The organism is Mesorhizobium sp. WSM4887, assembly GCF_029625865.1.
Taxonomy (GTDB): domain Bacteria; phylum Pseudomonadota; class Alphaproteobacteria; order Rhizobiales; family Rhizobiaceae; genus Mesorhizobium.
Genome location: NZ_JARTVP010000002.1, coordinates 440,266 through 497,936, shown reverse-complemented (window position 1 = coordinate 497,936; position 57,671 = coordinate 440,266). Strand labels below are relative to the sequence as shown.

45 protein-coding genes, 1 tRNA gene and 3 pseudogenes (1 of these 49 running past the window's edge) are annotated in these 57,671 nt (G+C 62.8%); 22 read left to right on the top strand and 27 right to left on the bottom strand.

Annotation, left to right across the window (positions count from 1 at the left end; genetic code table 11):
• The 3 genes in view from P9230_RS10805 to P9230_RS10795 are tightly spaced (at most 8 nt apart) and all read left to right on the top strand, a layout consistent with a single transcriptional unit that may run on beyond the window.
• On the top strand, window positions 1–98 hold the 3' end of the coding sequence (locus P9230_RS10805) for an adenylate/guanylate cyclase domain-containing protein (protein ID WP_278118807.1). Its footprint begins 1,435 nt before the window's first position; the window shows 98 of its 1,533 coding nt (coding positions 1,436–1,533); the start codon falls outside the window, past its left edge; the stop codon is at window positions 96–98.
• Window positions 99–103: 5 nt separating this feature from the next.
• Complete coding sequence (locus P9230_RS10800) at window positions 104–910, top strand: E2 domain-containing protein (protein WP_278118805.1); 807 nt, start codon at window positions 104–106, stop codon at window positions 908–910.
• A gap of 8 nt (window positions 911–918) precedes the next feature.
• Window positions 919–1,503: a Pycsar system effector family protein gene (locus P9230_RS10795; RefSeq protein ID WP_278118803.1), complete on the top strand. Its 585-nt coding sequence runs from the start codon at window positions 919–921 to the stop codon at window positions 1,501–1,503.
• An 11-nt stretch (window positions 1,504–1,514) separates the two neighbouring features.
• Here the strand turns inward: P9230_RS10795 and P9230_RS10790 are convergent, their stop codons facing one another.
• The 10 genes from P9230_RS10790 to P9230_RS10745 form a co-directional block, all read right to left on the bottom strand.
• The gene (locus tag P9230_RS10790) at window positions 1,515–2,426 is read right to left on the bottom strand and encodes a TIR domain-containing protein (RefSeq protein WP_278118801.1); all 912 of its coding nucleotides are present in this window, start codon (window positions 2,424–2,426) and stop codon (window positions 1,515–1,517) included.
• A gap of 9 nt (window positions 2,427–2,435) precedes the next feature.
• Window positions 2,436–3,131 (bottom strand): adenylate/guanylate cyclase domain-containing protein, encoded by a 696-nt coding sequence (locus tag P9230_RS10785; protein ID WP_278118799.1) that lies wholly within the window; start codon window positions 3,129–3,131, stop codon window positions 2,436–2,438.
• A gap of 318 nt (window positions 3,132–3,449) precedes the next feature.
• On the bottom strand, window positions 3,450–3,614 hold the full coding sequence (locus P9230_RS10780; protein ID WP_278118797.1) for a hypothetical protein: 165 nt from the start codon (window positions 3,612–3,614) through the stop codon (window positions 3,450–3,452).
• Between the two features lie 356 nt (window positions 3,615–3,970).
• The gene (locus tag P9230_RS10775; RefSeq protein ID WP_278118795.1) at window positions 3,971–4,900 is read right to left on the bottom strand and encodes a DUF2493 domain-containing protein; all 930 of its coding nucleotides are present in this window, start codon (window positions 4,898–4,900) and stop codon (window positions 3,971–3,973) included.
• 318 nt (window positions 4,901–5,218) lie between these two features.
• Window positions 5,219–6,268 (bottom strand): toprim domain-containing protein, encoded by a 1,050-nt coding sequence (locus P9230_RS10770; protein ID WP_278118793.1) that lies wholly within the window; start codon window positions 6,266–6,268, stop codon window positions 5,219–5,221.
• Window positions 6,269–6,330: 62 nt separating this feature from the next.
• Complete coding sequence (locus P9230_RS10765; RefSeq protein ID WP_278119453.1) at window positions 6,331–8,424, bottom strand: ParB/RepB/Spo0J family partition protein; 2,094 nt, start codon at window positions 8,422–8,424, stop codon at window positions 6,331–6,333.
• Window positions 8,425–8,591: 167 nt separating this feature from the next.
• Window positions 8,592–9,782 carry a DUF932 domain-containing protein gene (locus P9230_RS10760; RefSeq protein WP_278118792.1) on the bottom strand — a complete coding sequence of 397 codons (1,191 nt, stop codon included), beginning with the start codon at window positions 9,780–9,782 and terminating at the stop codon, window positions 8,592–8,594.
• A gap of 441 nt (window positions 9,783–10,223) precedes the next feature.
• Window positions 10,224–11,585, bottom strand: coding sequence for a DUF6538 domain-containing protein (locus P9230_RS10755; RefSeq protein WP_278118789.1), 1,362 nt, complete (start codon window positions 11,583–11,585; stop codon window positions 10,224–10,226).
• A 129-nt stretch (window positions 11,586–11,714) separates the two neighbouring features.
• Window positions 11,715–11,791: transfer RNA gene (locus tag P9230_RS10750), tRNA-His, on the bottom strand.
• A 343-nt stretch (window positions 11,792–12,134) separates the two neighbouring features.
• Window positions 12,135–12,593 (bottom strand): phasin, encoded by a 459-nt coding sequence (locus P9230_RS10745; protein WP_066989279.1) that lies wholly within the window; start codon window positions 12,591–12,593, stop codon window positions 12,135–12,137.
• A 48-nt stretch (window positions 12,594–12,641) separates the two neighbouring features.
• Here P9230_RS10745 and P9230_RS10740 point away from each other — a divergent pair, with 48 nt between their 5' ends.
• Together P9230_RS10740 and P9230_RS10735 are read left to right on the top strand one after the other, a co-directional pair.
• The gene (locus P9230_RS10740; RefSeq protein WP_278118787.1) at window positions 12,642–12,851 is read left to right on the top strand and encodes a hypothetical protein; all 210 of its coding nucleotides are present in this window, start codon (window positions 12,642–12,644) and stop codon (window positions 12,849–12,851) included.
• Window positions 12,841–16,740 carry a PAS domain S-box protein gene (locus tag P9230_RS10735; protein ID WP_278118785.1) on the top strand — a complete coding sequence of 1,300 codons (3,900 nt, stop codon included), beginning with the start codon at window positions 12,841–12,843 and terminating at the stop codon, window positions 16,738–16,740. The genes P9230_RS10740 and P9230_RS10735 overlap by 11 nt, the downstream gene beginning before the upstream one ends.
• 255 nt (window positions 16,741–16,995) lie before the next feature.
• Here P9230_RS10735 and P9230_RS10730 read toward each other — a convergent pair whose 3' ends face one another.
• A complete protein-coding gene (locus P9230_RS10730; protein ID WP_278118782.1) occupies window positions 16,996–18,957 on the bottom strand; it encodes an acetoacetate--CoA ligase in 1,962 nt (653 codons plus the stop codon).
• Window positions 18,958–19,217: 260 nt separating this feature from the next.
• Here P9230_RS10730 and P9230_RS10725 point away from each other — a divergent pair, with 260 nt between their 5' ends.
• Window positions 19,218–21,110, top strand: a complete 1,893-nt coding sequence (locus P9230_RS10725; protein ID WP_278118780.1) for an AsmA family protein — start codon at window positions 19,218–19,220, stop codon at window positions 21,108–21,110.
• A gap of 32 nt (window positions 21,111–21,142) precedes the next feature.
• Here P9230_RS10725 and P9230_RS10720 read toward each other — a convergent pair whose 3' ends face one another.
• From P9230_RS10720 to P9230_RS10695, 6 genes are all read right to left on the bottom strand, one after another.
• Window positions 21,143–21,961, bottom strand: coding sequence for an ABC transporter permease subunit (locus P9230_RS10720; protein ID WP_127248315.1), 819 nt, complete (start codon window positions 21,959–21,961; stop codon window positions 21,143–21,145).
• The gene (locus tag P9230_RS10715) at window positions 21,958–22,920 is read right to left on the bottom strand and encodes an ABC transporter permease subunit (protein WP_095781919.1); all 963 of its coding nucleotides are present in this window, start codon (window positions 22,918–22,920) and stop codon (window positions 21,958–21,960) included. The genes P9230_RS10720 and P9230_RS10715 overlap by 4 nt, the downstream gene beginning before the upstream one ends.
• A 10-nt stretch (window positions 22,921–22,930) precedes the next feature.
• A complete protein-coding gene (locus P9230_RS10710; RefSeq protein ID WP_095801098.1) occupies window positions 22,931–24,070 on the bottom strand; it encodes an ABC transporter ATP-binding protein in 1,140 nt (379 codons plus the stop codon).
• A 179-nt stretch (window positions 24,071–24,249) separates the two neighbouring features.
• Complete coding sequence (locus tag P9230_RS10705; protein WP_095801099.1) at window positions 24,250–25,347, bottom strand: polyamine ABC transporter substrate-binding protein; 1,098 nt, start codon at window positions 25,345–25,347, stop codon at window positions 24,250–24,252.
• Between the two features lie 340 nt (window positions 25,348–25,687).
• Window positions 25,688–26,638 (bottom strand): DMT family transporter, encoded by a 951-nt coding sequence (locus P9230_RS10700; RefSeq protein ID WP_067327997.1) that lies wholly within the window; start codon window positions 26,636–26,638, stop codon window positions 25,688–25,690.
• 166 nt (window positions 26,639–26,804) lie between these two features.
• Complete coding sequence (locus P9230_RS10695) at window positions 26,805–28,253, bottom strand: XRE family transcriptional regulator (protein ID WP_095801100.1); 1,449 nt, start codon at window positions 28,251–28,253, stop codon at window positions 26,805–26,807.
• A 248-nt stretch (window positions 28,254–28,501) separates the two neighbouring features.
• On the opposite strand from P9230_RS10695, the gene aceA reads away from it, so the two are divergent.
• The 3 genes from aceA (at window position 28,502) to P9230_RS10680 (ending at window position 30,765) form a co-directional block, all read left to right on the top strand.
• The gene (gene aceA / locus P9230_RS10690; protein WP_066989300.1) at window positions 28,502–29,791 is read left to right on the top strand and encodes an isocitrate lyase; all 1,290 of its coding nucleotides are present in this window, start codon (window positions 28,502–28,504) and stop codon (window positions 29,789–29,791) included.
• A 52-nt stretch (window positions 29,792–29,843) separates the two neighbouring features.
• Window positions 29,844–30,086 carry a hypothetical protein gene (locus P9230_RS10685; protein ID WP_066989302.1) on the top strand — a complete coding sequence of 81 codons (243 nt, stop codon included), beginning with the start codon at window positions 29,844–29,846 and terminating at the stop codon, window positions 30,084–30,086.
• A gap of 262 nt (window positions 30,087–30,348) precedes the next feature.
• Window positions 30,349–30,765, top strand: coding sequence for a response regulator (locus P9230_RS10680; protein WP_164747267.1), 417 nt, complete (start codon window positions 30,349–30,351; stop codon window positions 30,763–30,765).
• 13 nt (window positions 30,766–30,778) lie between these two features.
• Here P9230_RS10680 and P9230_RS10675 read toward each other — a convergent pair whose 3' ends face one another.
• Window positions 30,779–31,492 carry an HAD family hydrolase gene (locus tag P9230_RS10675; protein ID WP_095781924.1) on the bottom strand — a complete coding sequence of 238 codons (714 nt, stop codon included), beginning with the start codon at window positions 31,490–31,492 and terminating at the stop codon, window positions 30,779–30,781.
• A 182-nt stretch (window positions 31,493–31,674) separates the two neighbouring features.
• Here P9230_RS10675 and P9230_RS10670 point away from each other — a divergent pair, with 182 nt between their 5' ends.
• From P9230_RS10670 to P9230_RS10660, 3 genes and pseudogenes are all read left to right on the top strand, one after another.
• Window positions 31,675–33,108 carry a glutamine synthetase family protein gene (locus P9230_RS10670; protein ID WP_095776675.1) on the top strand — a complete coding sequence of 478 codons (1,434 nt, stop codon included), beginning with the start codon at window positions 31,675–31,677 and terminating at the stop codon, window positions 33,106–33,108.
• A gap of 125 nt (window positions 33,109–33,233) precedes the next feature.
• A pseudogene (locus tag P9230_RS10665) lies at window positions 33,234–33,433 on the top strand (FAD-dependent oxidoreductase); the annotation flags it as partial.
• A 261-nt stretch (window positions 33,434–33,694) separates the two neighbouring features.
• Window positions 33,695–34,597: an SH3 domain-containing protein gene (locus tag P9230_RS10660; RefSeq protein WP_278118777.1), complete on the top strand. Its 903-nt coding sequence runs from the start codon at window positions 33,695–33,697 to the stop codon at window positions 34,595–34,597.
• Window positions 34,598–34,638: 41 nt separating this feature from the next.
• Here P9230_RS10660 and P9230_RS10655 read toward each other — a convergent pair whose 3' ends face one another.
• Window positions 34,639–35,385, bottom strand: coding sequence for an SDR family oxidoreductase (locus P9230_RS10655; protein ID WP_278052792.1), 747 nt, complete (start codon window positions 35,383–35,385; stop codon window positions 34,639–34,641).
• A gap of 265 nt (window positions 35,386–35,650) precedes the next feature.
• On the opposite strand from P9230_RS10655, the gene zwf reads away from it, so the two are divergent.
• The 3 genes from zwf (at window position 35,651) to edd (ending at window position 39,707) form a co-directional block, all read left to right on the top strand.
• A complete protein-coding gene (gene zwf / locus P9230_RS10650) occupies window positions 35,651–37,120 on the top strand; it encodes a glucose-6-phosphate dehydrogenase (RefSeq protein WP_095801102.1) in 1,470 nt (489 codons plus the stop codon).
• The gene (gene pgl / locus P9230_RS10645; RefSeq protein ID WP_095801103.1) at window positions 37,102–37,818 is read left to right on the top strand and encodes a 6-phosphogluconolactonase; all 717 of its coding nucleotides are present in this window, start codon (window positions 37,102–37,104) and stop codon (window positions 37,816–37,818) included. The genes zwf and pgl overlap by 19 nt, the downstream gene beginning before the upstream one ends.
• Before the next feature lie 65 nt (window positions 37,819–37,883).
• The gene (gene edd / locus P9230_RS10640) at window positions 37,884–39,707 is read left to right on the top strand and encodes a phosphogluconate dehydratase (protein ID WP_278118775.1); all 1,824 of its coding nucleotides are present in this window, start codon (window positions 37,884–37,886) and stop codon (window positions 39,705–39,707) included.
• Between the two features lie 92 nt (window positions 39,708–39,799).
• Here the strand turns inward: edd and P9230_RS10635 are convergent, their stop codons facing one another.
• A complete protein-coding gene (locus P9230_RS10635; RefSeq protein ID WP_278118773.1) occupies window positions 39,800–40,696 on the bottom strand; it encodes a LysR family transcriptional regulator in 897 nt (298 codons plus the stop codon).
• Between the two features lie 107 nt (window positions 40,697–40,803).
• Here P9230_RS10635 and P9230_RS10630 point away from each other — a divergent pair, with 107 nt between their 5' ends.
• The gene (locus P9230_RS10630) at window positions 40,804–41,808 is read left to right on the top strand and encodes an NADP-dependent oxidoreductase (RefSeq protein ID WP_278118771.1); all 1,005 of its coding nucleotides are present in this window, start codon (window positions 40,804–40,806) and stop codon (window positions 41,806–41,808) included.
• A 51-nt stretch (window positions 41,809–41,859) separates the two neighbouring features.
• On the opposite strand, the pseudogene P9230_RS10625 reads toward P9230_RS10630, so the two are convergent.
• From P9230_RS10625 to folD, 5 genes and pseudogenes are all read right to left on the bottom strand, one after another.
• Window positions 41,860–41,985, bottom strand: a pseudogene (locus tag P9230_RS10625) (transposase domain-containing protein); the annotation flags it as partial.
• 3 nt (window positions 41,986–41,988) lie between these two features.
• Window positions 41,989–42,201, bottom strand: a pseudogene (locus P9230_RS10620) (transposase); the annotation flags it as partial.
• A 115-nt stretch (window positions 42,202–42,316) separates the two neighbouring features.
• Window positions 42,317–43,978 (bottom strand): VWA domain-containing protein, encoded by a 1,662-nt coding sequence (locus P9230_RS10615; RefSeq protein WP_278118769.1) that lies wholly within the window; start codon window positions 43,976–43,978, stop codon window positions 42,317–42,319.
• An 86-nt stretch (window positions 43,979–44,064) separates the two neighbouring features.
• Entirely contained in the window at window positions 44,065–45,027 is a 963-nt protein-coding gene (locus tag P9230_RS10610) for a GlxA family transcriptional regulator (RefSeq protein ID WP_082953990.1), read from the bottom strand.
• 52 nt (window positions 45,028–45,079) lie between these two features.
• The gene (gene folD, locus P9230_RS10605; RefSeq protein ID WP_095801135.1) at window positions 45,080–45,979 is read right to left on the bottom strand and encodes a bifunctional methylenetetrahydrofolate dehydrogenase/methenyltetrahydrofolate cyclohydrolase FolD; all 900 of its coding nucleotides are present in this window, start codon (window positions 45,977–45,979) and stop codon (window positions 45,080–45,082) included.
• A gap of 431 nt (window positions 45,980–46,410) precedes the next feature.
• Here folD and proC point away from each other — a divergent pair, with 431 nt between their 5' ends.
• Complete coding sequence (proC, locus tag P9230_RS10600; protein WP_278118767.1) at window positions 46,411–47,226, top strand: pyrroline-5-carboxylate reductase; 816 nt, start codon at window positions 46,411–46,413, stop codon at window positions 47,224–47,226.
• Here the strand turns inward: proC and P9230_RS10595 are convergent.
• The gene (locus tag P9230_RS10595) at window positions 47,201–48,541 is read right to left on the bottom strand and encodes an NAD(P)H-dependent oxidoreductase (protein ID WP_278118765.1); all 1,341 of its coding nucleotides are present in this window, start codon (window positions 48,539–48,541) and stop codon (window positions 47,201–47,203) included. The two genes, proC and P9230_RS10595, sit on opposite strands and share 26 nt — an antisense overlap.
• A gap of 582 nt (window positions 48,542–49,123) precedes the next feature.
• Here P9230_RS10595 and P9230_RS10590 point away from each other — a divergent pair.
• From P9230_RS10590 to P9230_RS10575, 4 genes are read left to right on the top strand one after another with little or no spacing between them, the layout of a single operon-like run.
• Window positions 49,124–50,521: a TolC family protein gene (locus tag P9230_RS10590; RefSeq protein WP_278119451.1), complete on the top strand. Its 1,398-nt coding sequence runs from the start codon at window positions 49,124–49,126 to the stop codon at window positions 50,519–50,521.
• Window positions 50,522–50,550: 29 nt separating this feature from the next.
• Window positions 50,551–52,683, top strand: coding sequence for a type I secretion system permease/ATPase (locus P9230_RS10585; RefSeq protein ID WP_278118763.1), 2,133 nt, complete (start codon window positions 50,551–50,553; stop codon window positions 52,681–52,683).
• Between the two features lie 15 nt (window positions 52,684–52,698).
• The gene (locus P9230_RS10580; RefSeq protein ID WP_066989331.1) at window positions 52,699–53,988 is read left to right on the top strand and encodes an HlyD family type I secretion periplasmic adaptor subunit; all 1,290 of its coding nucleotides are present in this window, start codon (window positions 52,699–52,701) and stop codon (window positions 53,986–53,988) included.
• Window positions 53,978–54,619 (top strand): ribbon-helix-helix domain-containing protein, encoded by a 642-nt coding sequence (locus P9230_RS10575; RefSeq protein ID WP_067327220.1) that lies wholly within the window; start codon window positions 53,978–53,980, stop codon window positions 54,617–54,619. The genes P9230_RS10580 and P9230_RS10575 overlap by 11 nt, the downstream gene beginning before the upstream one ends.
• A 14-nt stretch (window positions 54,620–54,633) precedes the next feature.
• On the opposite strand, the gene P9230_RS10570 is transcribed toward P9230_RS10575, so the two are convergent.
• Window positions 54,634–55,635 carry a transglutaminase-like cysteine peptidase gene (locus P9230_RS10570; protein ID WP_127239864.1) on the bottom strand — a complete coding sequence of 334 codons (1,002 nt, stop codon included), beginning with the start codon at window positions 55,633–55,635 and terminating at the stop codon, window positions 54,634–54,636.
• A 324-nt stretch (window positions 55,636–55,959) separates the two neighbouring features.
• Here P9230_RS10570 and P9230_RS10565 point away from each other — a divergent pair.
• Window positions 55,960–57,671, top strand: a 1,712-nt coding sequence (locus tag P9230_RS10565; RefSeq protein WP_278118760.1) for an Ig-like domain-containing protein, incomplete at its 3' end; no start/stop codon positions are given.

Genomic DNA, 57,671 nt, shown 5'->3' with positions numbered 1-57,671 from the left:
TGGCCAAAGCTGCGCATGCCGCGGCTTACTCCGCGACGAGCCCGGCCATCGCCAGGGCAGCCGAGGAACCGTTCCGCCCACACTCGGAGGGGCGCTGACGGCAATGTCGGCCCTCGCCCTCCTGGCCGAGACTGCACGCGACAACCACTCGGATCTGGTGACGCTGAACGACAATGTTGCGGTCTTTGCCGTTCAGCCAGTCAACGCGTCAGGTGCACCCGCAACGCGGTTTCTCATCAAGGTCATTGATACCGAAGACAAGATAGTCGCGAAGGAGGCAAAGACCGAACACCTCCCCTCCTTCTGCCCGGAACGCCACATCAACTTCGACGGCACGTTCTGTCTCTATTGGGCGGAGGTGGAACCACACGAAATCACAGACGCGGAGGCCGCCGGGAGATGGTGGGGAAAGTTGCTCATTTTCCTTATCAGGCAGCGCACTGCGGCAGCGCTCCGACGTTGGCCCGCGAAAGGCGAGGCACGTGCTCACGGATCCGAAGCGGCAAGGTACCAAGCGGCGGCTGAAGCGAGCGCCACAAGGTTGGGCGGGGCTTTCGAGAGGGCTTTGAAGGAAAGGCGTCTCACGACGTTTCGAAGGAGGCTTGGCGGCCACGATCGATTGCGGCTTCTGCTCGACGGCAGGAGGCTGCTCACTGTCGACATGGAGAGCGGTCACGTGATGACCCTGCGCCAAAGGTGCAAGTGCGGCCGAGGAAGCGGATTGCCGATGGCGGCATGCTCCGACCATGCGCGGGTATTTGCCGACCTCGCGGCGGCGCTTGAAGGCTGGCGGTTGGCGGAGGCGAAATTCTTCGACGACTTCAAGGATACGCCCTTCAAGTGCTGCGGAACGATGGACGAGTGCCCCCTTAGGGACCTCGTCGGCACTCAACTGGCAAAAGCCGCATAGGAAATGCGATGGCTAAGAACGATCAGCAGGAAAGTTATGAAAAGGCCTTGGCTGCCAATCACGGTCGAATGATGGACCTTGTGAAATTCGCGGAAGCCAAGAACGCCGCACTGCTCACGTTTTGCTCCGTTTGGATGGGAACTATTATCGGAATCCTTCGCTCTGCGGATGAGCCTCCAATGGGCTATCGAACTGCCTTCCTGGTGGCGCTACCGCTGCTAGCCGTGGCAGCGGTGGTGACGCTCACGTCCTTCCTTCCAAGATTGCTGCACCATCTCCGCTCTGGACGGAAGGAAACTAGCAACCTTCTTTACTTCGGGCACATTGCATCCCTGGAAATCGACGATTTCGGTCCGACTGCCAAACAGCGATACTACCCTGTAGAAGGCGAATCCTTGACCGACGAGTATCTGGATGATCTAGCTGTCCAGGTGGCCGTGCAGGCACGCATCGCTAATCGGAAATTCAAGACCTTCAACGCAGCCGGCCGCTTAGTCCTGGCTTCGTTTATCTGTATGGCCGCTCCTCCGGTCGTCTGGACCGTCCAAGTAGTCTGGAATGCCGGTCAGAACTGGGTATCCCTTCTCCACTAGACCAGGAGCGATTATCCGTTGAACGGACCTAACCTGTTGATGTGGTCTCGCAGTTCGTTGCAGGCTGGGCCCATCAAAGCGGCAGCATCTTCCCCGGGTACATAACGATAGGGGATCGTCGTCACGCCGGCTAAGTCGCTTGGAAGCTTCACTTTCTCTTCTCGGGGCTCCATCAAGATCGCGCGCTGACGGTTCAGGCGACCCATAAACAGGCCTAGTTCGAAAACGACGTTATCTCGGGGGCTGGGCCAGTCCCTGCCTCTGCTTTCCGTCATGTCATCGGCATGCGCGACTGCAATTGCGAAGTCGCACTTTTCCAACTCGTCCTCTAAACTTTGGAGAGGATAGCTGGCGACTTTGAACACACCATCGGTCCACGGGACGACCAGGAAGTCTCGGCTTAATGCGTTCTGAATTATCCGTGCGACAGCTACAGCCTCGCCTGACGAAATCAGGAAAACGCGAATTTTGTCACGATATGTACCGATCGTCGCGTTCCGCTGCAACAACCGCTTGGAGAGTTCCTTGGCTATGAAGCGGTACATTTCCGGATAACGGGAGGCGATTTCGGTGAATCGCCCTTCGCTCAGTCGCGCTACGATGGAAGCTTCGCTCGCTGCGACCGTCGCCGATCTTCTCTGGGTCGGCTCAATGGCGGCCATCTCACCAACAACGTCACCGGGGCCCCGAGCAGCTACCCGCCGGCCGTTGACAACGACTTCGAACGAGCCTGCGATGATGAAGTAAACGCCATTGTCATCGCCGTCTTGCCGTATGAGTGCCTGCCCCTTTCCCAAGGCGATCAATTCAACGGCATCAGCCAACTCTTCGGCCAACGCACCATTGCCCGAAACCAATTTCTGGCCGCGCAGAGCTTCCACTCGAAGCCGCCGCCCGCCCTCGCCGATGAATCTGTCAATCACCCCAAGCCCTCAGAACTTCCAGTAGTAGGTAGATGAGTAGACCTTGTCGTTATCGTGCCTAGACCATTTCCATGATTTCCACATGTTCGTTCCGTTCGAAAGCTTCTGATCGTCATCCAAATAATCATACACGCGATCGGTAATCCATGTCGGGTAATCTGCGCTTTCAGCAGTCAACTTGGCCGCTAGGTTTGCTGAATTTCCGACCCACACAAGATCGTTGTCACCTCGAACTCCCGTTCGCGCGACGTGTATCTCGGATGTGTCTATGCCCACCACATGCTTGATTGCATAGGTGCTGTCCTTGTACTGACTCTTTAGCTCAGCTTGTACAATGTGCTTGACAGCATAATTGATTTTCAGAGCACATCTCACCGCGTCGTTACATTGACGTTTGCCGCTGAAGATCCCCATAACGCGATCTCCGTCATAGGAAACAATGGTTCCGCCCGCGTCATTTATCAATCGCGACGCAGCATACAAATAGGTCTTGTAAACCTCGGCGGCAAAATGCCACTTCTTTGTCTTAACTAGGGACGTAGACTGGTCCAAGTCGGCATACAGTACCGTGGCTCGAGAAAAATGGACCGCGTCGTTGCCCAGCTTCAGGTCGCTTGGCTCTGGGACTTTCTCTCCATCGCGCGTATTCCAGTTGGTCTTAAAAGTGATGGATGCGTTATTCTTGATTTCATCAGCAATGCCCATATCGCCCCTCCGATGCCGTCAGCTCTAACGATTCTCGATACAAAAGCAACTTTCGCTCTAAGGCAGTGTCTGAACGCGCCAAGAGCGCTCGAAGATTTTTAGCTACAAGCGGATTTTGTCTTAGCGTCAGTGGGATACTTTGTATGGAGGTCATCGCTAGCGAGCGGTTGACACTTGTTTTGGTCTTGCGGCCCCAAGCCGCGAGATCGGGCGAGCTTGGGCGATTGGTGCCACACAGAACGGCGAATAGTTAATTGACCTGACAAATTAATGGCTGCGGCACAGTTAGGTGCGTCTCGCTGCCCTGCCCGGCTTTGATCAGGTATAAGGGTCGATTTCACGGACGATCTGCGAGGCGTCTCCGTCATATTCGTCCGCGGGCACAACGGTGAGCGTTCCGTCGCCGGCGCGGAAGATGACGATGCTGACCATAAGGCTGGTGGCGAGGCTGAAGGCGAAGGCGTTTGCTTCTGAAAGCGACATTGATCCGGCTCCTGCTTGGAAGCGGGGATCCATCCCCGCGTGACAGGCGCCCGATGTGTCCGGCCGAGGGCCGCAATCACCGTGGAGGCGAAGCTGAAACGGCGGCACGCTTTGCGTAGTCCGACCCTTTATGGGTTGATGGCATCAGGCCTTCGGATGGACCAAGGAATCGCGCCAATGAACGCGGGGATCGGTTCACAGTTTCGGTTTCCAAGAGCCGGAGAGTCGTGAAGCTAGATGCAGGCCCGCTCGCACTCATCGTAGCCGCACCAGCAACTGCTGCCGCCGGACATGCTCCGGCAACAGCATTGGCATAGGGAGCATGTCGTTTGTCTCGCGTCGACAGAGGGAACTGCTCAGGGCGCCCCGAATTTCATGACCGGGATGCCAAGCTTGCGGGCTTTGTCGGCAAGGTTGTCCTGTATGCCTGTGCCGGGGAACTGGATGACGCCTATTGGCAGCGCGTCGAGCACGGCGTCATTGCGTTTGAAGGGAGCGGCTTTGCCGTGCCTGATCCAGTCAGGTTTGAAGGCGATCTGAGGGACCTTGCGGCTGCCAGCCCATTTGGCCGCTATCAGTTCAGCGCCCCTGGGAGATCCGCCATGAAGCAGGACCATGTCCGGATGCTTGGCATGGACCTGATCGAGCTTCGCCCAGATCAACCGATGGTCATTGAAATCGAGCCCGCCGGTGAACGCGACCTTCGGCCCCGGCGGCAAATGCAACTGGCGGTCGGCATGGCTCTTAGCGGCGAGGAAATCGCGGCTGTCGATCATCGCCGCGGTGAGATTGCGGTGATTGACCTTGGAGCCAGCGCGCGGGCGCCAAATCGAATGAGTGTAGCGCTCGAAGTGCTCAGCAGCTTGGTCACGCATCAACTCAAAGGCATCACGGCGTTCGAGCAGTGTCTGACCTTGGGCGGTGAGCCGTTCAAGTTCGACTGACTTGACTTCAGTTCCGTCCTGTTCCCGCTGAAGGCGCTTTTGCGAGACCTCGTTGTCGTCGAGTTCGCGTTCGATCCGATTGGCCGCGCGATGGAAAAGGTTGACAGTGCCCCAGAGCAATTCCTCGAGGTCAGATTCGAGGCGAGTGTCGCAAAGTGCCACCGCGAGGGCATCGAAGATGTCGGCAATGCTGGCTGTGACCACGCCGGCCTCGGGGAGTGGGCGCGGATCGGGCTCGTCCTCGAAGGGCCGGTAGCCGTAGAGTTGGAGTTCCTGCAGGACATGATCGGTTGAGGATGACGCGTGCGGTGGCTCGAAGTCGAGGTGATCGTGGTCGCTCATGGCGGCTTCCCTTGTGAGGATCGGCCGCGACCATCGCGGCCTTCAAGGCGACGAGAGCGCCGTGCGGTTCGGGCTTGCACCCGCGGCGGCAGCCAAGGGCCGGAACGCCAGTGGAGGATGGCGAGGCACGGCTATTTTGTATCGCGATGGAAAGGCCCGCAGGGCCGCCGGAAAATAACCGGGCGCAGCCATTGCCAGACCAGACTGCCCGGCGCACCGATCGCCCTCTGGAAGGCCGTGGCGCGGTCCTCTTCCTGCAGAGGAGCTCAACCTTCGGCGAACACGGCAACGGCAGGCCAACGCTCGCTCTCTTCCCGGTCAGGCCGCCTGTGCCATGAAGCGGTCGACATCCTGGGGCGAGATTTGCACCCGCAAGGTTGCTTTGAGAGCATTGAGGCCGAGCAAACGCAGGTCTTCGTTGAAGTCGCCGAGTTGCGGCGTCAAGATGATCGCTTCGATGCCGACGCAATTGGCGCGCTCGACCAGAGTCGCCACGGCTCCATCCCCGGCTGGGTCGTTATCGCGCGCGATGTAGAGACGCCGCAGGGTGTCTGGGAAGAGGATGGCCGACAGATGCGCCGCCGACAGTGCTGCGATCACGGGCATGGAAGGCAGCATCAAGCGTTGCGAAAGCATGGTCTCGATCCCCTCTCCGGCTGCCATCACGTCGCCGCAGACACCAAATCGGACCGCGTGCCCCAGAAGGTCGCCCATGGCTCGTCGGGGAGTATCGATCGGCGCCCGGCCGAGGTGATCCTCGCTAAAACCGGCCGGATCGAGCCAGGTGCGATGCGCGCCGGTGAGCCTGCCATTGAGGTCGGTCACTGACGCGATCATTGCGGGCCAAGTCCGGGTGGGTGCTCCCTCGTCGCCACGATAGTAGCAGCGCGGATGAAATCGAAGACAATCCGTGTCATGCAAGGCCGCTATTCCACGTGCGCGCAGGTACGTTTCCACGAGCGTTCGGGAGATCGGCCGCGAAATGGAGAACAGCTTTCTTGCGGCTTCGACAGAGCCCGTCGCAGCAGCCGACCGCTTCTCGCGTTCACTGGAATCCGGAGTCAGGTCAGGCATCGACAAAAATCTGCGCGCTTCGTCGGCCACGTCCTTGAAATCAACCAATCCGTTCGATTCCCGAATGATGTCGAGCAGATCGCCATGCTCGCCAGTGGCAGCGTCGGTCCATTTGCCGGCCGAGCCCTTGGGAGAGTCGTTCAGCCGCACGTACATCGATCTCCCTGGCATGTTTCGGGCGTCGCCAACCTGCCAATAGTTGCCCTGGCGTCGGCCATTTGAGAGATAGTTGCGACAGACCGCCTCCGCCTGGCGGCCGAGACGGCGTGCAAGGTCATGGGAGTTTCCCGTCACAGCAAGCCTCCAAAGGAAAAGGCCCGCCGTTGCCGGCGGGCCAAGTAAAGACTCGGCAGAGCTCATTCAGCCGCGATCGAGCGATCGGCCGTCTGGGCTTCGTCAGTTTCAGCGAACGCGTCGGGTTTGGCCATGGCCGTTTCGCCGTCGTTCTCCGCCGTCACTTCGACGACCGCTTCCGACGCTGGCGTCTCGTCGACCTGTGCCTCGCGCACCGGTGTGCGCAGCGGCTCGGGCAGCCAGCCGCTGTCGGCGATCAGCATCTCGGCCTCGCTCGCCATGTCACCTTTCTTGAGGTGCGCTATCCGGTCAGCAGCCGGTTGACCCTTCGCTTCGGTGACCGCCTGGAGGATCCGCGCCTTGGTCACGCGGCCGAGGAAGTTGTCGACGGTCGGCCGCCAGCCGGCCACGGTCATATCAAGGTCGACAGCCTGGGCAAGCTGGTCGGCATGGGCAAGCGCACGTGGCCGCCGGTTCCACGCTTCATGCACAGCGTTGACCGAAAGGCTGACAACATGGGCGAACAGCGCGGCTCGGCGAGCGCGATCCCATTCGCCCAGGGTGTTCCACAGTTCAGTGGCTTGCTTTGGCAACACCTTGGCCCAGTCATCGTGTCGGGCGTTGATCGCCCGTGCACACAGGCTATCGTTGAGCCCTGGAGCTTGGGCACCGAAGCTAATGCTCTTCAGGTCCAACTCCAGGCAACTGTCCGATCCATATTGGTAAAAAGTCTTCAGCGTGAGCACGTGCAGCGCCGCGAGAAAAGCGATTTCAGGCTGTTCGCCGAGCGCATGGCGCAGGCCAAGAGTTCGATGTGCGGTCAGTTCTGTCATGAGCCGGTCTGAAATAGGCGACAGGCCTTCTTCCTCCTCCGGCTCGGCCATCGGTTGGGTATCCGACGAGATGCTGTCGCCATCACGGATTGCCGCCGTCGCGGGAAGCTCATTCCCCTCTTCAGCCGGTCCGTCATCGACCGGGAGTTCGTCCTCGGGGCGCACATATCCGCGCTCGACGCGCAGAGAGCCGTCAGGTGCGATGCTGACGAAGGCCCCGGCGCGGGCGATTTCTGCAGGTTCGAAGGCAAGCGGCCGGGCTTCGAAGGATTCGAGCGCAGTCTCCAATTCAGCGAGACGCTGATCGATTTCATCCGGAAGGTCCTCGACGCTGTCATGTTCCTCGAAAAGACGATCCTGTTCGGCCTTGAGGGCTTCGTGTGTCGCCTGCTCGTCGGCAGTAAGCGGCAACGGCTCGCCGCGAAGCTGGCGGAGCCCGAAAGCGTGGCCGTAAGCGAAGTCGGGGGCGACCTCGGTCCACTTCCAGCCTTCGACGCGAATCTTTTCCGCCTCGCGTTCCAGCTTGTCCGCGACCAGCCGATCTACCAGCACGACGTCCTGCAGCCAGCCGCCGTCATCGCCCTGGAAAAGGTCGCGCATGATTGTCCCTCCGGCATCAATGTAGGCGTCGATGCCGATGAACTGCGCTCGCTTGTCCGACGCGCGGACCGCGCCCTCGGTCAGCATCCGCCGGATGGCATACGGCTGCTTGTCGTAGGAAGTCTTCAAGCGCTCGAATACCTGCTCCTGGCGTTCATGGTCGCCTGAAACAGTAAACGCCATGAGTTGATCGAGCGTCAGGCCGTCTTCCGCGTAGACGTCGAGTAGCGCCGGCGAGACGGAGGCCAACTTCAGGCGTTGCTTCACGACACTGACGGAAACAAAGAAGGCGGCAGCAATTTCCTCCTCCGACTGGCCTTTCTCGCGCAGGGTGAGAAAGGCCCGGAACTGGTCGAGAGGATGGAGGGGCGCGCGTTGGACATTTTCCGCCAGCGAGTCCTCTTCCGCAATGCCATCCTCGCGCACGACGCACGGGACCGGCGCGGTCTTGGCGAGGCGCTTCTGCTTCACCAGAAGGTCCAGCGCCCGATAGCGACGGCCGCCTGCCGGAATCTCGAACATGCCGGTTTCCACACCGGCCTCGTTCTTGACCGGCCGCACGCTGAGGCCTTGCAGAAGTCCACGGCGGGCAATGTCCTCGGCGAGTTCCTCGATCGAGACGCCAGCTTTCACGCGCCGTACATTCGCCTGGCTGAGGACAAGTTTGTTAAATGGAATGTCGCGCGAGGGCGACAGGATGATCTTTTTGGCACTGGTAGTCATCATGGATACTCCGCGACGGGCGGCCGAAAGCCTCTCTCTCGACCTCCAACCCGTCACGAAGCGCAGCGCCGCCCTCTGACTCTGAGGGTGGCGCCGCGGGACCATGAGAAAGACGGGCAAAAGCGATGACACCGAAGAAAAGGTTCGCACTTCCCGGCGCCCGGAAGTTAGGCCGCCCTGTCGAGCAGCTTCTTCGCTCGCGCCTCGAGATCGAGCCGTGCATCCTGATGAACCTTGTCGCGCGCTACAGCCGTGATGCCCTGCACGAAATCAAAAACGCTTTCGGGCTTGCGGCCTTCCTCGGTCAGCACCGTCTCGATGATCTTGCCGGTCTCCGCTTTAGAGAAGCCGCGCTTGCGCAGGAACTCCATGCGATCATCGTCGGTCCGGGCCACGATCCGCTCCCGCGCCGCCTTGATGCCGTTTACGAAGGGCATAGGTGAAGAGTTTGCGAACCGGGTCAGCGCCGGCGCGGCTTCGTGCGCAAAACGGGACGCAGCGTATTTCGAATGGCGAATGGCGATCTCTTCGAAATCCTCAACGCCCCACAGATTGCGGTTCTGGCATACGGCACGCAGATAGAAGCTCGCGATCCCGAGCGTCTTGGCGCCAACCTCAGAGTTCCAGCAGTAGAAGCCGCGGAAGTAGAGATCGGGCGAGCCATCTGGTAGCCGACCAGCCTCGATCGGATTGAGATCGTCGACGAGGAACAGGAAGACGTCGCGGTCAGAGGCATAGAGCGTCGTGGTGTCCTTCGTGATGCTGGCGCGCGGGTTGTAGACTCCGCTCGACCAATCAAGCACGCCGGGCACTTTCCATCTGGTGTCGCCTGTACCGTTGCCGGCGATGCGCTGCACGGCAGAAACGAGTTCGTGGTCGAAGATGCGGCCGTAGTCCGGGCCGGTCACCGCACGCAGTTCGACACGCCCATCCTCGATCTCAAGCGTCTTGACCTGCTCGGCGCGGTGGGATTTCAGGCCATACTGCAGATTGATGCCGGCGAGCGGTGCTGGGAGCTGACGCAGATAGGCCGCAGGAGCGCCAACCAAGCTCGCGAGCTGGCCGAAGCTCCAATGGGTCGGGGCGGTCGGAAGATCGGAGCCCGGCAACACCAGCGTCAGGCGCTCGGCATCGTTGCGGCCCGCCTCGACCCGAATGGCTGCACTTTCCACCGTCCGCGTCCGGCTGCGCTCGGTCCGGATCTGAACCGTCTCGAACAGCTCCGACAACGACAGATAGCGCTCATCGGCCGGCCGCGAGAACCATTCCGAGGAGACACGGCCAATCCGCTCGCCTCGGCTCAGATCCACCTTATAGCCGCCGGAACGATCGCGGGTGGTGTCCAGAACTTGTGTCATGGGTCATCTCCATGACGGGCGCCGGGAGCCTCTCTCCCAGCCCTCAACCCGTCACGGAAAACCCGACCCGCGCTCTCCCTCTTGTTCCCAAACGTGGGTAGCCGCAGCCGTCATCATCGAGCAACCCTCCTATTTGCACGCCGCAGCCGCCATTTGCCGCGTGAAAAAGGGCTGCCCCTTCCTTCCCTTTCGAATGTTCGCCTAGCTTAAGACATGCCGCGTCAGTGGATTTGGAAAGAGGTACGGCGGTGAAGCGCTATGCGCCTTCGCCCCGGCCGATCACCGCCGAGCGTATCGAGCGCGCGCTCGACCGCGTAGCGGAAATCATCATGGCGCGAGGCGAAAAGGGCGAGGCATGGCTTCCACTATACGACCATCTGGAACGGGCCTTGCGGGATCACCAGGCCAAGGAAGAACGTCTCGAAGAAGTGCGCCAGCGCGTTATACGATCGCGGGATCGAATGGCAGCGCGATCTTCATAAGTTCTTCCTGCCACATCTTCATGTCGCCACCCTCGCCATATTTCGGACGATCGATGGTATGACCCATCAGCATGCGGCGAAGCTCTTCATCCAGCCTGGCGTTTTTCATCCGGTCTTCAAAAGAGTGGCGCAGCGAATACACCGTGTGCTCGCTTGTCGGAAACAGTTCGTGTTTCTTGAAGTGCTTATTCACTGCGGCCGACAGTTGAGCTTCGCGATCCTTATATCGGGGAAACCCTTGGGGATGTCTCTTGAACACTTCAAGCGCTACGCCGACCAATGGTACCCTGCGTACAGATGATTCCGTCTTGATCTCGCGCGGATCCTCAGGGTCTTCCCTGGGCTCAACAGAGATGTGAGGCACTTCGTGATCGAGATGGATGACACCGGCATGCAGGTTTGCGAGTTCGCTCGGCCTGCATCCTGTCTCGACGAATGCCAGGACGATGCCTCGAGCCTGATCGTTGAGCTGCGTCAAAGCGCCTGGCGCCAGGATCTTGTCCTTGATCCAGTCGGTTGGGAACGGCGGCCGGCTGCGTTTCGACTTGTCCTTGAACGAGAGGTCGGCAAACGGGTTTTTCTGTTCCGGGAAGCCTAGATGGCGGTAGTAATCGCCATAGAGCGTTCGGAGGTTGCCCATGTTGCGGTTGCCGGTCGACGCCGAACGGTCGCCCGGGCCCTCCTCTGGCGCCACCCGATCCAACCAGTATTTGTGGACCTTGCGCGCGTCTTCACGCGTGATCTGGCTCATTGGCTTGTCGTCGACCAGTTCGATGAACACGTCTACGCTCATCTTACGCTTGGCTTTCCAGCGCTTGCGCTGATCAGGGCTTTTCGTGCGCAACTCATCACGGACTATTTCGGTGAAGTACAGTTGGAGCGCCTCGGATATCTTGTCGTCAGCCGGTGCCACCATGCCCGTAACGGCATCAATGGCGGGGGATTTCGTCGGTTCCGCGACCGTGCTCTCGACTCGCCGCATGATGGTCTCGAGGGGCTCGGAGGCAAGAATTTCGCCAAGCGGCCGGTAAACGAACCCTAGCGATTCTGCTCGCTTCACAGCGAGCTTGTAGCGCGCCTGCGCAGCTTGAGGATTTTCTCCAAGCAGCAATGCCGCCCAGATCCCGTTGTCCGCGGCCTCGTGGAGGTCGCGCGCGGTTCTAGCCTTTGATCTATCCCGCGTGTCGAGCGAGCGACGAACGAACTGGCCGCGATCATCAAGGCCCCTGACCTCTGTGGGGACTCGGCGTCGGTAATGGAAATGATCGCCCCTCAGGTGGAGGTAGCGGTCAGGATCTTCCTCTTCGCGCCTTCGTCCCATGCCTCGCAGCTGCCATTTGTATCACAATAGGTAGCACAATTGGTGACACAAAATCGCGCACGGAGCAAGCCATGAAGACCATATTCAGGTTTTTATGAAGTAAAACCAGCGGCTTGCGGGAGAAGCCGATGGTACCGTTGGCTGGGCTCGAACCAGCGACCCCCAGATCCACAATCTGGTGCTCTAACCAACTGAGCTACAACGGCACATCCGCCTGAGCGCAATCCGAGGAGAAAATCATTCCCCGTGTCCGCTCCGTCGTCGGCGATGCGTCCAATACGGATTATCGGAGTCTAATTCAAGGCCTTTGATGAGGCAAAGATCCGATGAACGAACCCGCGCAGTCCTGATTGGGCAAAAGAAAAGGCCGGCGGGAGGAGGTGCCGGCCTTTTCCTGTTACGAGCCAGCGGGAGGAGGAGCTGGCTGGTCACCCCGGAGAGCAAAGGGAGGAGGTTTCACACTCCGGGTATTCATCTCATCAATTCATCGCACATCTATTTGTCTGACGAAATGCGACGTTTTGATGCATCGTTGAGTTGCGCCTGAAATCAGGCCGCCTTGATGTCCTTGAACGCCTTCTCGAAAGCGGTCTTCACCGGCTTCGAGACGTCCTCGACAGCCTTGGAGGCGACGGCCTGAAAGTCCTTGGCCTGCTCGACGGCCATCTCGGCGCGCTTGCGCAGGAAGGCAGTCTGCAGCTCGACGACTTCCGACAGCGTCTTGGCGCCGACCAGGGCTTCAAGGTGCGAGAAGCTGGCCTCGGCATTGGCGCGAAGGATGGCGATGGTCTTCAGCGAGACATCGCCGGAAACGGTCTTGGCGGTCTCGTAGGTCGACTCCAGAACCTTCTGGGTCTCCTCGGCGCCGTTCTTCAGTTTGGTGTAGGCTTCTTTCGACTGCTCGACGCCCTTCTCGGCGAAGGCGCGGATCTGGTCGGTGGCCTTGGAAGCGTCAAAGCTCGGGAATTCAACGTTCTCGATGGTCTCGGTCTTGGCAGTCTTGGACATTTTCCAACCTTTCAAGGGCAGCGGCTTTGACGGAAAGCCGTCTCGTTCATGTATGATGGCAATATAAAGGCAAGTTTTGTGCATTGCAATATCTTTGTTGCACTGCACCATAAAAAAATCGCCGCGCCATTAACCAAGAGCCCAGAGATTTCGGCCGATACACGGCATGGCTTGTGGACCTTGGTCCCGTACGCTTTTATTAACAAAGCGTTAACTCAAAAAGCCCGCCTGGAAGGTCTGCCAGCGCATGCCGCCTGAAAACTACTCCTTCCTCGACGTCGCCGTGCTCGACGCGGTGCGCCAGCGCTTCGCCGCCGGCGACGCGCTTGCCATACTGTCGGCCGATCTCGAGCAGGTGATCTGGGCCAACGGGCCAGGTGCCGCGGTATTCGGCTATCCGGAAATCGAAGCAATCATCGGCGCTTCCGCGCGGCTGCCGCTAATTGCCAGGCGGCAGATCATGGCGACCAGCGGCTTTCCGGATATCGGGAGCGACCGCGCCGTCACCGTGCGGCTGGCGACCGGCATGGTCAGCCGCGCCGTCGGCTTGCTCGCCAGCGCGGTAACGATGCCGGACGGCGAAAAGGCGATCATGCTGGCGATGCCCGCGGCGCAGACTGGCTCGCGCGGCGCCGCCGAAATAGCCAGCCGCGCCATTGGCGGCTTCACCGAGGCCGGACATTTCATCGCCTTCGTCGACGCCCAAGGCCATGTCGAGGCGGCTTCGGAGGGATTTGCCGCGCTCGGCATCAGGCCGGAGACGCTCGCTGCCCTGGTCGCGGACGTGGCAAGTGCTGGAGACCGCATCGTCAAGCGGCTTGTTCCCGGCGCAAGCACCTCGTACCCGGCCGGGCTTGCGCGCTTGACCGACGCGCGCCATCTCCTGGTGGTGATCGACGAAGACCAGCTCGACGGCGAGCGGAACGACCAGCCCGACGCCGGTAAGTCGGCAGCGCCGGAAGGCGCGCCCACCGTCTCCGAAGACAAAAACACCACAGTCATCGCCGAGCCGAGCCGAGAGAACAATACCCAGTCTCCGGCCGCGGCAGAGGGCGAAAAGGCAGACGCGGTCCCGGCAGCGGCCACGGATGACGCCCAGCCAACGCAAGGGACCGCGGCCACGGCCGACCACGCGCCGGATGCTGCGCTGGCAGGCGGTGCCGGCCCGGCGCAGCATGACCATTGGTATTTCAATGCCGGCGGCGACGACGTGAAGGGGCCGGAGAGGCCGCCACAGATCGGACCGGCGGAGGTCGCGGCCGCAAGCCGGCAGCACACCGCCGGAACGGCGGCGGCCGAGCCGAGCGCGGCGCGCAACATCGACCGTTCGGCGCCGCCGCTGCGTTTCGTCTGGCGGACCGACGCCGAAGGCAAGTTCAGCGCACTGTCGCCGGAATTCGCCGACATCGTCGGCAAACCCGCCGCCGATGTGATCGGTCGCCGCTTCAGGGATGTCGCCACGACGTTCGGCCTCGACGCATCGGGCGAGATCGCCACTCTGCTCGAGCGGCGCGATACCTGGTCGGGACGCTCGGTGCTGTGGCCGCTGGCGGGCACGGACCTGAAGATCCCCGTCGATCTTGCGGCGCTGCCGGTCTATGGCCGCAGCCGCGCCTTCGAAGGCTTCCGCGGCTTCGGCGTCGCGCGCAGCGCCGACGCCGTTGTCGACCCGGAAGCGCTCGGCATGGCGCTGGTGCCCAATGGCGCCGCTCCGACAGAACCCGAACCTGCCGCCGGGCAACCCGCGGCCGAGCCGGCGAAACCTGCCGACCCGTTCCTGGGCGAAGTGCCGGCGCTGACCATCGTGCCCAAGCCGGAGCGCCGCTATGCCGACAAGGTGATCCGGCTGGCCGAGCACAGGCAGCCGGCCAACGACAAGCAGCCGGGAAATGACAGGCCGGCGAGTGAGAAAGGGCTGTCGATCCTCGAGCGCAGCGCCTTTCGCGAGATCGGCGAGCGGCTGCGGAAGGACAGTTCGGGACCGGCCGAGCCGCCAAGCGGCGCAACCGCGGGTGCTCAAAAGCAATCAGATGCGGCTGCAACCGCCGACAAGGCTGCTCCCACGGCCGAACAACCGTTGGCCGGTGAGAGGAAGACCGACCACTCCGATCTGAACGCGACTGACGCGACCTCGCCTGAGCCGGCCATACCGGAAGGTAACGAGGCCATTGGTACGGCCGAAGCGGAGACCGAGGCGGAAGATCAGAAGGATCTGGCTCGGCTCGACGGCCTCGATGTTCCCGAGACAGCCGCTGGGAAAGACGAAACGCCCGCCGCCTCCGGGTCGCTGCTCAACTATGCCGGGCGCGAGAAACCCGCCGATGAAGCGGAGGAAGCGGCGGGTTCCGACACCCGCCAAACCGCAGCGGCGGACAGGGCAGCCGAATCGACGGCCGAGCGGCCGGCAGCCGAAGCCCCTGCCCCAGAGGCAGGCGCTGGCGACGACGACGGTATGACCGCCGACGATTTTCGCGACGCGGAAGACAGCGAGGACTGGGCCGGTTCCGACCGGGACGGCGCCCTGCCTGCGCCTGAACAGCCTGGCGAAGCAAAAGCGCGGCCACCGAAAAGGCCGCGCCTCACGGTGCCGCCGCTCAAGCTCGAGGGCTTCGTGCCCTCGGCTTTCTCCACCGGGGAAGGCGACAGGGCTCCCGACACGTCCATCCTCGCCAGGCTGCCTGTGCCGCTGCTCATCCATTCCGGCGACGTGCTGCATTATGCCAATGAGGCGTTCCTCGAACTCACCGGATACGACGCGCTGGAAGACCTTGCCGATGCCGGCGGGCTCGGCGTGCTGTTCGCCGACCATTACGCCGATGATGGCGAGACTGACGAAAGCGACCGTTCGCTGAAGCTCACAACCCGCCAGGGCCAGGAATTCCCGATCGATGCGCTCCTGCGCTCGGTGCCGTGGCGCGGCGGCAAGGCGCTGATGCTGGTGGTGCGCCGCTCGGGCGAGGACGAGGCGCCCTCCTCGCATCTCAGCGCGGCCAATGACGAGCCGAACCAGCAGCCGGACGTGTCCGAACTGAAGTCGCGCATCGCCGAAATGCGCACCATCATCGACACCGCCACCGACGGCGTGGTGCTCATCGGCCGCGACGGCAACATCCGCTCGATCAGTCGCCCGGCTGAAGCCCTGTTCGGCTTCGACAGCGACGAGATCGCCGGCAAGCCCTTTGCCTCGCTGTTCGCCATCGAGAGCCAGCGCGCGGCGCGCGACTATCTTGTCGGCCTTTCCGAACCTGGCGTGGCGAGCTTGCTGAACGACGGGCGCGAGGTGATCGGCCGCGAGGCGCAGGGGCGCTTCATCCCGCTGTTCATGACCATCGGCAGGCTGCCCAACGACAGCGGCTTCTGCGCCGTCGTGCGCGACATCACGCAGTGGAAGCGGGCCGAGGAGGACCTCACCCAGGCGCGCGCCGTGGCCGAGCGTGCCTCCTCGCAGAAGACGGATTTCCTGGCCCGCATCAGCCATGAGATCCGCACGCCGCTCAACGCGATCATCGGCTTTTCCGAACTGATGGTGGACGAGAAGTTCGGCCCGGTCGCCAACGACCGCTACCGCGACTATCTGCGTGACATCAACCGTTCGGGCAACCATGTGCTCGACCTCGTCAACGACCTGCTCGACATCTCCAAGATCGAGGCCGGCCAGCAGGAGATGTCCTATGAGGCGGTGTCGCTCAACGACACGCTGGCCGAAACGGTGGCGATGATGCAGCCGCAGGCCAACCGCGAGCGCGTCATCATCCGCTCGAGCTTCGCCTCGCGGCTGCCGGAAGTGGTGGCGGATTTGAGGAGTGTGCGCCAGATTGCGTTAAACATACTGTCGAACGCCATCCGCTATACCCAGGCCGGCGGCCAGGTAATCGTGTCCACCGCCTACGAGACCTCCGGCGACGTTGTCATGCGCGTGCGCGATACCGGCATCGGCATGACGCCGGCCGAGATCGAGCAGGCACTGAAGCCGTTCAAGCAGATCAATGCGCTCAAACGCGGCCGCGGCGACGGCACCGGCCTTGGGCTGCCTCTGACCAAGGCGATGGTGGAGGCCAACCGTGCCCGCTTCACTATCACCTCGACACCTGGCGAAGGCACGCTGGTCGAAGTCGTCTTCCCATCGACGCGCGTGCTGGCCGAATAACGATCCGCAAGACAAGCTTTCGGCCAAAGAAAAAGGCGTCCTGGAGGACGCCTTGGAAATGAGATGCTGTCACAACGGGGCTTGAGCTGAACCTCAGGGGACGAGGAACGGGATTTCTCCCTCAAGTTACACGCGACTATCGGCGCCGTCCCTTAACAAGTCCTTACCGGGAGCCAAAAAAATTTACGAATGTGTACCACTCGTGAAATCTAGGTAAATTGGACCGACACTATTTCTTAACCATGCCGGAGAGGCCTAATCAGCAAGCTGCGGCAGGTTCTTGAACAGCTCCAGCGCCTCGGGATTGGCGAGCGCTTCCTTGTTCTTGATGGGGCGACCATGCACCACGTCGCGCACGGCAAGCTCGGTGATCTTGCCCGACTTGGTGCGCGGGATGTCGGTGACGGCAACGATCTTCGCCGGCACATGGCGGGGGCTGGCGCCCGAGCGGATTCTGGCGCGGATGCGCTTTTGCAAATCCTCGTCGAGGCTCACGCCGGCGGCCAGCCGCACGAACAGCACGACGCGCACGTCGTTGTCGAAATCCTGGCCGATGCAGAGCGCCTCCAGGATTTCCGGCATCTGTTCGACCTGGTTGTAGATCTCGGCCGTGCCTATCCTCACCCCGCCTGGATTGAGCGTGGCGTCGGAGCGGCCATGGATGATCATGCCGCCATGCGCCGTCCATTCGGCGAAGTCGCCATGGCACCAGATGTTGTCGAAGCGCTCGAAATAGGCCGCGCGGTACTTCTTGCCTTCCGGATCGTTCCAGAAGCCGATCGGCATCGACGGGAATGCCTTGGTGCAGACGAGTTCGCCTTTCTCCTGCCGGACCGGCTTGCCGTCGTCGTCCCACACGTCCACTGCCAGGCCGAGGCCCGGCCCCTGGATCTCGCCGGTCCAGACCGGCTCGGTCGGGACACCCAGCACGAAGCAGGAAACGATGTCGGTGCCGCCGGATATCGAGGCGAGATGCACGTCCTTCTTGATGCCGTCATAGACGAAGCGGAAATCCTCCGGCGACAGCGGCGAGCCTGTGGAAGAGATGGTCCGCACGCTTGCAAGGTCGTGGCTGTCGATCGGCTTCAGCCCTGCCTTGCGTACGGAATCGATGAATTTCGCCGAAGTGCCGAAATAGGTCATCTTCTCGGCATCGGCGAAATCGAACAGCGCATTGCCGTCGGGGTAGAAGGGCGAACCGTCATAGAGCAGCAACGTCGTCCCCGAGGCGAGGCCCGAGACCAGCCAGTTCCACATCATCCAGCCGCAGGTGGTGAAGTAGAAAAAGCGGTCGCCGTCCAGCAGGCCGGCATGCAGCCGCTGCTCCTTGACGTGCTGGATCAGCGTGCCGCCGGCCGAGTGCACGATGCATTTCGGGATTCCGGTCGTGCCGGAGGAGAACAGAATGTAGAGCGGGTGCGAAAAAGGCAGCCGCTCGAAGGCGAGCGGCCTGGCGGCAAAGGGCGAGAGCGCTCCTTCCAGCGCCTCGGCCTTGTCGATGGTGGCGGCGGCGACATCGGCCGACGTGCCGAGATAGTCGACGATCAGCACCTTGCGCACGGTCGCGAGTTTCTCGGCCACCGCGCGGATCTTGTCGGCGACCTCGATGGCTTTGCCGTTGTACCAATAGCCGTCAGGCGCGATGAAGACGACCGGCTCGATCTGGCCGAAACGGTCGAGCACGCCCTGTTCGCCGAAATCAGGTGAGCAGGAAGACCAGACCGCGCCGATCGAGGCGGCAGCCAGCATGGCAGCGACCGTCTCCGGCATGTTCGGCATCATGGCGGCGATGCGATCGCCCTCTCTGACGCCGATCGACAGGAAGAGCTGCTGCAGGCGCGAAGTGAGCGCATGGAGCTCGTTCCAGGACAGCCGGCGCTCGACCTTGTCCTCGCCGCGGAAGACGATAGCCACGCTGCCGCCGGTTTTTTTCAGAAGGTTCTCGGCGAAATTGAGTTTCGCGTCGGGAAAGAAGGCGGCGCCAGGCATCTTCTCGCCATCGACCAGAGCCCGCTCGCCCTTGTCGCCGACAAGTCCGCAAAAGTCCCAGACAAGGTCCCAGAATGCCTCGCGGTCGTCGATCGACCAGCGGTGGAGCTCGGCATAGCTGGAGAAAGCCTGGCCAGACTTCGCAACCGCAGCTTTCATGAAGGCGGTCATGGGCGCGGAGGCGATCCGGTCCTGCGTCGGCGTCCACAAGGGGGTGTCGGCAGCCATATCGTTCCTCCCAAAGCGCGTCGCGATTGCGGCAATTAAGCCTGACGTCGCTGCGTCGTTGTCCCAAAACCGGCGTGGCGTTGGCGGACCGGACGGGTTTATCGCTTATGCATACCGCAGCGCAGCAGAGCAAGATTTTGTTGAAATGGCCGGCAAGGACACGGCGCAAACGCCATCGGAGGGCCATAAAGACTTGAAAAGCGTTGGCGCTCGGCTACACCCGTCGGGCGATTTGTCGGCAATGGAACTCACGGGGCGAGATGAGATCATCTTTGATCCGGCGCGGGGTATGGGTAATCGGCGTTGCGGTGCTGGTCATCGCGCTCGCCGTCGCCGCCTTGCCGCTGATTGCCTCGACGCGCATCGTACGCGACCGCATCGCTTGGGAATTGAGCGCCTGGAGCGGCTTTCGCGTGACGATCGACGGTTCGCCGCGCATCGAGGTGTGGCCTAAGTTCCGGGCCATCCTCAGCGATGTGACGCTGTCGCAATGGACGGAAACCGACGCGCCGCCGGTGATCGAAGCCGAGCGCGTCGAAGTCGATCTCTCGGCCATGGCCGCCGTGCAGGGCGACGTCCAATTCTCGACGGCAAGGCTGGTGCGGCCGACGATCAGGGTGGAGCGCAAGGCGAGCGGCCTCTATCTGCCGCCGCTGCCGACCGGCGGCCGCATCACGCGCTCGATCGACACTGCGCGCGGCGTGGTCACCGCGAACCCGCAGAAGCCCGACCTCGGCAGACTCCCTTCCGATCCGTTCGGCATCGTCGAGTTCCGCGACGGCCGCGTCGTGACCTCGGTTGGCGGCAAGGATACCGAGATCCTGAGCAGCCTCAGCGGCCAGGTGAACTGGGCGGCGATGAACAGCGACGCCGCGCTCACGGCGACCGGCATATGGCGCGGCGAAAGCGTCCAGATCGATTTTTCCTCGGCGAAGCCGCTGGTGCTGTTTGCCGGAGGGGTCGCCCCCGTCACGCTCGCCTTCAAGGCGGCGCCCGCCACGCTTTCTTTCGACGGCGTCGCCTCGATGTCGGAGAACGGCTATCTGAACGGCCAGGCGAAATTCACCGCCCCTTCGCTGCGACGCCTGCTTGAATGGTCGCAGGCCGGCATGGCGCCTGGTGCTGCGATCGGCTCCGTCTCGGTCGCGAGCAAGGTGGCGGCCTCGGCGGGGCGCGCGAAGTTCGAGAACACGACGGTGGCGCTGGACAACAACCCCGGCATGGGAGCGCTGGACTTTTCGTTCAGCGAGCCCCTTCCCGTTGTTTCCGGCACGCTTGCGTTCGATGCGCTCGATCTTCGATCGGTCCTTTCCGCTTTCACGCCGATCGCTCCGGCCGGCCAGGCAGGCCCCGGCGAGTTCGACACCGGCTTCGCCGACAAGATCAACCTCGATCTCAGGCTGTCGGCGGCGCACGCCACCGCCGGCCCGATCCAGCTTGCCGATGTCGCCGCGACCGCGCAGGTCAAGAACGGGCTTGCCGTGTTCGACATCTCCGACGCGTCGGCCTTCAACGGCAACATCCAGAGCAGCCTGCGCTTCGACCGCAAGCCGGACGGCACGCAGGTCGAGTTGCGGCTTTTGGCATCGGACGTCGACACCGGCGCCTTCGCCACCGCGGCGGGGATGACGCGGCTGGTGCCGGCCGGAACCGGAACCGTCTCGGTCATTCTGAAGGGGCCGGGCAAGGCCTGGGACTCGATCTTCGAGAACGCCGACGGGTCTTTCTCGGCGACGTTCGGGCCGGGCTCGCTCAACGGCCTCAACCTGCCTGCCTTTCTCAAGCGCAACGAACAGGGCGGATTCTTCGCCCTCGACGACGTCGCCGACGGCTCGCTGCCCATCGACGGCGCCGAGATCAAGGCGAGCATCTCGAAAGGTGTGGCGCGGCTGGACAAGGCCGAGGTCAATGCACAGAAGTACAAGATCTGGCTTTCGGGCATCGCCTCCTATACCGGGCGCGGGCTGGCGCTCTCGGGCGGCATCATCCCGAACGGACAACCTGCGCAGCAACAGCCGGCCCAACAACCGGCTGCCGCCGGTCAGACAGCGGTGCAGGCGCCGCAGCCCTCAAAGCAGTCGTTGTTCTTCGTCGGCGGCAACTGGAGCACTCCGTTCATCTCGCCGATCAGCCGCGGCGTTTCAGGCCAATAGACCAAGGCGCAGGTCGCGCCCGTCTTTGTTCCCTATCCGCGCTGCGCCGCCTGCTCATCGCGCTGGCGCTGGACCGCGCGGCGCTTGTTGGCGATCGAGGCAATGATGACGCCGATCGCGACGACGGCGATCAGGATGGTGCAGGCGGCATTGATCTCAGGCGTCACGCCGAGGCGCACCTGGCTGTAGATCTTCATCGGCAGCGTCGTGGCGCCGGGGCCCGAGGTGAAGGAGGCGATGACCAGATCGTCGAGCGAGAGCGTGAAGGCCAGCATCCAGCCGGAGATGATCGCCGGCAAGATGACCGGCAAGGTGATCTGGAAAAAGGTCTTCACCGGCGGCGCGCCGAGGTCCATCGCGGCTTCCTCCAGCGAGCGGTCGAAGGAGACGAGGCGCGACTGCACAACGACGGCCACGAAGCACATGGTGAAGGTGATGTGGGCGAGCGTGACGGTGAAGAAGCCTCGGTCAAGTCCGACGGCCACGAAGAGCAAGAGCAACGACAGGCCGGTGATGACTTCCGGCATCACCAGCGGCGCAAAGACCATGCCGGAAAACAGCACCCGCCCCTTGAAGCGTGTGTAGCGGGTCAAGGTGATCGCCGCCAGCGTGCCGAGCACGGTGGCAACGGTCGCCGAGATGACGCCGACGCGGGCCGTCACCCAGGTGGCGTCCATCAGGCCCTGGTTGTGGAACAGCGACACGTACCATTTCGTCGAGAAGCCGCCCCAGACGGTGACGAGCTTCGATTCGTTGAAGGAAAAGACGATGAGAAGCACGATCGGCAGATAGAGAAAGGCAAAACCGAGCACGATCGAGGTGATGTTGAAGCGGCTCCAGGTGGCGTTCATTTGCCTTGCTCCTGGGCTTTCGCTTGAGCTTGCTGGAAGAACATGATCGGGACGGTCAGCACCAGGAGCAGGATGACCGCCACCGCCGAGGAGACCGGCCAATCGCGGTTGGCGAAGAATTCGTTCCACAGCGTCTTGCCGATCATCAGCGTCTGCGAGCCGCCGAGAAGGTCCGGTATGACGAACTCGCCGACCGCCGGGATGAAGACCAGCAGGCAGCCGGCAATCACGCCCGGCAGCGACAGCGGGAAGGTGATCTTCCAAAAGGCACCGATCGGCGGGCAGCCGAGATCCTGCGCCGCCTCGATCAGCGAATAGTCCATCTTCTCCAGCGACGAGTAGAGCGGCAGCACCATGAAGGGCAGATAGGAATAGACGATGCCGATGAAGATCGCGGTGTAGGTGTTGAGGATGACCAGCGGCTGGCTGATCAGGCCAGTGGCGAGCAGCACCTGGTTGAGCAGCCCTTCGGGTTTCAGGATGCCGATCCAGGCATAGACGCGGATCAGGAACGAGGTCCAGAACGGCAGGATCACGAGCATCAGCAAGGTCGGCCGGATCGTCGCCGGCGCGCGCGCCATGCCATAGGCGATCGGATAGCCGACGATCAGCGTCAGCACCGTCGAGATGCCCGCGATGATCAGGCTGGTCACATAGGCGTTGAAGTAAAGCGCGTCCTGGGTCAGCCAGGTGTAGTTGTCGAAGTTGAGCTCGCGAAAGCCGGCGAAGAATCCGGAAATGCCGTCGCCGAAATCGAGCACAGGAGTGTAAGGCGGCATCGAGATCGCCGTCTGCGACAGCGAGATCTTGAAGACGATGATGAACGGGACAAGGAAGAAGAACAGCAGCCAGAGATAGGGAACGATGATAACGAGACGGTCAACGAAGCCCTTCGCCAGCTTGGTCGGCAACTGAGCGGCGGTTTCGGCCGAGGAAGGGGCGGCGGCGATGTTAGTCATGGCCGCCCTGTTACCTTGTCAGCACGACGCCGGCGTCCGGCCGGAAGGAGACCCAGGCGCGATCGTTCCAGGTCAGAGGGTCGTCGCTGACGCGGGCAGCGTTCAACGCGCTTGCCCGCACCATCTGTCCGTCGTCGAGCTTGATGTGGTAGACGGTCATGTCGCCAAGATACGCAACGTCATAGACTTCGCCTTCCAGCGCATTGACGGCATCGGCCGGCTTCCTCGACGAGACCTTGATCTTCTCGGGCCGGATCGCGAAGACGATGTCGGCGCCCTTGGTGGTGTCGGCGGCATTCTCGACAACGATCTGCGCACCGGTCGCGCCGGTGATGCGCGTCGTATTCGCTGCCCGCTCGGCAACCTTGCCCTCGAACATGTTCACATTGCCGACGAAATGCGCCACGAAGCGCGACGTCGGGGCCTCGTAGATTTCCGCCGGCGTCGCCACCTGCATCACCTCGCCCCTGTCCATGATGGCGATGCGGTCGGCCATGGTCATGGCTTCCTCCTGGTCGTGGGTGACGACGACGAAGGTAAGCCCAAGTTCCTGCTGCAGGTCCATCAGTTCGAACTGCGTCTCCTCACGCAGCTTCTTGTCGAGCGCGCCGAGCGGCTCGTCCAGCAAAAGCACCTTCGGCCGCTTGGCGACCGAGCGGGCAAGCGCCACGCGCTGGCGCTGACCGCCGGAAAGCTGGTGCGGCTTGCGCTTGGCGAACTGCTCGAGCTTGACCAGCCTCAGCATCTCGGCGACGCGCTTTTCGATATCGGGAGCGGGCATGCCTTCCTGCTTGAGGCCGAAGGCGATGTTCCTTTCCACCGTCATATGCGGAAACAGCGCATAGGACTGGAACATCATGTTCACCGGCCGCTTATAGGGCGGAATGCCGCGCAGGTCCTGGCCGTCGAGCAGAATGCGCCCCGCGGTCGGCTCCTCGAAGCCGGCGAGCATCCTGAGCAGGGTCGACTTGCCGCAGCCCGAGGCGCCGAGAAGGGCGAAGAACTCACGTTCGAAGATGGTCAGCGACAGATTGTTGACAGCGGTGAAGTCGCCAAACTTCTTGGTCACCTTGTCGAACTGGATATACGGCTTGGCGCTCGGATCATTCCATGGCGCGAAATCCCTGCGGATGCTGCCAAGCGATTTCATGTCCCACTCCGGGTCTGTTTCGTTCCGCTGGAACGGTTCATGGTTTCGAGAAAACGCCGAACCGCTCCAGCTTTTTGTTTTTGACGCAATTCCGGGCGGAAAACCGTCCCACACTGTTGCTGGAATTGCTTCTAAAGAAAGCGACCCCGGCAGTTTCTGCCGGGGTCGCGTCTCGATGCTTATTGGCCGGTGACGATCTTGGTCCAGGTGCGCGTGATGATGCGCTGTGTCTTGGGATCGTAGGGCTGCACGGTGTAAAGCTTCTTGGTCGTCTCCTCGTCCGGATAGACCGAGGTGTCCTCCAGCAGGGCCTTGTCGACGAACTGCTGCGAGGCCTTGTTGCCGTTGGCGTAGAGCACATAATTCGAGGATTTGGCGATGACTTCCGGGGTCATCATGTAGTTGATGAACTCATGCGCTTCCGCGACATGCGGCGCGTCGGCGGGGATCGCCATCTGATCGAACCACATCTGGGCGCCTTCCTTGGGCACCGAATAGCCGATCTCGACGCCCTGCTTGGCCTCCTCGGCGCGGTTTCGCGCCTGGAACACATCGCCCGACCAGCCGATCGCCAGGCAGATGTCGCCGTTTGCCAGCGCGTTGATGTATTCCGAGGAATGGAACTTGCGAATATACGGGCGGACCTTGAGCAGGGCCTCCTCGGCCTTGGCGATATCGTCGGGCGAGGTGCTGTTTGGATCGAGGCCGAGATGTTTCAACGTGGCCGGAATGATGTCGGAGGGGGAATCCAGCACATAGACGCCGCAATCCTTGAGCTTGGCGAGGCTCTCCGGATTGAAGAACACGTCCCAGCTGTCGATCTTGTCGGTGCCGAGTGCCGCCTGCACCTTCTTGACGTTGTAGCCGAGGCCGACCGTGCCCCACATATAGTTGACCGAGTACTCATTGTTCGGATCATACTTTGCGGTGCGCTCCGAAATGACATCCCACATGTTGGAGATGTTCGGCAGCTTGGACTTGTCGAGCTTCTGGAAGACGCCGGCCTGGATCTGGCGCGCCAGGAAATTGGCGCTGGGCACCACGACATCATAGCCGCTGCCCCCGGCCAGCAGCTTCGTCTCCAGGATCTCGTTGGAATCGAAAGTGTCGTAGACGACCTTGATGCCGGTCTTCTTGGTGAAGTCCTCGATGATCGAGCTGTCGATATAGTCCGACCAGTTATAGACGTTGACGACGCGGTCGTCGGCATGGCCGCTCGCGGCGAAGAGCGCCAGAAAGGCCGAAGTCGCCGAAAGCAAAAGCGCTTTGCGGATCATGATATTCTCCTTTGGTGAGTGTTCCCGTGCCGGCTCGTCGCGACATGGGCGCGGGACGGCGTTTGTTTCAGACTATGGAGATTTCCGGAGAGCCACAAGCGCGCGCGCCTGGCAGTGCGCCGGATCGTTGAGTGAAGGGCGCCGCCCTTGCCTCCTTTCCAGGAAGCTGTTCGGACGGCCTCAGCGGCGTTGGCCGCGGCGTAAGCAGAGATGTAACGATGCGGTCCGGCCTCGATGAGGCCGGCGGAGTCACTTGGCAAGATACGCCTGTCTTGTTGTTGCCGTAATTGCAGCCTGCCCGGCCCGCAGCGGAGTTGTCAATGGGGAAGACACGCGAGCATCAATTGGGAGACGGCAGCCCGGTGATGCCCGGCCGCTCGGGCCGGGTCTGCCGCTTGAACTCAAACGCAATATGAACAAGCAGCGCGGCGATGACGACCGCGCCGCCGATGATGGTGCGCCCCGACGGCACCTCGGAATGGACGAGCCACACCCAGATCGGACCGAGGATCGGCTCGAAAGTGCCGAGCAGCGCCGCGACGGCCGCGGGCACCAGGCGGGCGCCCATGGCGAAAAAAGCAAGACCGACGCCGAGATTGATGACGCCGAAGGCGAAGAGAAAGCCCATGTCGCGCCCGGAGACGGTGAATTCCGTGGCTTGCGAGGCAGCAAAAGCACCGGCGAGCAATGCGCCGAGGCAAGTGGCCGGCACCATGCGCACATGGGCAAAGCGCCGGGTGATCACGGTCGCGAACGACAACATCACCGCGATCAGCAGCGCCAGGCCATCGCCGATCGGCGAGACGGCGCCGTCAAGCGATTCCGAGACCATGATGGCCACGCCGGTGATGACGGCGGCAATGGCGACCCAGGTTCCTGGGGTCACGCGTTCGCGAAACAGCACCCAGGCGAGCATGGCCGCCAGAAGCGGGACACCGGCCTGCATCAACAAGATGTTGGCGACCGTCGTGTAGGCGAGCGCGACGATGAAGCTCGTGGAGGCGGTGGCGAAGCAGAGAGCGACGCCCAGCCCAGGCAGGCCCATGTCGCGGAACAATCTCCAGGTGCCGCGCCAGCCGTCGCGCCAGAGCATGAAGGCGACGAGGAAGCCCACCGCCCAGATCGAGCGCCAGAACACCACGGTCCAGCTGTCGCCGACATGGATGAAGCGAGCGATGGTGCCGCCAAAACTCCACATCAGCGCCGACAGGAAGACCAGCAGCATGCCGATCCGCTCCTCGCGCGGCGAGACGGCGGCCAAGGCAACGCGAGACGAGGCGGTATCGGTCATAGGCGAGACTGTCAGCGATTTGCCGGCGGCACGATCCACCACGGACGACCACACCATATCCCATTCGCGTAGCGCAAATGCTCGAGCCAGGCGTGATCCAGCATCCGCTGAAATGTAGGACAAAGCCGGCTTGCGGGCCGCCGAACCGCTGCGGCTGGCGGGGGTGCTACCCCTGGAAATCGAAGGCGCTGAGACCCGTCACCATCTCGTCGAGGCCAAGCGGCCGGGTCACCGGCGGCTCGGCGCGCGCCAGGCAGCCGACGCGCTCGCAGAGCCTGCAGGCCGGGCCGACCGGCGTTGCATATGCCGTGCTCTGCGCGGCCTTGGCGGCGGACGGTCCGGGCAGCGCCGCGCTGTAGACGATCTCGTCGCGAAAGCCGATGTCGCAGCCCAGCAGAAGCGCCGTGCGCCGCGGCCGCTCGGAGAAGGCGCCTTGCGGCCCTTCGAGCGTGCGGGCGATGCAGAGGAACTCGGCCCCGTCCGGCATTTCCACCGCCTCGACCAGGATCCGGCCCGGCTGCGAAAAGGCCGCATGGACAGGAAGCTTCGGACAGGCGCCGCCGAAACGGCTTTGCGGATAGCCCAGGCTGCCCGCCTTGCGGAAGCGGTTGCCGGCACTGTCGACCTCCAGCATGAAGAACGGTACGCCTGAGGCGCTCGGCCGCTGCAGCATGGTCAGGCGGTTTGCCGCCTGCTCGAAGGAGACGCCGAAGCGCGAACGCAAGACGTCGATGTCGTAGCGGGCGCGGACGGCCGCTGCATGAAAGGCGTGATAGGGCATCATCAGCGCGTGCGCCGCATAGCGGCCGAGCTCGAAACGGGCTAAGCGGCGCGCTTCGTCCGTGCCGAGCTTCAACGTCTGGATCTCGCCCGCCACAGCCACCGTCATGCGCATCAGGCTCGCCTCCATGGCGACCTCGCGCAGCTGATCGAAGGGGGAGAGCCGCTCTGACAGGAACAGGCGTTGCGAATGGCGATCGTAGCGCCTGCGCCAGTTCGGCATGGTGGCCACCGGCAGCACCTTGACCACGATGCCGTGCTCGCGCCTTAGCCACGCCTTCAGCGTGCCGAACAGGTCGTCGCCTGGATCGAGCAGCGAAATGAAGGCCTCGGCTTCCTCCTCCAGCGCGGCGAAATGGTTCGGCCTGCGCTCGAAAGTCTCGTGCACTTCGTCGACAGGCAGGCGCGTGCCGGACAATGCGGTCGCCCTGCCCTCCCGCGCCAGGAGTTCATTGAGATCCGACAGCCGATCGGCCTGCTCGCGATAGGCGCGAAACAATTTCACCATCGCGGCGGAAGCGTTCGGCGCGATCTCGGCGAGGTCGATCAGTTCCTGGTCGCCCGGCAGTTCGCCGGCCAGCAGCGGATCGCCGAACACTTCCTTCAGCGCCGCGATCGATCCTTTGGTCTCGCCCTGCAATTCGTGCGGGTCGATCTTGTAGGCCGACGCCAGCTTGAGGATCAGCTGCACCGTCAGCGGCCGCTGGTTGCGCTCGATGAGATTGAGGTAGGATGGCGAGATGCCCAGGCCTTCGGCCATCGCCGTCTGGGTCAGGCCCTTGGCGTTGCGAAGCCGGCGGATGCGCGGCCCGGCGAAGATCTTCTGCTCGGCCAATCGGTTACCTTGACAAGAGTTTTACATAACGGCGCGCCGCCGCGGGCTCATCCAGCTTTTACAATCATGACAGATTTACAGCCCCGACCTGTCAAACGCAACACCAGTTTTCCCGTATTTTAGCGGGCAAGCTCCGGTTTTTCTGGCGACTTTTTCGGCGCAATGTAAACAATGTAACACGTGAACGGCGCACAGATACGTCCGTCAAACGGGCCATCTAAACAAGCAAGACTGACCTGGAGCAATCGATGACTGATTTTTACAACCTCGTCCCGTCCGCACCGGAAGGCCGTTTCGACGGCATCGAACGGCCCTACTCGCCGGAGGACGTGAAGCGGCTGCGCGGCTCGGTCCAGATTCGCCACACGCTTGCCGAGATGGGCGCGAGCAGGCTGTGGAAGCTGATCCACGAGGAAGATTTCGTCAATGCGCTCGGCGCCATGTCGGGCAACCAGGCAATGCAGCAGGTCAGGGCGGGCTTGAAGGCGATCTATCTGTCGGGCTGGCAGGTCGCGGCCGACGCCAACACCGCGTCGGCCATGTATCCGGACCAGTCGCTTTATCCGGCGAATGCGGCGCCGGAGCTGGTCAAGCGCATCAACCGCACGCTGCAGCGCGCCGACCAGATCGAGACATCCGAAGGCAAGGGTCTTTCGGTCGAGACCTGGTTCGCGCCGATCGTCGCCGACGCCGAAGCCGGCTTTGGCGGGCCGCTCAACGCGTTCGAGATCATGAAGGCCTTCATCGAGGCCGGTGCCGCTGGCGTCCACTATGAGGACCAGTTGGCGTCGGAGAAGAAGTGCGGCCATCTCGGCGGCAAGGTGCTGATCCCGACCGCAGCGCATATCCGCAACCTTAATGCGGCCCGGCTTGCAGCGGACGTGATGGGCACGCCGACGCTGGTGGTGGCGCGCACCGACGCGGAAGCCGCCAAGCTGCTCACCTCCGACATCGACGAGCGCGACCGGCCTTTCGTCGACTATGACGCCGGCCGCACGGTCGAGGGCTTCTATCACGTCAGGAACGGCATCGAGCCCTGCATCGCGCGCGCCGTCGCCTACGCGCCGCATGCGGACCTGATCTGGTGCGAAACCTCGAAGCCGGATCTTCAGCAGGCAAGGAAGTTCGCTGAAGGGGTGCACAAGCACCACCCGGGCAAGCTGCTCGCCTATAATTGCTCGCCGTCGTTCAATTGGAAGAAGAACCTGGACGACGCGACCATCGCGAAGTTCCAGAAGGAACTCGGCGCCATGGGCTACAAATTCCAGTTCATCACACTGGCCGGGTTCCACCAGCTGAACTTCGGCATGTTCGAACTGGCCCGCGGCTACAAGGAGCGCCAGATGGCGGCCTATTCGGAACTGCAGGAGGCGGAATTCGCGGCGGAGGTCCATGGCTATACCGCGACCAAGCATCAGCGCGAAGTCGGCACCGGCTATTTCGATGCCGTTTCGATGGCGATCTCCGGCGGCCAGTCTTCGACCACCGCCATGCATGAATCGACCGAGCACGCCCAGTTCAGGCCGGCGGCCGAGTAATGACAACACCAGAGGAAACGCCCGAAGGGCACTTACGTCGAGGAGAACAGCAATGGCATCGATAAGCCGGGTCAAGGAACGGGCCGAAGAACAATCAAGCGCGATGAGCGTCGATCAGCAGGCGACGATCCGCATGCTTGCCAACGACCTGCACAGGCTCAACCAGTCTGTGATGAAGGCGGTCGAAGCAGGTGTGTCCGTCGAGCTGGTGCGCTCTGCCAGGCACCATGGCGGAGACGGCAACTGGGGTGATCTTTTGATCCCAGTGATCGTCACCCATCAGAACCAAGGCTGACGTAACGTCAACAATCACTCGCGAGTGTCTCCCGTGTGCTATACGTTCCGGGGGACGTTCGTTTTTTCGAATTGTGGCCGTGGCGCTGGGGAGAACTTGCGCCGGATTTTAGCAATTCTTCCTATATTATCATTTTCCACTATTTTTGCTTGACACCGCTGGCGATCTCGCGCCAATTGCGCGCTTAAGGTTTCAACCCTGCATTGAACCAGAGCCTCCGCCATACATGTGTCCCGCCAATCGTGACGACTCTGAAAAACCAATGAAACCGGCGGACCGTGGCGCGGCGGCCCGGCTGCCGGCGGATATCTCCAAGGTGCTGGTGGTCGGCAAATCGTCGATCAACCGGGTCGTCGTATCGAAAATCGTGGAAAAGTCCGGGCTGAAGCCGATTTCGGAGCCACCGGAGGCGGCCGAGAAAGCTTTGGCCGGCCTGGTTCCCGGCGCAATCATACTCGATGGCGGACCCGACGACAGGGATTGCGACAGGTTGCTGTCCGGCATCGACGCGCTGCGGCGCGCTTCCGGCAAGGCGCGGCCCGCCGTGATCCTGCTTTCAACCAGGAATGGCACGCCGGACAGCCTCGGCCTGTCGAGCGTGGTCGACGCCGTGGTCGCCAAGCCGATCACGCCCGAAAGGCTGCAACCAGTAATCGATCGCCTGGTCGGCCGCGGCTAGGCAGAGGCGACGCTCAGCCGGGCTTCGCTATTGCCTCGACCAGTGCCGGCAACTCGCCGAGATCTGCGATCTCGCGAAAACGCGGCGCCGCGACAGGCGCCTCGGCGTGTTCGATCGCCCAGGTCAATTCGTGCGGCACATGGATGCCCCAGCCACCGGCCTCGATGGCGGGAACCACATCGGACTTGAGCGAGTTGCCAACCATCATGCTGTTCTGCGGACCGTCGCCATGGCGGCTGAAGATGCGGGCATAGGTGGCTGCGCTCTTGTCGCTGACGATCTCGACGGCATCGAAGAGATCACCCATTCCCGACTGCGCGAGCTTGCGCTCTTGATCGAAGAGGTCGCCCTTGGTGATCAGCACCAGATGGTAGGAGCCCGCCAGCTTTTCGACCGTCTCGCGGGCATGCGGCAGCGGCTCGATCGGATGGCTCAGCATCTCGCGGCCGGCAGCCAGGATTTCGCCGATGACCGAACCGGGCACCTCGCCGTTTGTGATCGCGACGGCCGTCTCGATCATCGACAGCGTAAAGCCCTTAATGCCGAAGCCATAGAGGGCGAGGTTGCGCCTTTCCGCTTCGAGCAGCCGTGCCGCGATGTGCTCATGATCGCCGTGCTCGGCCAGCAAGGCGGCAAAACGCTTCTCGGTCAGGCGGAAGAACTGCTCGTTCTGCCACAGCGTGTCGTCGGCATCGAAGCCGATGGTGGTCAAACGTGGAGCGGACATGTGCGACCCTTTGCTTACAGGCTCATCTAGACCCTGTGGCGCTGCGCCGCCAGCAAGAAGACAGGCACGCCGGTTCCTTTGGGCTGCGGCTCGGCTTGCCTGTGGCGACGCGGGCGCCTCCCCTTTCCTTCCGCCACGGCGCCCGGCTATACTTTGAAATCCGCAACACAATCTGGTGAATGATGCCGCCTGAAAAAAAGGAAGTCCGTCCGTCGAGCCGGGGGGGACGCGCCCGCACGCCTGCCTTCTTGAAAAACGAACGCGGTGTGAAGAACTGGAAGGAAGCCAGCGCCTGGCTGGAATGGCGCGGCATCGAGGACATCGAGTGCATCACGCCGGACCAGGCCGGCGTCGCCCGCGGCAAGATGATGCCGTCGAAGAAATTCACCTCCAACACATCGCTGGCGTTGCCTTCGGCCGTCTTCATGACGACGATATCCGGCGGCTATCCGGAAGACGGCAATGGCTTCCACTATCCGGAGGACGATGGCGACCTGAAGCTCTTGCCCGATCTCTCGACACTGACCGTCGTGCCTTGGGAGGAAGATCCGACCGCCGCGGTGATCTGCGACCTCGTCCACCAGGATGGCCGCTCCGTCGAATTCACGCCGCGCAACGTTCTGAAGCGCGTGCTGGCCGCCTATGACGACCGTGGGCTGAAGCCGGTGGTGGCGCCCGAGATCGAATTCTATCTGGTGCGCAAGAACCCTGATCCGGACTACCCGCTGACGCCGCCCGTCGGGCGCTCAGGGCGGCCGATCGGCGGCGGCGCCGGCTATTCGATCGCGGGCGTTAACGAGTTCGACGAACTGATAGACGACATCTACCATTTCTCGGAGCGGCAAGGCCTGGAGATCGATACGCTGATCCACGAGGAGGGCGCCGGCCAGCTTGAGATCAACCTGCGTCACGGCAATCCGATCGAGCTTGCCGACCAGGTCTTCATGTTCAAGCGCACGATCCGCGAGGCGGCGCTGAAGCACGAAATCTACGCTACCTTCATGGCCAAGCCGATCCAGGGGCAACCTGGCTCGGCCATGCATATCCACCAGTCGGTGGTCGACAAGAAGACCGGAAAAAACATCTTCTCGGCCGAGGACGGCGCCGAGACGGATGCGTTCTTCCATTTCATCGGCGGCATGCAGAAACACGTGCCGAACGCGCTGGTGATGCTTGCGCCTTACGTCAATTCCTATCGGCGGCTCACGCAGGCTGCGTCGGCGCCGGTCAACAACAAGTGGGGCTACGACAACCGCACGACGGCTTTCCGCGTGCCGCGTTCCGATCCAGCGGCGCGGCGCGTCGAAAATCGGATTCCGTCCTCGGACGCCAATCCCTATCTGGCGCTTGCCGCCTCGCTTGCCTGCGGGTTGATCGGCATGAACAACAAGGTCCAGGCCGAGCCGCCGGTGCTGACGACCGCCAACGAGGACGAGATCGACCTGCCGCGCAGCTTGCTCGAGGCCGTGGACCTTTTCGAGGCCGACAAGGAGCTTGGCGCCATTGTCGGCAAATCCTTCGCAGCCACGTATGCGGCCATCAAGCGAGCCGAGTTCGAGACATTCATGGAAGTGATCAGCCCTTGGGAGCGGGAGTATCTGTTGCTGAATGTGTGAGCGGCCACTTCGAGTGAATGGGTGAATAGTGAATGGTGAGTAATTTCATATTGGATGGGTGAACGCAGCCAGAGCGCTCTAGCAAAGCATTCACTATTCACCATTCACCTGCGTTTCCGCATGCCTCGATGGGCGGGTATTCCGGCCACGGCATCATGCTGTCCAACTTCTTCGGCAAGCTCTACGCCGAGACGGTCGCGGGCAATCGCGACCGCTGAAGCTGATCGAGTATCTGAAGATTCCCGCCTTCCCGGACAGCTGTTGTTTACGCGCACCGCTGCTGTTTCTGGCGCTCAACTGGTTCGCACTGCGCCGCAGGATCTGAAGCCGGAACATGTGCAGAAGCTATTAATTCGACAAGTCCGCTTCCCTAACGGCACGTTGCGGAATCCTTAACAAACGCGCAGAATTTCGCAAAAAGGCGCACTGATGCCATAATCGGCGGTAAAAGATGCCGGTTCTGGGCGATAAGACGGGGATTTGCGCGGGCCTGCCCGCTGGAAATTTCGGGACCGATGCCGATCAGCCGCGAACGGTTTGCGGCAAGATCGAAAGAACGTCGGCCCGGTTGTTGGAGGTGGTTTAGGTGAACGAGCCCTTCAGTTTCGGTGCGCCGGAACGACGGCACTTTGCTGTGCGGTTCGGCTATGACATGCGGCCCTCGTTCTGGCAGGGCCTGCAGTCGAACGCGCATCTGGTGATCGCGGCCGTCGGCACCGCGGCGCTGCTTGGCGTGGCGGCGGTGGCGCTTTGGCTGGCCTTGCCGGCCAATGAGCGGCAGGCGATCGCGAAAACGGAGCAGACCGTCCCCGCGATCCCGGTCAAGACGAAGAAAATCGCTCCGACGGTATCGAGCGCTGTCAGTGTCGCCGCCGCGCCGCAAGCCGCGCGCAAGGCCGATGCGGTTTCGCCCATGACTGCATCCCGAGAAGCCGCCATCCCGGCACTGGCTTCCAACAATCCCCGCTGGAACGGCACGGTTGGTGAGCTTGCGCCCGCGGCGGATGCCCCGCCGGCCTCATCCGCTCAGGCCGCGGAGAAGCCGGCGACGCAGAACGACAAACCAGCCGTTGCCGCCTTCGCCGAATCCGCGTCCGGAAACGATGCTTCGGCCGCCCTGGCTGAGGTCGCATCGCCTGCGCCGGCTGCTGCCCAATCGGCAGGCGCAAAAAAGCCTGACGACAAAATGGATGCGGCCCAGACCGCCGCCATCCCGGATGCGAAGCCCCGGGTTGCCGAGGCTCAGCCCGCGGCGCCCGACGAAGTAGCCCAGGACAGTCCGAAGCCCGAAAACGCCGGCACTGGTACCAATGGACGCGTCCTGAGGGCTGTTACCATGCGTTCCGGCCCGAAGAACGGCGCCGCCGCGATCGTCACTGTGCCTGCCAAGTCAGCCGTGCAGGTGATGGGCTGCAAAAAATGGTGCGAGATCGTCTATAACGGCAAACGCGGCTGGATCTACAAGAGCTTCGTCAAGACCGGCGCCTGATCTGGACGCTCTTGGCGGCCTGACGCCGCCGCGACGTCGGTTCAGATGCAGCGCCCGCCGTCGACCTCCAGCGCCACGCCGGTGATCAAGGCCGCCTCGTCCGAAGCCAGCCAGAGCGCCGCGTTGGCGATGTCGAGCGGCGTCGACAGCCGGCCGAGCGGGATAGACGCGCGGAATTTTTCACGGATGTCCGGCGTGTCGGCGCCCATGAACTTCTCCAGCATGCCGGTCTCGCCGGCGACCGGGCAGAGGCAATTGACGCGAATGTTCTTCGGGGCGAGTTCGACCGCCATCGACTTGGTGGCGGTGATCGCCCATCCCTTGGAGGCGTTGTACCAGGTGAGGCCCGGCCGCGGCCTGATGCCGGCTGTCGAAGCCGTGGTCAGTATGACGCCGCCGCCCTGCCGGTCCATGATCGGCACCACGGCAAGCGCGGCATGATAGATCGCCTTCATGTTGACAGCGGTGATCAGGTCGAAGGTTTGCTCGTCGACGCCGAGCATGTCGCCGTTGCGATGGGTGTAGCCGGCATTGTTGACCATGATGTCGACACGGCCGAAGGCGCTCTTGGCGGCATACACCATCTCGTCGAATTCGGAGCGTTGCGAGACGTCGGTCTGGGTCCAGATCGCGTTGTCGCCGATTTCCTTCGCCACGCGCGCTGCGCCCTTGGCATTGAGGTCGGCAACCACGACGCGCGCGCCTTCCTCGGCGAAGCGCTTCGCCATGCCCTCGCCGAAGCCCGACGCCGCGCCGGTGATGATGGCAACCTTGTTTTGCAGACGCATGGTTTTCCCCATCATTGAAGGGCCGGCGGTCGCCATTCTCCCTTAGCTTTCGTCACATTCAGGTTCTATGTTGCAGGCGCGAACGCTTCCGGAAAGCTGTTGCTTGCCGACAAGCCTCCCGGTGGCGCCAGTGTCAAGGCCGCATTTGGGCCCAATCGATTGTCCAGCGATTGGTCTCGGATGTGACACCATGACACTGGACGATTTAAATCGATTAGAATATATCAGCCCCGCTACCGGCTAGCGGCATCAAACCGGACTGACCATGACCAGCCAGATCATCCCTGTCGAGCCTTTCGACTTCATCATCTTCGGCGGTACCGGCGACCTGTCGGAGCGCAAGCTTCTGCCCTCGCTCTACCACCGCCAGCGCGACCACCAATTTTCGGAGCCGACGCGCATCATCGGCACGTCGCGCGCGAAGATGAGCGATGCCGAGTTCCAGACCTTCGCCAAGAAAGCGATATCGGACCATGTGAATCCGGCCGACATCGAGCCGAAGGAACTGGACACATTTCTTGCTCGGCTTTCCTATGTCTCGGCGGACGCCACCTCCGGCGTCGGCTTCGACAAGCTCAAGAAGGCCATCGGCGACAGCGACCGCATCCGCGCTTTCTACCTCGCGGTGGCGCCGGCGCTGTTCGGCGACATCTCGCATCAGCTCAAGGAACACAAGCTGATCACCCCGAACTCGCGCATCGTGCTGGAGAAGCCGATCGGCCGTGACCTCGCCTCGGCACGGGCGCTCAACGACGCTGTGGGTGACGATTTCCACGAAAGCCAGATCTTCCGCATCGATCACTATCTCGGCAAGGAAACGGTGCAGAACCTGATGGCGCTGCGCTTTGCCAACGCGCTTTATGAGCCGCTGTGGAACTCCGCCCATATCGATCATGTGCAGATCACCGTGGCCGAGACCGTGGGTCTCGAGGACCGCGTCACCTACTACGACAAAGCCGGCGCGCTGCGCGATATGGTGCAGAACCACATCCTGCAGCTGCTTTGCCTGGTTGCCATGGAAACACCGTCCTCGATGGACGCGGACGCCGTGCGCGACGAGAAGCTGAAGGTGCTGCGGGCGCTGAAGCGCATCAACGGCAACGAGGCGCCGAAGCACACGGTGCGCGGCCAGTATCGCGCCGGCGCCTCCGCCGGCGGGCCGGTCAAGGGCTATGTCGAGGAGCTCGGCAAGGACAGCAACACCGAGACCTTCGTCGCCCTCAAAGCCGAGATCGGCAACTGGCGCTGGGCCGGCGTGCCTTTCTATCTCAGGACCGGCAAGCGGCTGGCAACCCGCGTTTCGGAAATCGTCATCGAATTCAAACCGATCCCATATTCCATCTTCGGCGACAGCGCCGGGCCGATCTTCGCCAACCAGCTGGTGATCAGGCTGCAGCCGGACGAAGGCGTCAAGCAGTACATCATGATCAAGGATCCGGGGCCGGGCGGCATGCGGCTGCGCCAGATCTCGCTCGACATGAGCTTCGCGCAATCCTTCCACAGCCGCGCGCCGGACGCCTACGAGCGGCTGATCATGGATGTGGTGCGCGGCAACCAGACGCTGTTCATGCGTCGCGACGAGGTCGAGGCGGCCTGGAAGTGGATCGATCCGATCCAGAACGCCTGGGAAAGCGCCAGGCAGGAAGCGCAGGGCTATACGGCCGGCACCTGGGGTCCGTCGGCCTCCATCGCGCTCATCGAACGTGACGGACGGACATGGCACGAGAGCAATTGAGCGGGGCCGCTTACGCCTGGAACGGCTTTGCCGACCGCCAGCAGCTGGCGGCGGCCCTTGCCGGCCACGTCGCCGCCCGCCTGACCAAGGCGATCACCGACCGCGGCACCGCATTCCTCGCCGTATCCGGCGGCACGACGCCGGCAAAGTTTTTCGCCGCGCTCTCTTTAATCCCGATCGCCTGGGACAAGGTCACCGTGACGCTGGTCGACGAACGTTTCGTGCCGCCCTCCTCGCCGCGCTCGAATGCCGGGCTGGTGGCGGCCAACCTGCTCCAGAACAAGGCAGCGGCAGCGCGCTTCGTGCCGCTCTACCATGAGGCGGCGACCATCGAGGACGCAGCGGCGTCGGACAGCGAGCCCCTGCAATCATTGCCCTGGCCTCTGGATGTGGTGGTGCTTGGCATGGGTGCCGACGGCCACACGGCCTCCTTCTTTCCCGATGCCGGCAATCTCGCCGAGCTCATCGACCCGTCCTCACCGCGGATCGTGCTGCCCGTGCATGCGCAAAGCGCCGGCGAGCCGCGGCTGACGCTGTCGATGGCGCGGATCGTTGCCGCCGGTTTCATCGCGCTCCACATCGAGGGAGAGGACAAGCGTATTGCCTTCGACGGCGCGATGGGAGCGGGCATGAAAAAGCCCATCCGCAACGTGCTCGAAGCGGCGCCGATACCGGTAGAGGTGTTCTGGGCACCCTAATTTCACCAAAGGAACAGCCCCGGAGGCTGTGGGAGGACGTTTTCCGGGGCCAGAAAGGACCAGCCATGACAGCCAGACGCGACGTCGAAGCCATCACCGAACGCATCCGCCAACGCTCGAAGGCCGGCCGCGAAGCCTATCTCGGACGCATCGCGGAGGCGTCGGGGCGCGCCGCCAACCGCGCGGTGCTCTCCTGCGGCAACCTCGCCCACGGCTTTGCCGTCTGCAGCCCATCGGAGAAGGTGGCACTCGGCGGCGATTGCGTGCCCAACCTCGGCATCATCACCTCCTACAACGACATGTTGTCGGCGCATCAGCCGTTCGAGACCTTTCCGGCGCTGATCAAGGACGCGACACGCGAAGCAGGCGGCATCGCCCAGGTCGCCGGCGGCGTGCCGGCGATGTGCGACGGCGTGACGCAAGGCCAGCCAGGCATGGAGCTGTCGCTGTTCTCGCGCGACGTGATCGCCATGGCAGCGGCGATCGGCCTTTCGCACAACATGTTCGACGCCGCCGTCTTCCTCGGCGTCTGCGACAAGATCGTGCCCGGGCTGGTGATCGCGGCGCTCACCTTCGGGCACCTGCCGGCCGTCTTCATTCCGGCCGGACCGATGACGTCGGGCCTGCCGAACGACGAGAAGGCCAAGGTCCGGCAGCTCTATGCCGAGGGCAAGGCGGGCCGCGCCGAGCTGCTCGAGGCGGAGTCCAAATCCTATCACGGGCCGGGCACCTGCACCTTCTACGGCACCGCCAATTCCAACCAGATGCTGATGGAGATCATGGGCCTGCACACGCCCGGCGCCTCCTTCGTCAACCCGGGTACGCCGCTGCGCGACGCGCTGACCAGGGAGGCGGCGAAGCGCGCGCTGGCGATCACCGCGCTCGGCAATGCCTATACGCCGGTCGGGCGCATGATCGACGAGCGCTCGATCGTCAACGGCGTGGTCGGCCTGCACGCGACCGGCGGCTCGACCAACCACACCATCCACCTCATCGCCATGGCCGCGGCAGCCGGAATTTCGCTTACCTGGCAGGACATCTCCGACCTGTCGGAGGCCGTGCCGCTGCTCGCCCGCGTCTACCCGAACGGACTCGCCGACGTGAACCATTTCCACGCCGCCGGCGGGCTCGGCTTCCTGATCCGCGAGTTGCTCGACGAAGGCTTGCTGCACGAGGACGTGCAGACGGTCTGGGGCGAAGGCCTGCGGCCCTATGCTGTCGAGGCAAAGCTCGGCGCCGACGGCAGCGTCGTGCGTGAAGCGGCGCCGCTCGAGAGCGGCGACGAGAAGGTGCTGGCGCCGTTCAAGAAGGCGTTCCAGCCGACCGGCGGACTGAAGGTGCTTGCCGGCAACCTCGGCCATGCCGTGATCAAGACCTCTGCGGTCAAGCCCGAACGGCGCGTCATCGAGGCGCCGGCCAAGGTGTTCGACAGCCAGCAGGGGCTGAACGAAGCTTTCAAGTCGGGCACGCTGACCGGCGACTTCGTCGCCGTGATCCGCTTCCAGGGGCCGAAGGCCAACGGCATGCCGGAACTGCACAAGCTGACCACCGTGCTCGGCGTGCTGCAGGATCGCGGCCAGCGCGTCGCGCTGGTGACCGACGGGCGCATGTCGGGTGCTTCCGGCAAGGTGCCGGCGGCGATCCATGTGACGCCGGAAGCGGTCGAGGACGGGCCGATCGCCAGGATCCATGACGGCGACATCATTCGCCTCGACGCCGATGCAGGCACGCTGGAGGTGCTGGTGCCGGGAACGGAGTTCGCGCTGCGCCGCACGGCGGATGCCGACCTGATCGGCAACGAGTTCGGCTTCGGCCGCGAGCTGTTCGCCGGCTTTCGCCAACTGGTCGGCCGCGCCGACCACGGCGCCGCCGCCTTCGCAAATGCCTAACGTCAATCTGCTAAAAAAGAGCGGCTCGGAGCCGCCGCTCGGAGCCGCCCTTTGTCGTAAGCGGTGTGCCATCGGCACCTAGACAAGAGGTCTCACGAGGTATTCTTGCCACTGAAGACCTCCGCCAAATAGTCAATAAAAACCCTGACTTTACGTGGGGTGTGACGTCGCTGAGCGTAGAAGGCGAAGATCGGTTGCTCCATGGGTTCATGATCCGGCAGCAGCCGCACGAGGCGGTTCTCCGCTATATCCTGGGCGACCATGAAATCGCCCAAGAGGGAGTACCCCCCTCCCGCTAGGCAGGCGTTTCTCACCGCTCGCGCTGAGTTCATTGTCAATTGCTGCGGCACTTCGAAGTCAATGACCTTTCCTTGATGCGAAAACTTATGAACGCGCCCCCATTCCCCGCTGACCTGAGTAACGGATGGGCACGCTCTGATCTCGTCCAAGGTCCTGGGTGTCCCATATTGCTGGCAAAACTGGGGTGTCGCGACGAACACGATCCTCTGCGTGAAAATCCTCTGCGCAATCAGGGATGAATCGTTCAACGGTCCTACCCGGATGGCGACATCGAAGTGCTCGCCAATGAGATCAACCAAACGATTGCCAAGGTCGATTGAGACATCGAGCTGCGGGAACCGTCGCACGAACTCAGGAACCACTGGTGCCAGGCACTCATTACCAAAGGCCGTTACGCAGGAGACGTGGAGTTGGCCGCGAGGGGTTTCGTGGCGTTCGCGTACTGCGCTCCGCATCTGATCAAGCTCCTCGAGGAGGCCGGTGCTCTTTTGCACGAACTCCATCCCGGCATCCGTCAGATTGATCTGCCTGGTGGTGCGGTTAAAGAGACGCACGCCGAGATCGGTCTCCAAGTCTGCCACAATGCGGCTTACCGAGGCAGCGGAAAGGCGCAAATCCCGGCTCGCAGAAGAGAAGCTGCTATGCCTGGCGACTGCCACGGCTACCTTCATGGCCTCGATCATATCCATCCGCCATTCTTCCGAAATTCAAAATAATGTCTCTCACCGTGCGCTCTTTAACACGGAAGCCGAAATCATGCATCAATGGGGCGAACGCTCAAATTGAGGAGACGGACATGTCCAAAAATCCTAGCTGGATACTTCGCAGCTACCCTTCCGCAATGCCCTCCGTCGAGAACTGGAGCCTGGAGGAGCGTTCAATTCCCGAGGCTGCGGATGGTGAGCTGCTGGTGAAAACTCTGTGGCTCTCCGTCGATCCCTATATGCGCGGTCGGATCAGCCCCGCGAAGAATTATGCTGCTGGTTTTAGAATTGGCGATCTAATGTGTGGCGGCGGAATTGGCGAGGTAATTACGTCTGAGTCTCCAGACTTCAAGCCAGGCGACTTCGTGATGAGCGACCATTTTGGTTGGCAGCCGTTCAGCGTGATCCCGGCCGCGTCAGCCAAGCCCGTGACGACAACCGACGCTCCGATTCAGTCCGCGCTGACCTATCTCGGCATGCCCGGTCTCACCGCCTACCTTGCCCTCCTCAAAACCGCAACTCCGAAGGTGGGGGAAACGGTGTTGATCTCTGCCGCTTCAGGAGCTGTGGGGCAGATTGCAGGACAGATCGCGCGGATCAAAGGGTTCGACCCAGTCGCTGTTGCGGGCTCGGATGAGAAGCTGGAATGGTGCAGGGAGCTTGGATATCGGACTGGCGTCAATCATCGACGCTCCGCTGATCTCGTGGCAGATGTCGCCACCGCATGCCCTAGCGGCGTCGATGTCTTTATCGACAACACCGCCGGGCCGATTCACGATGCAGCCATGTTAAACCTCAACATCTTTGGCAGAGTGGTGGTTGTCGGCACTATTGCCTTGGCCAACCGGTTTGACCAACCAGATATCGGTGTCAGGCATCTCAGAAGGATACTAATCACCCGTGCGCGGATAGAAGGGTTCTTGCTCGACGACCACGAAGGAGAATACGAGACCGCGATTGCCGATCTGCTGTCATGGTACAAACAGGGACTGCTTCAGACACGGGAAGATGTTGCGGAAGGGATCGAGACGGTGCCCCACGCTTTCGTTCGGATGTTGAAGGGAGAGAACTTCGGCAAGCAACTGGTCAAGCTATGACGCTCTAACGAGGGTTGTCCGCTTCGGCCCGGCCCGATTTTTGTGCACGCGTTACTCAAGCGGATAGTTCCAAGGCAGCAGCTCATCGATCCGCCTCCGCTTGTGGCCGTTGACGACGGCGGCAAGCGTGGTGGTCAAGTAGGCCTGCGGATCAACAGCATTGAGTTCGCAGATCTCCTCTGGCGCAGGCAAAACTAGGTTGCCCTGCCGGGCCAGCGTTCGCCAGGACGACAGATGGTTGGCCTCCAGCCCGTGGCGCTCCGCTACTTCGTTCACCGTCACGCCCGGACGCAAGCCCTCCGAAACGATCTGTGCCTTGACCTCATCCGGCCATTGGCGATGCGCCTCACGTCGGCCCCGCCGTGTCGTGAGAACCTCCAATGTCGTGTCCATGGAGAAACTGCTTCTCGCTCATCCATGGAACCTTGATCACAGATCAGGCGTCAGCGGGCAACGTGGGGGGCAAAACAGCGGTTACCCTTTTTCGTTCATTTGCGGACAGCGATGCCTACTGAACGGTGATCTCGCTTCGCTCGCCAGCCTTGATGGTCACCGGCATTTCCTTGTCCTGGCCCTGATCGGACATGTGCCGCACGACGACATAGTCGCCGGCGGGGATCGTCTGTTGCCAGTTGTCGCCATAGGTCAGGCCGAGCGACTTGCGCTTACCCTCAATATCCTTCTTTGACGAGAACACCTCGATCGAATAGGCGCCGGGCGCCGACATTGCCAGCACGCCGGCGCCGAGAGCCACCTTCACATCCTGGTTGTCGCCGGCCTTGATGCTGAAGGGCTGTTCGACAACGGCGAGATCGAGCGTGGTTAGCGCGACATAGTCGTCCGGCGGCAGCCAGAACTTGCTGTCCGGACCGTAGGAGTGCTCCACGCTTTCACGCGAACCGTCGATCTTCTTCTTCGCCTTGACGATCTCGAAGCCGATGCCGGAATTGTCGGCTTTGTCGCCGCCGGCGGTGTAGTAGGCGTTGAGCACGGCATGGCCGACGCCGACCACGATATCCTTCTCGACCGTCTGTCCGGCGGCAAGCTGGATGGTTTCGGTCACCGTGCCGGCGCCGACCTGCACCGTCACCTTCTGCTCGCCGGCCGGCACGGTGGCCTTGGCGTCGCCATAGTGGGTCGTGCTGCCGCCCGGATAGGCGAAGTCGACACGCGCCTCGCCGCTGATCTCCGAGCCCTGGCTCGCATGCGGGTGGATAACCAAGGTTCCGGCGTTCAGCGTGAACAACGGGCTGTAGGTCTGGCCGGCTTCGATCTTGATCTTCTGCTCGCTCCTTGCCTCGTCGGCGCGACCGACGACAATGTAATCGCCCGGCTCGAGATTGATCTTGAGCTCGCCATACTCGGTCATGACCTGATCGCCGCGCGAGCCGTCGGACTTGGCCTTGTAGATCTCCCAGGCATTGCCGTCGGTGATGGCATCGCCGCCTTCAGCCATGACGACGCTCGGCGTGAAGTTGAATTCAGGCTTGGCGGGTTCGGGTGCAGGCGCCGGCGCCGGGGCCGGAGCAGGCTCTGGCGCGGGCGCCGGCGCCGCGACGGTCTCGACCAGCGCTTGCTGCAATGCCTTCTCGTCGGAGGCCTGGATGTATTTTCCGCCGGTGTTCTCGGCGAGGCAGGCGATCTGCCTGCCTTCGTCGGCGGTCAGGCCGAAGCCGACTACGTCGGCGGTGAAGTCGACGCCGGTCTCCTTCAGCTCCTTGCCGAGCGCGCACGGATCGCCACCGCAGGTCTCAAGACCGTCGGTGATGAGAACGACCGTGGCCTTGTCCTCGGTGTATTTCAGCGCTTCGGCGGCCTGCTTGACGGCCGCCGTCAGCGGCGTCTTGCCGAGGAATTTCATGCTGTCGGCGGCCGCCGAGATCGCGCTCGCCGAACCCGCCTGCGGCGGCACGATCAGCTCGATGTCCGCGCAGCTGCCTTTCTGGCGATGCCCGTAGGCCATGAAGCCGATCTCGTCGTCGCCCGGCACCGACTGCAGCACCGTGCGCAGCGATTCGCGCGCGATCTCGAGCTTCGGCTTGCCGTCTATCTGGGCCCACATGGAGCCGGATGCATCGAGAATGATGATGACCTTGTTGGCGGCAAAGCCAAAGGTGGTCATCGACAAAAGGAGGATCGCCGCAGCAACGCTCCGTGCCAGTCCCGCCATGAAAATCTCCTGAGTGAACCCCCGTCCGCGCCGGGAAAGCTATTTGAGCCGGGCTTTGCAGACAAGTCCGATGGCCGGCAAGTCGCTCAATAGGTGGTTCGGCGCTCTTCCGACGGCGGACGGCCGAACTGCAGCCGGTAGCTTTGCGCGAAATAGGAGTGGGAGGTGAAGCCGGTGGCGATCGCGACGTCGAGGATCGGCATGTTGGTCTGGCGCAGCAATTCGCGCGCTCGCTCGAGCCTGAGTCGCATGTAGTAGCGGCCCGGCGTCACGTTGAGATGGCGCAGGAACAGGCGCTCGACCTGGCGCACCGACAGGCCCGCCGACTTGGCAAGCTGCACCGCCGACAAAGGCTCATCGAGATGGTCGGCCATCAGCTCAACGATACGTCTCAGCTTCTCCGACTTGCCGGTGAGGTCGCGCTCAGGTCCGACGCGCTGGCGGTCACCGGCCGAGCGGATGCGCTCGTGCTGGAACTGGTTGGCGACGCCATTGGCGAGATTGGAGCCGAAATCGCCGCGCACGATCTCCAGCATCAGATCGATCGAGGTGGTGCCGCCGGCACAGGTGTAGCGCTTGCGATCGATCTCGAAAACGTTGCCGGTGCAGTTGATGTCCGGAAAACGCTCCATGAAGCCCGCGCGGTTTTCCCAGTGGATAGTGCAGCGGTAGCCGTCGAGCTGGCCGGCCTCGGCGAGCAGATAGGAGCCGACCGAGAGCGCGCCGAGCGCGTTGCCGCGGCGGCCCCAGCTGCGCAGCGCCGCCAGCACCTTGCTCTTGCCGGGGAACTCGGTGGTGAGCCCGACCGAGACGAACAGGATATCGACCGGCGGCATGTCGGCGACTGAATAGTCGATCTTGAGCGGAAGGCCGTTGGAAGCCATGACCGCGTCGCCATCTGCCGATATCGTCGTCCAGCCGTAATAATCACGGCCGAGCAGACGGTTGGCCGAGCGGAAGCAATCGATCGCCGCCGCCAGCGAGAACATCGAAAACTTGTCGACCAGCAGGAAGCCGAACTGCCGACCGCCCTGAACGGGATCGCCCATGACCGGCCGTTCAACAGGAGCAGTAAGATTCGGCAAGGATGCTGCTTTCCGATCAGAAGGACGGCCGCTTCAATCCGGCCGCGAGGTAGGCGGAAGCTACAGTGTTGGCCATCAGCATGGCAATGGTCATCGGTCCGACGCCGCCGGGGACCGGCGTGATGGCGCCGGCGACCGCGGCCGCTTCGGCATAGACGACGTCGCCGACCAGCCGCGACTTGCCTTCGCCCTTCTCCGGCGCCGGGATGCGGTTGATGCCGACATCGATAACGGTGGCGCCGGGCTTCACCCAATCACCCTTGATCATTTCTGGACGGCCGACGGCGGCGACCAGGATATCGGCGGTGCGCGCCAGCGCCGGCAGGTCCTTGGTACGGCTATGGGCAATGGTGACGGTGCAGTTGGCGGCGAGCAGCAGATTGGCCATCGGCTTTCCGACGATGTTGGAGCGGCCGACGACGACTGCATTGAGGCCGGAAAGGTCCTTGCCGCGCACGCGCTGGATCAACAGCATCGAGCCGGCGGGCGTGCAGGGCACGAACGCCGTCTCGAGCTCGCCGGTACCGAGCTTGCCGACATTGATGAAGTGGAAGCCGTCGACATCCTTTTCCGGCGCGATCGTCTGGATGACGTTGCCGGCATCGATATGGCCGGGCAGCGGCAGTTGCACGAGGATGCCGTGGATCGACGGGTCGGCGTTGAGATCGCCGATGGTCTTCAACAGCTGCTCTTCGGTCGTCTCAGCCGGCAGCGTGTGCTGGAGCGAATGGAAGCCGCACTCCTTGGCCGTGCGCGACTTCGAGGCGACGTAGACCTGGCTTGCCGGATCCTCGCCCACGATCACCACCGCCAGACCGGGCCTGGTCGCGCCCTTGGCCGAAAGCTCGGCGGTCAGCGCCTTGACCTTCGATACCACGTCTGCGGCGACACTCTTCCCGTCGATCACTTCGGCCATCATTCACCTTCAACACTGTTGCGCGGCCACGCTTGGCACGCAGCCCTGATCCTCAATCCAGCAGTCGGCACGCGAACGCGGCGCGCAAGCGGTCAAATGCCGCGCGGCATTTTCACGAAAATTCGACAGGGCAATCCCGTCAAAACGTCGTCGGATGCCGTAAACCCGAAACCGGCTGCTTTTATCGAAGGCCGCTTTTAGCGAAGACGGGGTGTTTTAGAAATAGCGGCGGCGCGAGCGGCTTTCGGTCAGATCGCGCACCGCCTCGCGGAGTCGCCGGCAGGGCCGCAGCGTGCTTGGCCTACGACAAGTGTCGCTGCCACCTCTCTCGGCTCGCCGCCCCGACTGATCTGGCCGATCGATCTCCTTGAGACTGGACTTTTCCGCAACCGCGCGAGCGGCTAAGGAGAGCCCTCTTTGCGGAGGTTTCGATGACCATCAGGCTCGTTCTCGCCGGTTGCGGCAATATGGGTTACGCGATGCTCTCTGGCTGGCTGAAATCCGGCAAGCTCGAGCCGTCGGCGGTGTTCGTGGTCGAGCCCAATGCCGAGTTGCGCAGGCGAGCCGAACATCTTGGTTGCGGCGCCGCGGCCGACGCATCCGCAATTCCCGCCGATGCCATGCCCGATCTCGTCGTCATCGCCGTGAAACCGCAGGTCATCCGCGATGTGACGGCAAGCTACAAGCGCTTCGGCGACGGCAGGACCACCTTCGTCAGCATCGCCGCGGGCACGCCGGTCGCGACCTTCGCGGAGATCCTGGGCGGGCTCGCCCCGATCGTGCGCTGCATGCCGAACACGCCGGCGGCGATCGGCAAGGGCATGATGGTGGTGTTTTCCAACCCGCTCGTTCCTGACAACGTCAGGCGCTTCGTCGCCGAGATGCTCTCTGCGAGCGGTGTCGTGACGACGATCGACGACGAGAGCCTGATGGACGCCGTGACCGCGGTCTCTGGTTCCGGCCCGGCCTATATTTTCCATTTCATCGAGGCGCTTACGGTCGCCGCCGAGAAGGCCGGCTTGCCGGCCGAGACAGCCAAGCTGCTCGCCCTGCAGACCGTCTATGGTGCAGCCTCGCTTGCCGCCGAAAGCGATGAGGAGCCGGGCGTGCTGCGCCAGCAGGTCACCAGCCCCAACGGCACGACCGCCGCCGCGCTTGCCGTGCTGATGGGCGAAGACCGGCTGACGAAGCTTTTGACCGACGCGGTGGAAGCGGCGCGGCTCAGATCGATAGAGCTGGGGAAGTAGACCTCACGCCATACAGCATCTCGTCCTGCAGTTGACGCAGGGCAAATAGCTTGGTCGTCTGGTCGGGCGCGGCGTTGTCGGCGGTCAGGAGTTCGCCCTTCCTGACCGGCTTCAGCACCTTGCCGCCTTCGAGCAGTCCGACCGGCACGGCACGGCTGGCGCGCGCCTCGGCGACCGTCATGGTCCAGGAGCGGTAGCAGGTCTCGCCGATGGCGTCGAAGATCTCGCCTGCGGCGAGGTCGCGCTTGGCGACCGCGCAGACCTCGGCCACCGGTGTAGGCAGCGGCACCATGTCGGGCTTGCCGTAGAGCATGATGCGGGCTGCGGTCAGCGGCACCTCCAGCGAGGTCAGGTGGTATGGCCTGAAGAAGCTGTAATAAGGGCCGTGGCCGACATGGAGATCGTCCATGCGCTCGACGACACGCGGATGCGTCGCCTCAACGATGACGAAGACGCCAGGCGCCACGCCCTTGCCGATCGTGTAGTCGACGATACCCTTCTTCGACAGGATGCCGCCGTCCTCGCGCGGGATGAGCACCTTGGCCAGCTGATCACGGTCGGCTTTCGGGCCGTGCATGCCCGGAACATCGGGCACCAGGCCGGTGGCGTTGGCGATGGCGCACATCTCGACCATGGTCTTGGAGCCGTCCACGAACTCGACCAGCATGCGCGGGTTCATGTTCCGGCGCAGCGCTTCATCCCGATAATCGTCGGGAACGGCGTCGTGGTTGAGCGGGTTGTTCTTGCCCTTGCCGGCCGAGACGATGGTGTAACCGAGCGCCGAGGCGAACTCGATCAGCTCCATGCAGCTCGACGGCTCGTCGCCGGCGCCGACCGAATAGACGACGCCGAGCCGATCCGCCTGCTGCTTGAGGTAGCAGCCGATGGTCACGTCGGCCTCGACATTCATCATCACCAGATGCTTGCCATGCTGCATGGCCATCAGGTCGAAATCGGCGGCGACGCCGGGTTTGCCAGTGGCATCAATGACGACGTCGATCAGCGGATTGGTGACCAGCATCTCGTTCGAGGTGATGGCGATCCTGCCGCTTTCTATCGCCTGGCTTACCTTGGAGGCGGTCTCGGCTTCTGCAGCCATTGCATCGTCGCCATAGGCGATGCGGATCGCGTCGCGAGCCGTGTGCGGGCGGCGCGTGGAAATGGCCGCAATCGAAATGCCCGGCATCAGCATGCCCTGCGTCACCAGATCGGTGCCCATCTCGCCGGAACCGATGACGCCGATGCGCACGGGGCGGCCGTCGGTGGCGCGCCGGGCGAGATCGCGGGCAAGCCCGGTCAGGGCGACATTTGTCATACAAGAACGTCCATGCTTTGCTTCAGCCCGCAATACAGGGAACGATCCCCGTTTGCCAACAAAACCAGCCACCCATGGCAATTTCGTGCGCACGTCTTGCAGGACCGGCGCAGATTTCCCGCAGCAATCCGCAACCTTCAGGTGTTTCAAAGCCTTGGCCATGTCCGGAGGAAGGGCAGATGCCGCGGTTCATGCCAAGTGCCGATCTGACCGCCAAAGTTGGCACGGTGAGCGACGCCTCGGTCGATTCCTTTGTGCGGACTTACTGTTTATTTAGGGAAAATAGTGTTCGCGGTCGGTTTCAACTGAACGGCGCCCTCGGCGAGGATCGTTTTCTGTGCCATTTTTGCTACATCCGCCGGGACTAATGGCTGGAATCCGTGCTTTTGGAGCGCTCTAAATCAATAAGTCCTCCCATCCGCGAAAAATCTGCTAGATACTCGTTGCAAGCTCCGGTGGCAGGCTTGGGCGAAATAAGCGCTGACAAAAACAAAAAGGCGCGGGGATAGTCACGGGGTAGAAATGACCAGGACGGGTAAAGTGACCGTCGGCTGGCGCCTTGCGCTTGCCATGACGGTGTCGATGCTGGCTTGCGGAAGCGCCAGCGCACTCACGCTCAAGGAAGCTGTAGCAGTCGCGGTCGAATCCAATCCGGAGATTGGGCAGGCGATCGAAAACCGCGAAGCCATCGAATTCGAGCTGCGCCAGGCGAAAGGGCTCTATCTTCCCAGCGTCGATCTCGAAGCGTCGACCGGCGTCCGCCGTCTGGATAACGACTCCCGGCGAGCGCTCGACGAGGACCATGACGCGCTTTATCCAAACGAAGCGGACCTCACCGTCTCACAGACGCTCTATGACAGTGGCGCGAGACGGGCCGAATTGAACCGCCAGGCCTCGCGCGTCGACGGAGCTTCCTTCAGGGTGTTGGAACGGTCCGAATTCATCGGGCTTGCCGTCGTCCAGGACTATCTCGAATACATGCTGCAGGCGTCGATCGTCGCCGAAGCGAAGAAGAACCTCGGCTTCCATCAGTCTATACTCGGCGACATCAAGCAAGGCATCGCGGGCGGCGCGCTCAACGATGCCGACCGGCAGCAGGCCGAGGAGCGGCTTTACGCCGCCAAGGCGCGGATGCAGGAGGCGACCGAGGAACTGGAAGCGGCCAAGATCCGCTTCTTCAAGAATGTCGGCAAGCCGCTGACCAACCCGTCGCGGCCGGCCGATGTGGCCGGCGCGCTGCCGCGCTCGCTCGATGACGCGATCGGGCTTGCCAGACAGAACAATCCGCGCGTCCACATGGCCAACAGCGACATCGATGCTGCCGCGTCGCTGGTCGACGCCGCGCGGGCGAAATACGGCCCCACCATTACCGCCGAGGGTGTCGCACGGGGCGGCTATGACATCGACGGCGACGACGGCGACACCAGCGACCTGCAGGCTCGGGTGGTGCTGCGCTGGAATCTCTATCGCGGCGGCATCGACAAAGCCAACGAGCAGGAGCAGATCCGCCGCACCAGCGAGCAGCGCCTCGCGCTGCATCAGGTGCTGCGCGAGATCGAGGAAGCCGTCCGCACATCTTGGGACCGCCGCTTCCGCCAGGCGGAACTTGCGCAGACGCTGCGGCTGCAGGCAGCAACCAACGAAAGGCTGGTTGCTTCCTACCGGGAGCAGTTCAAGGTCGGACAGCGCTCGCTGCTCGACGTGCTCGATGCGCAGAACACGCGCTTCAACACCGCGACGCTGGCCGACACCTCGTCCTACGCGTCGCTGTTTGCCCAATACCGGCTGCTGGCCGCGACCGGGGAGTTGCTGAAGACGCTGAACATCCAGCCGGCCAAGCAGGCAGCCGCCTACGCGCGCAGCGAATTCGGCGTGCCGGCGACAGCCGATACCGAAACCTATGCGCGCACACCATCGGAGCAGAAGAACGATCTGCCGTTCGACATCCTCGCGCCGGTCAGGAAGAAGCAGCCGATGTAAGCATCGATCTCTGGTCCTTCGGGCGGATCGTGAACCAGCAACCTAACATCGTCTCGCCCAAGGAGGCTTTCAAAGCCTGCTTCTCGGCGATTGCAGCCTATCTTGGCCGGCCGAGCGCCGAGACCGTGCTGTTTGCCGGGGTGCCGATTTCGGACACGCTGATCGAGCCGGACGACATCAGGCATCTGGCCGAACGGATCGGTCTCGAGGTCCAGGCGTTCAACCATCGCGATTTCGTGCGCGGCCGGGTCGATCTTCCGGCCATCGTCTTCCGCGCCAGCCAACTGCCGGTTGCGTTGCTCGCCGAAACGGAAACCGGGCAATTTCTAACGGCGCCGCAGGAAAACGGCCGCACCACGATCGGCAAATCGGAGCTTGCCGAGAGCTACATCAGCGGTGGCGCCTCATTCTCGATCACCTATGCCAACACCGCCGAGGAGATGACGGTCGGCACGGCGCCGAGGATCGAAAGACGCCATTGGCTGACCGGAACGATGGGGGCGTTCTGGCGCACCTACTCGAAGGTCGTGCTGTCGGCGGTCTTCATCAACCTCTTGGCGATCGCCTCGCCGATCTTCACCATGAACGTCTACGACCGCATCCTGCCGAACAAGGCGATCTCGACGCTCTGGGTGCTGGCGCTCGGGATCGGCGCGGCCATCCTGTTCGACCTGTTGCTGAAGACGGCCCGTGCCTCGCTTATCGACTATGCCGGGCGCAAGGCGGATCTCAGGATTTCCTATCTGCTGTTCGAGAAAGTGCTCAACTCGTCGCTTTCGGCGCGGCCGGGATCGACCGGCGAATATGCGAATCGTGTCACACAATATGAGTTCGTGCGCGAGTTCTTCACCTCGAATACCATAAGCGTCTTCATCGACACGGTTTTCGTCTTCGTCTTCCTGCTGGTCATCTACGCTATTGGCGGCTGGCTGGTGATCATACCGGCGCTCGCCTTCGTCATCGCCGTTATTGTCGGTCTGGTGACACAGAGGCGCATCGGCAGGCGGGTCGCCGCCTCGATGAACGAATCTGCCCAGCGCCAGGCGCTCCTGGTCGAGTCCATTTCCACGCTGGAGACGATCAAGTCGCTGCGCGCCGAGGCCTATCTGCTGCGCAAATGGGGCGAGCACTCGAAGAACGCCGCCAACACCTCGGAGAAGATCAAGGAGCTTTCCGCCGTTGCCGGCAACATCACCGGCGCCATCCAGCAATTCGTCACCGTCGCCCTGGTGGTTGCCGGCGCCTATGCCTTCTCGGAAGGCCAGGTCTCGACGGGCGCGATTATCGGCACGGTCATGCTGGCGGGCCGCGCGGTCGCGCCGCTCGGCCAGATCGCCATCACGCTCTCCCGCTTCCGGCAAGCCGTGCTGTCGCTCAGGATCGTCAATACGATCATGTCGCAGCCGGAGGACCGGCCCGACACGGTCGGCTTCGTCAACCGGCCGATCCGCAGCGGCGCGATGCTGTTCAGGAATGTCGGCTTCGCCTATCCGGGCACCGAAAACGAGGTTCTGAACGGGCTCAACATCGCAATCCGCCCCGGCGAGCGCATCGGCATCATCGGCCGCATCGGCTCCGGCAAGACCACGATGGGGCGCCTAATCGGCCGGCTGTTCCTGCCGACGTCCGGAGAACTGCTGCTCGACGGCATCGACATCCGCCAATACCACCCGTCCGAAGTTCGTGCCGCGGTCGGTATCGTCGCGCAGGCCGGCGACCTGTTTTCCGGCACGATCAAGGAAAACCTTCTGATGGCCGCGCCGGACGCGACCGACGAGGAGATCATCGATGCGGCGAAGGCCGCGGGCGTCGACGACTTCGTCTCTCGCCATCCGCGCGGCTACGACATGAATGTCGGCGAGCGTGGCACCAATCTGTCGGGAGGCCAGAGGCAGGCCGTGGCGATCGCGCGGCTGCTGCTGACCAAGCCGAAAATCGTGTTCCTGGACGAGCCGTCGGGTTCGATGGACCTGGCCTCGGAACGGCAGTTGATCAGGCAGCTCAAGGTGGCGTTCGACCGCAACACGACGCTGATCGTATCGACCCATCGCTACAGCATGCTGGAGCTGGTCGACCGCCTCATCGTCATCGAGCAGGGGCGCGTGGTCGCGGACGGAGCAAAGGAACAAGTCATCCAGGCATTGCAAAAGGCGAATGCCTGACCGGGACGTTGGGGAATGTTAGCAAAAGACGACCGGCCGCCGCTTTTTGCATCGGCGTCCGTATACATCATAGGGGCACTGTTCGTGGCCTTCACCGCCTGGGCATCCTTTGCCGAGGTCGATGAGATCGCGCGCGGCGACGGCAAGGTCATTCCCGCTTCCAAGACGCAGATCATCCAGGCGAGCGAAGCCGGCGTCGTCCAGGAAATCGCTGTCAAGATCGGCCAGACCGTCAGGAAGAACGATCTGATCATCCGCCTCGACAACACAGGCAACACCTCGAGCCTGGGTGAGGAGCAGGCCAAGGCGCGGGCGTTGCAGGCGCGCATTGCCAGGCTCAAATTCGAGCAGAGCGGCAATCTCGAGGGCGCGTTCCCCTGTCCGTCCGACATCCAGAAGACTGCCCCGGAGATCTGCGACAACGAGCAGAAGCTGCTCGTTGCGCGCCGGGACAACTTCCAAGTCAAGCTGTCGGTGCTGAAGTCGCGTCTCGATCAGCGCGAGAAGGAACTGGACGAGGCAACCGCCAATTCCGACCGCCTGTCCAAGAGCCTCGCCGTCAGCGACCAGGAAACGGCGCTCGTCGAATCGATGGTCAAGAAAGGCCTGATGGCCAGGACCGAACAGATTCGCGTCGAGCGGGAGCAGACCGATCTGCGCGGGCAGCTCAACCTTGCCGGAGAGACCATCAAGAAGAGCAAGGCGGCCATCACCGAGGCGCAGCTTCAAGTCGACGAGCTCGGCCTGCAATTGCAGCAGGAAGCATTGAGCGACTTGACGCAGGCGCTGGCGGACCTCTCTGTGGTGGACGAAACCATTCGCGGCGCCACCGACAAGGTGGCGCGGACCGATATTCGCTCGCCTGTCGACGGCATCGTCAACACGCTCGATGTCAACACGCTCGGCGCTTTCGTCCAGCCGGGCGCGGTCGTGGCCGGCATCGTGCCGACCTCGGAGACGCTGCTGGTCGAGGCGCGGGTCTCGCCGCGCGACGTCGCCTTCATCCAGCCGGACCAGGACGCGCTGATCAAGGTCACGGCCTACGACTTCTCGATCTTCGGCGGCATCGAAGGCAAGGTCTCCAACATCACCGCCGACAGCCTGGTCGACCAGAAGACGGGCGAGCCCTACTATCAAGTGCGCGTCGCGACCGAGAAATCCACGTTGCAAAGGAACGGCAAGACTTATTCGATTATCCCCGGCATGATCTGCTCGGTCGATATCAAGACCGGGCGCAAGACGATCCTCAACTATCTATTGAAGCCCATCAACAAGGCGCGCCAGGAGGCGATGAGTGAACGATAGCGCCGCACGCCCCGACACTCCGCGCGACCGGCTGCTGCCGCCGCTCGCAGCCGAGGATTTCGGCCCGGAGTTCCGCGTCGTGGCGCGTGGCGGCGTGCGCCGCGGCATCCGTTTGGAGCGCGCCTTCTGGGTGTCGCTGAAGCAGATGGCCGAAAGCCGCAAATGCACGATCGGCATGCTGGTCGCGGAGATCGCCGAAAATCATCCCGACCAGGGCAATCTCACATCGGCGATCCGGGTCGCATGCATGCGCGGCCTCGCCGAGGAAAGCATGGAACTGCGCAAGCTCGCTTCGATCCGGACCATCAACGCGATCCTGGTCGCCTGCCCCTCGCCCGCCTTCGCGCTGTCTTCGTCGAAAAAGATCCTGACCTTCAATGCCCCGTTCCAGCAATTGGTCAGGCGCCAGCTGCCGAACGCGCCGGGCGACGACGGCAGGCAGGACCTCAAGCTGGCGCTGGACCTCAACGTCGTCGACGTTTTTGCCCGGCTCGACGCCAATGGCGAGACACCCGTCACCACCGGCTTCGTCATCGGCGCCGGCGAGCGCCGCTACAGGGGCCAGCTCAGCGCGGTGCGCGCGCCGGTCACAGAGCCGGAGCTGCTGATGGCGTTCGTCTCAAACGGTTGAAAGAGGCGAGCCGCCTATTTCGTTGCGAAACCGGAGCCTGCCGACGTGACCGTCACATCGGGCGAAGCGCCTTCGCCGGGCGCCACTGTCGCGAAACCGCCGGCGATGTCGGCGATCTGTGCGCCGGCTTTCGTGCCGTGGATCCAGGCGCGGTCGGTGCTGAAGGAATAGAGCGGGACATAATCGGGAAGATCGCGGTCCATCGCCACAACGTTGCTGAGGCTGTCCAGGATGAAGGTGCCGCTTCCGGTGCTCACCGACAGCACCGCGTGGAAGAATTTCCGGCGGCGATCCTGCAACACGACCAGCGACATGCTCTGCGCCGGGATGCCGGCGCGCAACAGCGCCGCCATCTTCAGGATCGCGAAATCCTCGCAATCGCCGGCGCGATGCTCGAGGATCTCCGACGGCTTCGCCCAGTAGTCGAGCTTGCCGTAGACGACGCTGTCCTTGCGATAGGCGATCAGCCGGTTGATGCTGCTGTTGACGAAGTCCAGCTTGTCGCGAAAAGCCTTGTTGGCTGCAATGCCGACGATCTCGCCAAACGCAGCGTTCTCACGATCGCAGGCACTTCCGGCCGTGCAGTCGATAATCGCCTTGTAGACAGGCGCCCAGCGCGCGGCGACCGGGAAGTTGCGCATGGACAAGGCGACCGACCCGAACACGCCCGGAATGATCGCCCCAGTCTGAATCGGGTCAACCTGGATCGGGTCGATCCGGATCGGATCGACTCCGGGGGTAGCCTCTCCACTCGCAGAACTTGCCGCCGGGCGGACTTCGAGAGGCGCATAGGCACTGGCGGCACCGCCGACCCGGTAGGCAGCAACAGGCTGCCATGGCTGCAATCTGGCCAGCGAAACGCCGCCGAGATCGGCCGGCGCAGGCAGCGTTTGAGAGGCGGGACTTGCGACGGAGACTGCGCTGGCGGACGACGCATTCGGCAGACCGGCCAGGCCGATTGCCAGCAGCAGAACCTTGACCCTCGACGCCGACGAGGCAGCTTTTTGTATTTTCATGACGCCCACCTTTGACTGTGGACGCTACCGATCTTGTCTCAAATTATCGGAAAGGAAGGTGGGTAAGTTTCCGCGAATCAATCTATTCTGCTTTGTCTCAAATTTTATTCAAATTTATACTTGAATTTGCCGAACTGCCGCCGCGCTCCCCAGTCGGTTCGGCGGCGCCCCTGAAGATATATAACTGAATATATCGTTGCGATTTACCAAGTGTAAAAAATGCAAATCCATGCATATTCGAGTATATCAAAAAGATTGAAGGTACGTTGCAAAGTTCGAGCCCCGCATGTCTCTTGCCGGGAAATGCCGAAGGGGGCTTGAACTATGACGACCAGTATCGAATTCGACGCCGTTTCAAATTTCTCGGACGAGCACGCAACTGTCGGCGAACAGCCGATTTCGGGCGTCCAAGTCGCCCAGGCCTCCGGCGGCCAGACGGCACCCGTGGCAGGCGAACCTGTGCCGGTCGATGTGGGAAGCGGCGCGCCGGCAAAGGGCGACGGCAACGCCCAGAACGCACAAAGCACAGCCAAGCCGGCGGCGGACGCCAACGCTCCTGCCGCCAACGCCCCTGCCGGAAACGCGCCGGCACCGAACACGGCAGCCTCGAACGTTGCGCATGAATATCACGCCGAGGCCGGCAATGTCGTGAAGCTTCCGGCCAATGTCTCGATCGACGACATCAAGGTCGACGGGCACAATCTGGTGCTGGTGCAGCCGGACGGCGCCGAGATCGTCATCAAGGACGGCGCGCTCAACGTGCCGACCTTCATCATCGGCGATGTCGAGGTGCCGCGCATTGCCCTGATCGCCGCGCTCGAAGCCAGCCACGTCGATGTCGCCTTCGGCGCCGACGGCTCGATCTCGGCCGGCGGAAATGGCTCGCCAAGCAGCGCCGGCGGAGACTTCTCGGTGCCTCCGGGCGGGATCGGAGACGGCTTCAGCCTGTCGGCACTTTTGCCGCCGACTGCATTGGCGTTCGGACAGCCGGAGAACCGTGAACTGTTCCCGTCCCTGCTGAAGCCGGACTCCACGCCGTCGATCGGGACCATTGGCGAAGCGAGCGTCAACGAAGCCGGCCTGCCGCCACACGGCGGATTGCCGGCCGGTTCCGGCGAGATCGCCGACGGCGATTCCGGCAACAACTCCAACACCTCCGAGACCACTTCCGGCACCATTGGCTTCACCTCGCCGGACGGCGTGTCGCAAGTGACGCTCGGCGGCCATGTGCTGACCTCCGCGGCGCAGACCTTCACCGACGCCACCGGCTCGCTGACCGCAAGCTATTCTTTCGACGCGACTACCGGCACCGGCACGATCAATTACAGCTACACGCTGAACACCAACACTTCGGGCGACGGCACGAGTGTGAGCTTCGCGGTCGGCGTGACCGACTCCGACGGCGATGCCGCGCCTCCCGGCACCCTCGTGATCAACATCATCGACGATGCGCCGACTGCTGTTGCGGATACGGATGCTGTGCCTTCGGGCTCACACGCGCCGATCGACGGCAACGTCATCACCGGCGCGGGCAGCGACGGCAACGCGACAGGCGCCGACATCCAGGGCGCCGACGGCGCGAGCGTTACGTCGGCCTATGGCAAGGACGGCCCGGGCTCGGCGCAGACGGTAACGGGCGCCGGAGTGTCGATCGTCGGCGAGTATGGCACGCTGGTGCTGCACTCGGACGGCAGCTACACCTATACCCGCGCCGCGGAGACGAAGGGCGGGGTGGACGACGTATTCCACTACACCCTGACGGATGGCGACGGAAACCAGTCTTCGACGACACTGACCATCTCGATCGGCAACTCGACGCCTACCGTGACCGACCTGACGCCGGCAGCCAATGGCGGCGACGTGACGGTCAATGAAGCCGCACTAAATGTCGGCACACCGGGCGGCCCCGGATCCGACCCGGCAAGCACCGCCGAGACCGGCGCGGGCACCTTCACCATTGCCTCGCCCGACGGCATCGCCACGCTCAGCATCGACGGCCACGCCTTCATCACCAACGGCGTCTTCAGCGCCGGCTC

Bases quoted from the DNA above. Each gene is read 5' to 3' on its own strand.
- P9230_RS10630 (WP_278118771.1), top strand. From the start codon at position 40,804: ATGTCCAAAAATCCTAGCTGGATACTTCGCAGCTACCCTTCCGCAATG.
- P9230_RS10610 (WP_082953990.1), bottom strand. From the start codon at position 45,027: ATGGGCGATCCCGTTCAGGGCGGTCGGCAGTTCGGCTTCCTGCTGGTC.
- P9230_RS10700 (WP_067327997.1), bottom strand. From the start codon at position 26,638: ATGACCGATACCGCCTCGTCTCGCGTTGCCTTGGCCGCCGTCTCGCCG.
- P9230_RS10580 (WP_066989331.1), top strand. From the start codon at position 52,699: ATGTTAGCAAAAGACGACCGGCCGCCGCTTTTTGCATCGGCGTCCGTA.
- P9230_RS10685 (WP_066989302.1), top strand. From the start codon at position 29,844: ATGGCATCGATAAGCCGGGTCAAGGAACGGGCCGAAGAACAATCAAGC.
- P9230_RS10755 (WP_278118789.1), bottom strand. From the start codon at position 11,585: ATGGGACGAAGGCGCGAAGAGGAAGATCCTGACCGCTACCTCCACCTG.
- P9230_RS10570 (WP_127239864.1), bottom strand. From the start codon at position 55,635: ATGAAAATACAAAAAGCTGCCTCGTCGGCGTCGAGGGTCAAGGTTCTG.
- P9230_RS10780 (WP_278118797.1), bottom strand. From the start codon at position 3,614: ATGTCGCTTTCAGAAGCAAACGCCTTCGCCTTCAGCCTCGCCACCAGC.
- pgl (WP_095801103.1), top strand. From the start codon at position 37,102: ATGGCACGAGAGCAATTGAGCGGGGCCGCTTACGCCTGGAACGGCTTT.
- P9230_RS10680 (WP_164747267.1), top strand. From the start codon at position 30,349: ATGAAACCGGCGGACCGTGGCGCGGCGGCCCGGCTGCCGGCGGATATC.
- P9230_RS10715 (WP_095781919.1), bottom strand. From the start codon at position 22,920: ATGACTAACATCGCCGCCGCCCCTTCCTCGGCCGAAACCGCCGCTCAG.
- P9230_RS10590 (WP_278119451.1), top strand. From the start codon at position 49,124: ATGCTGGCTTGCGGAAGCGCCAGCGCACTCACGCTCAAGGAAGCTGTA.
- folD (WP_095801135.1), bottom strand. From the start codon at position 45,979: ATGGCCGAAGTGATCGACGGGAAGAGTGTCGCCGCAGACGTGGTATCG.
- zwf (WP_095801102.1), top strand. From the start codon at position 35,651: ATGACCAGCCAGATCATCCCTGTCGAGCCTTTCGACTTCATCATCTTC.
- P9230_RS10675 (WP_095781924.1), bottom strand. From the start codon at position 31,492: ATGTCCGCTCCACGTTTGACCACCATCGGCTTCGATGCCGACGACACG.
- P9230_RS10595 (WP_278118765.1), bottom strand. From the start codon at position 48,541: ATGACAAATGTCGCCCTGACCGGGCTTGCCCGCGATCTCGCCCGGCGC.
- aceA (WP_066989300.1), top strand. From the start codon at position 28,502: ATGACTGATTTTTACAACCTCGTCCCGTCCGCACCGGAAGGCCGTTTC.
- P9230_RS10725 (WP_278118780.1), top strand. From the start codon at position 19,218: ATGAGATCATCTTTGATCCGGCGCGGGGTATGGGTAATCGGCGTTGCG.
- P9230_RS10730 (WP_278118782.1), bottom strand. From the start codon at position 18,957: ATGGCTGCCGACACCCCCTTGTGGACGCCGACGCAGGACCGGATCGCC.
- P9230_RS10735 (WP_278118785.1), top strand. From the start codon at position 12,841: ATGCCGCCTGAAAACTACTCCTTCCTCGACGTCGCCGTGCTCGACGCG.
- proC (WP_278118767.1), top strand. From the start codon at position 46,411: ATGACCATCAGGCTCGTTCTCGCCGGTTGCGGCAATATGGGTTACGCG.
- P9230_RS10785 (WP_278118799.1), bottom strand. From the start codon at position 3,131: ATGGGCATTGCTGATGAAATCAAGAATAACGCATCCATCACTTTTAAG.
- P9230_RS10710 (WP_095801098.1), bottom strand. From the start codon at position 24,070: ATGAAATCGCTTGGCAGCATCCGCAGGGATTTCGCGCCATGGAATGAT.
- P9230_RS10765 (WP_278119453.1), bottom strand. From the start codon at position 8,424: ATGACTACCAGTGCCAAAAAGATCATCCTGTCGCCCTCGCGCGACATT.
- P9230_RS10740 (WP_278118787.1), top strand. From the start codon at position 12,642: ATGTATGATGGCAATATAAAGGCAAGTTTTGTGCATTGCAATATCTTT.
- P9230_RS10800 (WP_278118805.1), top strand. From the start codon at position 104: ATGTCGGCCCTCGCCCTCCTGGCCGAGACTGCACGCGACAACCACTCG.
- P9230_RS10655 (WP_278052792.1), bottom strand. From the start codon at position 35,385: ATGCGTCTGCAAAACAAGGTTGCCATCATCACCGGCGCGGCGTCGGGC.
- P9230_RS10745 (WP_066989279.1), bottom strand. From the start codon at position 12,593: ATGTCCAAGACTGCCAAGACCGAGACCATCGAGAACGTTGAATTCCCG.
- P9230_RS10705 (WP_095801099.1), bottom strand. From the start codon at position 25,347: ATGATCCGCAAAGCGCTTTTGCTTTCGGCGACTTCGGCCTTTCTGGCG.
- P9230_RS10615 (WP_278118769.1), bottom strand. From the start codon at position 43,978: ATGGCGGGACTGGCACGGAGCGTTGCTGCGGCGATCCTCCTTTTGTCG.
- P9230_RS10795 (WP_278118803.1), top strand. From the start codon at position 919: ATGGCTAAGAACGATCAGCAGGAAAGTTATGAAAAGGCCTTGGCTGCC.
- edd (WP_278118775.1), top strand. From the start codon at position 37,884: ATGACAGCCAGACGCGACGTCGAAGCCATCACCGAACGCATCCGCCAA.
- P9230_RS10670 (WP_095776675.1), top strand. From the start codon at position 31,675: ATGCCGCCTGAAAAAAAGGAAGTCCGTCCGTCGAGCCGGGGGGGACGC.
- P9230_RS10635 (WP_278118773.1), bottom strand. From the start codon at position 40,696: ATGGATATGATCGAGGCCATGAAGGTAGCCGTGGCAGTCGCCAGGCAT.
- P9230_RS10760 (WP_278118792.1), bottom strand. From the start codon at position 9,782: ATGACACAAGTTCTGGACACCACCCGCGATCGTTCCGGCGGCTATAAG.
- P9230_RS10775 (WP_278118795.1), bottom strand. From the start codon at position 4,900: ATGAGCGACCACGATCACCTCGACTTCGAGCCACCGCACGCGTCATCC.
- P9230_RS10720 (WP_127248315.1), bottom strand. From the start codon at position 21,961: ATGAACGCCACCTGGAGCCGCTTCAACATCACCTCGATCGTGCTCGGT.